The sequence below is a fragment of the Glutamicibacter protophormiae genome (genome assembly GCF_016894325.1).
In the GTDB taxonomy this organism is placed as follows: domain Bacteria; phylum Actinomycetota; class Actinomycetes; order Actinomycetales; family Micrococcaceae; genus Glutamicibacter; species Glutamicibacter protophormiae.
The window spans coordinates 909,695-965,660 of sequence record NZ_CP069806.1; the positions used below are offsets into that span (position 1 = coordinate 909,695).

Consider the following 55,966-nt stretch of genomic DNA (forward strand, 5'->3'; position numbering starts at 1 on the left):
GTTCTTCCCGAACGCAACGACGATCAACGCGATCCTCTCCTCGTTCGCCATCTTCGGCGTGGCTTTCATTGCCCGCCCGCTGGGTTCGGTAGTCTTCGGCCACTACGGCGACAAGCTCGGCCGCAAGGGCACGCTGGTTGCTTCGCTGCTGCTGATGGGCATTTCGACATTCCTGATCGGTTTCCTGCCTCCGGCGCAGGGCATGTGGACCGTGCTGGCGCCGACGGCGCTGGTGTTGTTGCGCTTCGCCCAGGGCCTGGCATTGGGCGGCGAATGGTCGGGTGCCGCATTGTTGGCCACCGAGAACGCCCCGAAGAACAAGCGCGCGATCTACGGAACCTTCCCGCAGCTGGGAGCCCCGGTCGGCTTCATCATCGCCAACTTGCTGTTCGTGCTCCTGCAGACCTCGCTGACTCCCGAGCAGTTCATGGCCTGGGGCTGGCGCATTCCGTTCTTCTTCTCGGCTGTCATGGTCGTCATCGGACTGTGGGTCCGCCTGAAGCTGGTTGAATCGCTGTCCTTCCAGAAGGTGATTTCGCAGGACAAGGTCCTCAAATCGCCATTCAAGGCAACCATGAAGCACCACTGGCGCCCGGTTGTTGCCGGTACCTTCATCATGGTGGCCACCTACGTGCTGTTCTACCTGATGACTTCCTTCACCCTGACCTACGGCACCGCTCCTGCCACCGAGGAAGCGGCCCGCGCCGCGGCCGAGGCCAAGGGCAAGGTCTTCGACGCCGCCGGGTTCGTCCCGGGCCTGGGCATCGACCGCCCGGTCTTCTTGACGATGCTGATCATCGGCGTGGTGTTCTTCGGTATCTTCACCGTGGCCTCCGGCCCGCTGGCTGAGAAGTTCGGCCGTCGCAAGTTCCTGATTTGGGTCACCGTGGCGATCCTGATCTTCGGCGCCGGCTGGACGCTGTTCTTCGGTCCGGGCCAGGCCGCCGCCATGGTGGGCCTGATCGTCGGCTTCACCCTGATGGGCCTCACCTTCGGCCCGATGGCCGCATACCTGCCTGAGCTGTTCCCGTCGAACGTGCGCTACACCGGCTCGGCCATCGCCTACAACATGTCCTCCGTGATCGGTGCTGCCCCGGCCTCGTTTGTGGCCATCGCACTGTGGAATGCCGGTGGCGGCAACACCGTGGGCGTGGGCATCTACCTGGCCATCGGTGCAGTCCTGACCCTGGTCGCACTGTTCATGACCCGCGATACCTCGGATGTGGACATGGAAGAGTTCGTCGAGTAACTTACTCCGGCGTGATGCGCAGATGACGCACGAATAGCCCGTATCAACCTTTCGAGGTTGGTACGGGCTTTTCTCGTTGAGCGGTGTGTCCGAGACGCGCATTTGCCGTGCATCATCATGAGGTGGGAAAGATTGTTGGCGGAGAGGTGACTGTCGCTAGAGGAATGCAGACGACCGGCTTTCGGCGCGTCCAGCTAGATGGCTGGGATTCGTCAGAGGTGTCGAATCTTCAGCGCTGCATCTCTTACAAAGGGCTTCCACGCATGGAAGCATGGCACTCACGAGCTTAATATCAAGGTGTGAGGAGCCAGCATGAAAATCGCAGTGGCCGGAGGGACCGGAGTTATCGGGAAGCAGGTTGTCGAGAAAGTCGGCGCCGCAGGACATGAACCCATCGTGCTGTCTCGTTCGGCAGGGTGCGACCTCACCAATGAGCATTCAGTGCGCCGTTGGCTGGTTGGTTGCGAAGTGGTGATTGACGTATCCGGGTCGTCGACGACCAGCGCTTCGGCGTCCATGCGCTATTTCACGCAGTCCACGGCCAACCTCTTGATCGCCGGACGTGAGTCCGGAGTGCAAAACCACGTGGCCTTGTCCATTGTCGGCGCGGCGCAGATCGATGCCGGATACTATGCGGGCAAGGCGGCTCAGGAACGGATGCTGCGTGTCCTGCCCGGCGGCTATACGCTGCTGCGCACCACGCAGTTCCATGAATTTGTCGGGCAAAACATCAATCGGCTCTCTGCAGGACCGGTGCAGGTGGCTCCCAAGATGCGTCTGCAGCCGATTGCCGGCAGCGAGGTGGCTCAGGCCTTGGTCGAGTTGGCGGTGCAACCGGCAGCGGGAATCGTGCAGGAGCTGGCTGGCCCCAGGGAAGAATGGATGCCCCAGCTCTTCGCCCAATACCTGGCCAAGCAGAACCAGTCTCCGAGGATTGTCGAGGTGCCGTTGCCCGGAGCAATGGGCAAGGCCATGCGCGAAGGAGGGATCCTGCCCGGGCCGGAGGCAAGGCTCGGGATCGAAACCTACAGTGATTGGCTGGCCAAGCAGTAGTGCAAGAGTCAGGCGGAAGCTTGAACAACCAGCGCATTCACGGCACAACGGATTGCAGGGCCGGGGCAAGCGAGAGTTGGGGGAAATGAACGAATTCGCTCTATACCCGGATGACACAGGAGGATTCGATGTCCGAGTCGATGGGCGTTTCCTCCGGGACATTTTGTCGGAGGCTCAGGGAGAGCGATTCCCCTTCATTCCCCTGCTGCGACGGAGTTTGAGTCGGCACGCTCTTGAGGCGCAATTACAGCGATTTAGCGGCGACGCTCCAGGAGAGTTCTACCCGCATCGGGTCTGGATATATTTTTGCCCGGTATGTTTTGATGAAGGCTGCGGGGGTGTCAGCGTCAACATACAAACTTCGGGGGAGCATGTCATATGGAGCAATTTCTGCTTTGACAGCGAACCTGAAGAAGGGGAAACAGAGCAGGGCTTGCCCGAAGAAGATGATGCGCTTCTGGCAGTGCGGCCGTTGATTTTCGACAGGACCAAATATCTGGCTGCCGTGACCGCCTTGGGCAATGACCTATTAGGCCGTCACCGGATATGAGAGTTCTGGCCAACAGGGAATACGTGACTGCCCGGGCAGTATTCGACCGGAACACCGCGTTGGAGGGAATCGAATGCCGGAGGGCTTGGTTCGCGTGCTGCGCGAACCAAGCCCCGACGTTGCGTCGAACGCCTACTTCTCGTCGTTGATCGAAGCGATCACGGCGCCCGAGGACAGCGTCTCGCCCGGGGTGACTTCCAAGCCTGCAATGATGCCGTCGCGGTGCGCGGTGATCGGCTGTTCCATCTTCATGGCTTCCAGCACCACAATCAGGTCGCCCTCGGAGACCTCGGCGCCGTTCTCCACGGCAACCTTCACGATGGTGCCCTGCATCGGGGAGCGCAGCTCGGCGCTGTTGGCCCCGGCGGCGCCGGCGGCCTTGCGGCCCGGCTTGCGCTTCTTCTTGGCTGCGGTGCTCTTCTCCGCGCCGTTGGAGGACACCGAGCCCAGCGACGCCGGAAGGGTCACCTCCAGGCGCTTGCCGCCCACCTCGACGGTGACGGAGGTGCGCTCGGCATCCTGCTCCTCGGCCTGTTCGGCAGGGAACGGGTGCGGAGCGATGAAGGTGTCGAATTCGGTCTCGATCCAGCGGGTGTGCACCCGGAACGGTCCCTCGGCCGGAACGAATGCCTGGTCGCTCATCACGGCGCGGTGGAACGGCAGCACGGTGGCCATGCCCTCGATCTGGAATTCCTCCAGCGCGCGGCGGGCACGGGCGGCGGCGATCTCACGGGTCGGCCCGGTGACGATCAGCTTGGAGATCATCGAGTCGAAGTTGCCCGAGACGCTCTCGCCCTGCTCGATGCCCGAGTCGACGCGGACGCCCGGACCGGATGGCAGGTTCATCTTGGTGATGGTGCCCGGGGTCGGCATGAAGCCGCGGCCGGCGTCTTCGCCGTTGATGCGGAACTCGAAGGAGTGGCCGCGCAGCTCGGGGTCGCCATAGCCCAGCTCTTCGCCGCGGGCGATGCGGAACTGCTCGCGCACCAGGTCCATGCCGGCGACCTCTTCGGAGACCGGGTGCTCAACCTGCAGGCGGGTGTTGACCTCGAGGAAGGAGATGACACCGTCCTGGCCCACGAGGAACTCGCAGGTTCCGGCGCCGGAGTAGTTGGCCTCGCGCAGGATGGCCTTGGAGGATTCGTACAACCGGGTGACCTGATCTTCGCTCAGGTACGGGGCCGGAGCCTCTTCCACGAGCTTCTGGTTGCGGCGCTGCAGCGAGCAGTCGCGGGTGGACACCACCACGACGTTGCCGTGCACGTCGGCCAGGCACTGGGTCTCCACATGGCGCGGGGCGTCCAGGAAGCGCTCGATGAAGCATTCGCCGCGGCCGAAGGCTGCAACGGCTTCGCGGACGGCGGAGTCGTACAGCTCGCCGATTTCCTCGCGGTTGCGCACTACCTTGATGCCGCGTCCGCCGCCGCCGTAGGCGGCCTTGATGGCCAGCGGCAAACCGTATTCGTCGGCGAACGCGTAGACTTCCTCGGCGGATTCGACAGGGTCCTTGGTGCCGGGCACCAGCGGGGCACCGACCTTCTCCGCGATATGGCGGGCCTTGACCTTGTCGCCCAACTTGTCGATGGCTTCTGGGGATGGGCCGATCCACGTTAGACCGGCGTCGATGACGGCCTGGGCGAACTCGGCATTCTCCGAGAGGAAGCCGTAGCCCGGGTGGATGGCGTCTGCACCGGAGCGTTCTGCGGCGTCCAGGATCTTCTCAATGCGAAGGTACGATTCGGCTGCGGTGGTGCCGCCCAGCGCGTAGGCCTCGTCGGCCAGGCGCACGTGCAGGGCATCGCGGTCGGAGTCTGCATAGACGGCAACCGATTCGATTCCTTCATCGCGGGCGGCACGGATAATGCGCACTGCAATTTCGCCGCGGTTGGCGATCAGTACCTTCGTCAATGGATTCATCATGAACCTTGTCTTCAAAAATTGGGGGTTTCTCACCTAGGAGCCTATCGTTTTTGTGGGAACTATATGTAGTTAACCGCTCAAACCGGGGTGTTTGGCCAGAAACTTTGGAGGATTCCTACAAAATGGGCCTCCCGATGATGAAAGCCTGTTGCGGCCGGCTCCGGCGCATCCGTGGCGCACGGGTCGAGGGTCCGGAAGTCGCAAACGGTTCGACGAGATGAATTCCGCTGGCACTAGCCCATAAGCGCCGGCAACAGGTCCCTGCTTGTTCCCTCCGAGGCGGGCTCAGGCACGTGCCCGGTGGCGCCGCACGGCCGCACGATTCGCGCAGCGGACACAGCAGTATCGCTGGCGCCCATTACGCGTCACGTCCACCACGACGTTGGCGCACGGGGAGGCTTCACAGCGGTGCAGCCGGTGCATACCGCGGGTGGTCAGGTGCAACGCGGTACCGGTGCAGATGACCGAGCGGAGAACTTGTGGCATGCTTTGGCCGTCGTCGCGGTAGTGCAGATGCCAGCCCTCGTTGTCATGGTCGACCAGGCGCGGATGGGTTGCTGCCGAGGCCAGCTGGAGATTGAGCAGTTGCGCCCGTTCCCGGTCCGAGGGGGCGTCGACCACCTCAAGCCAATCATCAATCACCAAGCGTACTTTGGCGTGGTCGTCGGGCAAGCTGGGGAAGGGTATGGTCATGCCTACCTCACGGGTACGCTCTTCAATGCCGTCACGGTCCAAGGGCCAAGCGTTGGCTAGGGAAGACGCGAGCAGGACGGCGTATTCGCCGTAAGGGTTGAGTTGCATAAGGTCATTACACCATGCTGATCTCATGACCTACATAGCCAGGGCCGAAGAGCCTGAAACCCTGAACCACAGCGACAAGCACAGCTGGGAAGTTGAATCCCGGCATTGGACCTCTGAGGGAGAGGTGCTCTACCAGCTCTGCAGCACCTGTTCCTGCCGTCGCCTGCAGCTGCGGCCAATCATGTTGCAATCATCGTTGCACGTCCATGAACTGCGGTCGAGACTTTTTACGTTGCGCGGATGAAGCCCGCACCCGCGCAACGAAACTCCTAGCGCGAGACGACGTGCGGAATGAAATTCGCGAAGTTGTCGGTGATGGGCCCGTGGCTTTCGCGGATCGCGAGTCCCGAGGGCTCGCCGTCGATCATCCACACGCCCAACACTGTGCTGACGTCCTTGCCCTCGTCTTCGCGGTGGAAGACTGGCGGCAGGGCGAGCTCCTGGAGAATGAAGCCTTCCTCGCCGTAGCCCTGGACTTCGCCCATGATGAGTTCCCCGTTGGGGCGGTGCAGGGTGATGTCCGCGCCTTCGCGGCTGAGCAGCGGTTTGCGCACATAGCCCAGGCGTTCCAGATAGGCCGGCTGCTGGCCCTCGAACCACGCAGGCAGCAGATACTGCGAGCGGTCCGGGTCGTTGCCGAAGAGCTTCCACAACACCGGCAGGATGGCCTTGGTGCTCCACAGCATCTTGTAGGGCGGTTCGATCCAGATGGTGCCGCCCTGATATGAGGCCCCGTTGAATCCGGAATCAAGCATGTCGTTGAACAGGTCGTCGGCGTGCTCGCTGTGGACCATGTGCTCCCATGGGTAGAGCTTGAAGATGACCTGGATCAGCGGCCCGTCTTCCCCTGCGCGGTAGCGTCCGTCGCCGTCGACCCACAGGTTTTCGATGTAGATGGTTTCGGTGCGGTAGCCGGCCGCGGCGCAGGTGTCGCGCAGCACCAGCGTATTCATTTCATCCTCGTGGGAGGCGTCTTCTGCGCTGCAGGCGAAGTAGACCGTGGGCATGGCGCCGATCTTGCGCGTAATCAGCGCCAGATTGCGCTGCCAGGCGACCACGAGGTCCTCGTACATGTTGGTCCACTGGGTGGCCCCCAGGCTGCGGTTGTCCTCAAACCATTCCCACTGCACGAGGGACTCGACCAGCGAGGTCGGGGTGTCGGCGTTGAATTCGTAGAGCTTCGGGATGCGCTGGTCCGCTTCCGGATGGTTCAGCCCGCCGAAGCGGAAGTCGAAACGTCCGTATACCGAACCGCAGGCAGGCTCTTCGTTCCAGCTTTCGGCGATCGCGCGCATGGCTCGGGCGGGAATTCCGAAGCGTGCCAGGTCGGCAGCTCCTGCGGGGGAGAGCAGATAGTCCCCGGCCTCCTCCAGCATCGCGAAAACCGAAGCGGAGGCGCGGTGCAGCACCTCGATTTCCTTGGGCGACAGCTCGTAGTAGGCGTCGTCGCGCCAATAGCGGTAGAGCTCGGGAGAGGTGCTCACCCGATCCTCATGGGTGTAGACCAATCCTGCGGCATTGACCTTGGCCAGGTAGTCCGGGCGGGCGGTAGTCATTTTGCGCTGCATCGTGCTTAGCCTCCCGAAGTCCCGCCGCCGAAGCCGCCCGAGTGGCCGGTGCCGCTGTTCTTTTTGGAAGTCGAGCCGAAACCGGCAGGCTTTCCGGTAGATGCCGAGTAGCCGTTGCGCACCGTGCCGGACAGTCCTGCCTTGCTGCGGGCGGCCGCGTCGTCGGAACGGAAGCGCTGGGTGGACTGCGCCGGATCGAGCTTGGTTCCCGGACGCAGGCCGCCGGCGTAACGGCCGATCATGAAGAACATCAGCGCCGTGCCGATTCCGGGACCGTGGTGCTGCGCGGAGGTCTGCTGGGCGTCGTCGCACTGGGTCTCGTCGACAATGACATTGTCTTCATCCACGCAGTACACCGTGTCTTCGGGCGCGGTGGACGTGGATTCAAAACCGGTGTCGGAGGTGGAAGCGGATTCGAAACCGGAGTCGCTGCCGCAGCTGGTCAGCACCAGAGCCGCAGCGGTGGCTACCGCCGGCAAGGTGAATCGTCGTTGGACGTTCAAGGTTTGGGTACTTTCTGAAGGGAATAGGATTCCTACAGCAATGCTATCTAGTCGAGGCGGCGGGTCGGCGCAATGACGGCACTGGCCGCCGCGCGCAGATAGCGGGACTACTCACACCGGCCGCAGCCAGCCAACGTCAGCCGGAAGCCTGAAGTCGGAGAATATTCGGCGAGTGGTCCATCTACTCGACGCCAGCGAAGCAATGACTCTGAATCGTTGTCGTTCAACCGAACTGTTCATTCATCTTCTCCGATAGGCTCTGGCCAAGATGGCTTGAGGAGTGTGCCTGGTGAGAATACGTTTTCTCGGCCCGGCGCTGCCGCTGGGCATGGGTGTCGCATTGCTCTTCCGGCTGCGCAAGCGGTTCCGGCATCCTGGCGATTGACAAGCCGGCGAAGGCCGGGGACCGATGGCCCGGCGACCCGGCGGTTCCTTCCGACAACGGAATGCCCCTTGAATCCTCCCGGCTGTTGGCCACCCACAATGGCCTGGACTACTACGCCGCCACCAGCGAGGACCAAAAAATGGCCTGCTTGTTCACGTTCAGCCATGAAAGTCCCGGTGAAGGCGCGATGGGTGGACGCGGCGGGCTGGGCGAGGCGGATTTTATTGTCGAGATTTCAACTCCCGAATGGAAGACGGCATTGCTGCGCAGCGACGCCGAGATCCGTCATTATGAGTCCGAGGAATGGCAGCAAATCCACCAAAACATCTATGTCAAAGGCTCATTAATGAGTTAAGCAGCGGTGCCTGCCACGAAGAATTCGTGGCAGGCACCGCTGCTTAACCAACTCGCTGGTTGCTACTTCCAGAGGTCAATGATTTGAACCCCGGCGTTGCCCAGCAGGGTGCGAAGCGTGGAAACATCCAGCCCCACGACATTCTGGAAATTTCCTTCGATGGACTCGATGAAGGACGCCGCCAGGCCGTCAATGGTGAAGGCCCCGGCGCAGGGCAGTGGCTCCCCGCTGGCTACGTAGGCCTCGATCTCCGCTTCGCTGACCTTGGAAAAATGCACCACGGTGGAAGAGATCTGGCCCTGGGCCATGCCCGGGGCGGCAGTGTCGACGAGCCAGTGGCCAGAGTGCAAAACGCCGGTCGAACCGCTCAGCTGCTGCCAGCGCTCGCGCGCCACCTCGGGGGTGTGCGGTTTGCCGTAGGCCACGCCGTCCAGTTCGAAGACCGAATCGCAGCCGAGCACCAAGGTGCCTGCCTCGTGGTCATCTGCGGCGACGTCCTCCGCCTTGGCCCTGGCCAGCAGCAATGCCGTCTGCGCCGGAGTGCGCGGACCCAGCTCAGCAACGGAGGCCTGGAGCACGGCATCCTCGTCGACTGCCGAAACCCGGGTAGTGAACGCCAGGCCCGCATCGGTGAGCACCTTCTTGCGGCCCCACGAGGCGGAGGCGAGTAGCAAGCGCGCCGGAGCTTCTACAACTTCACTCATACGGTGACATCCTCCTTGGCGCTGGAGGAGCCGCCATGCGGGTTCTCGTTGTCTTCCGCCTCAAGCATGGCGTTCAGCTTGGAGCCTTCCACATCGACATCCGGAAGGATCTTGTCAAGCCACTTCGGAAGGTACCACGCCTTGTCGCCCAGCAGGTGCATGAGCGCCGGGATCAGCGTCATGCGCACCACGAAGGCATCGAAGAGCACACCCACCGCCAGGGCGAAGCCCAGCGGACGGATCATGGTCAGATGCGAGAACACGAAGCCGGCGAATACCGAGATCATGATCAGCGCGGCGGCCGTGACCACCGGCGCTGCCATGGAGAAGCCGGAGCGGACCGCGTCGCGGGCTGGCTCGCCATGGGCAAAGCGCTCGCGCATCGCCGAGACCAGGAAGACCTGGTAGTCCATGGCCAGACCGAACAGGATGCCGGTCAGCAGGATCGGCAGGAAGCTGAGCAGCGGGCCGGGCACGTTCACGTCGAAGACGCTGCCCATCCAGCCGAACTGGTAGACCATGACGCTGGCGCCGAAGGCCGCCGCCAGGGACAGCAGGAACCCGCCGGTGGCCAGCACCGGCACGACCACTGAACGGAAGACCAGCAGCAGCAGGATCAGCGACAGCCCCACCACGATCGAGAGGTACGGAACCAGCGCCTCGGTGACCTTCTCCGACACGTCGATCTGGGCGGCCACTTGGCCGGTCAGCGAGATCGTGGCGCCGGTGGCGTCATGGAACTTCGGATAGTCAGCGCGCAGCTGGTGCACCAAGGCCTCGGTGGCTTCTGAGGAGGGGCCGTCGGTCGGGATGACCTGGATTGCCGACAGCGTACGGTCCTCGGTCATGGTGACCGGAATGGCCGCCACCACGCCGTCGTAGTCGCGCAGCATGTCCGCGACGTCCAGGGACATGGTGTCCGCGTCGCGCTGCGACAGTCCTTCCGGGAGATCCGCAAGGACCAGCAGCGGTCCGTTGTAGCCGGCGCCGAACTTGTCGCTGGTCTGCTCGAAGGCCTGGAATGCCTGCGAGTCGGCCGGCTCGGCGCTGCCGTCAGGCAATGCCGTGCGCATCTGGGCGGAGGGCAGGGCGATGGCGCCGAGTACCACGACCACCAGCAGGACGGCCGGGATGGCCACCTTGGTCACCACGCGCACCCAGCGTGAGGAGAACGGTTCCTTGATGGTTGGGTTCTCCGCCTCGGCGGCGGCCTTGGCGCGGGCCCGCTTGGAGACCAGGCGGTTTCCGGCCAGCGACAGCAGCGCGGGCAGCAGGGTGATGTTCAGCAGCACCGAGCAGAGCACGGTGAACGCCGCCGAGAGGCCCAGCACGCTCAGGAACGGCAGGCCCGGAACGGTCAGCGCGGCCAGCGCAATGATCACGGTCAGGCCGGCGAAGACCACGGCGTTGCCGCTGGTGCCCACAGCGCGGGCGATGGATTCGCCCACCTCCATGCCGCCCAGCAGCTGGGACCGGTGCCGGTGGATGATGAACAGTGCGTAGTCGATACCCACCGCAAGACCCAGCATCAGAGCCAGCGCGGGGGTAATCGAGGCCATGTCGATCAGCGAGGAGAACGCCAGAGTGGTGCCGACGCCGGCGCCGACGCCGAGGATGGCCAGCAGCAGCGGAAGCCCCGCGGCGACCAGGGTGCCGAGCATGACCAGCAGCACGATTGCCGCAATCACCACGCCGATGATTTCTGCTGCTCCGAAGATCGAGGAGATATCCTGGATGATCTCCTTGGAGAACAGCACCTCGACGCCATTGGCCTGCGGACCGGCGGCGATGGCGGTGATCATGTCGCGCTCGGAGGCGGTCAGCGCATCGGTCTGAACCTTGAAGGTCACCTGCGCGACGGCGGTGCTGCCGTCTTCGGAAACGAAGCGCATGCCGTTGCTGGAGTTGACCTGGCGGGAAGCGAACTCGAGTTCGGCCCGCCCCGATTCCAGGTCCTTCCCAGCGGTGGCAATGTCCTTTTCCGCCTGCTCCAGCTCGGCGGTTTTTTCCTTGATGGTCGCTTCGCCGTCTTCAAGCTTGGTTTTAGCTGCGGCCAATTCCGCCTTGCCTGCCTCGAACTCCGCCTTTTTCTGGTCGAATTCGGCCTGGCCGGCGTTCAGCTTCGATTGGCCGGCACGCAGCTCGGCCCATCCGCTATTCAGCTTGGCGCGGTTGGTGGCAAGCTCCGACTTGGCGGCGTCCAGCTGGGACTTCGCACCGGTCAGTTCGGTCTTGGCGGACACCAGCTTGCCGCGGTTCTTGTCCAATTCGGCCTGGCCGGTTTTCAGCTCGGCGGCGCCGGAGTCCAGCTGCTTGCGGGCGGCGTCCAGCTTGGCCAGCCCGCCCTGAGCGGCATTGACCTGGTCAAGGGACCCTTGGGCTTGGGCGATGCCTTCCTTGGCTTGGTCGCGTCCGGCAACGGCTTCTGCCTTCTTGACTTCCGCTTCCTCCCGTCCGGCGGTGAGCTGCTCCAACATGCCGGTGTACTTGGCGATATCGGCTTCATTGTTCTCTGCCTTCGCCTGGTCCAGCAGCTTCTGAGTCTGGGCGATCTGGGTGCTTAGCCCTGCTATGGCAGCGTCTGCCTGCTTGATCCCGGCTTCTGCAGCCGCCAGGCCTTGTTCGGCCTGCTTCAGCCCGGCGGTGGCCTGTGTCTTGCCGGCCGCAAGCTGCGCTTCGACCTTGTCGCGAGGCTGGCCCTGCAGGATGGCTTCCATCCCTGCGGCGTAGTCCTTCTCACCGGAGTCGATCTTGGCCTGCGCCGCGTCGAGTTTCTTTTCGCCTGCCTGGAACTGCTCCAGACCCTTGTCGTACTGCGCGCGGCCGGCGTTGTATTCCTTGAGACCGGCGTCGTACTTCTTCTGCCCGGCATCCAGCTGGGCCTGGCCGCTGGTCAGCTGCGCTTCGGCCTGCTGCAATTCGGCGCGTCCGTTGGCAAGCTGCGCCGCTGCGGCATCAATCTGAGGCTGCCCCGCAGCGATCTGCTCCTGGCCCTTGTTGTACTCGGCCCAGCCATCGGTGATGCCCTGCTTGGCATCTTCCAGCTGCTGCTTGCCATCGGCGATCTGCTGCTTGCCGTCATCCAGCTTCTTCTGGCCGTCGACCAGCTTCTGCTGCGCCTTGTCCAGTTCCGGCTGCGCGTCATCGAGCTGCTTCTGCAGCTTGAACGGGCTCGTGGCATCCACGACCTGCGGGTGCAGGCCCAGCTGTTCCAAGGAGTCGGCAATCGACTGCTTCTGCGCTTCGTTCAGCGGTTTGCCCGAGCTTTCACGGAACACGATGGAACCGGAGCCGCCGGCAAGATCCGGAAGCTCGTCCTTCATCCGGTCCAGCGTGCGCTGGGTTTCGGTGCCCGGGATGGTGAAGGTATTGGACAGCTGCCCCATGAAGAGGCTGGCGGAGACGCCGATGAAGATGAATGCGGCCAGCCACATCGCGATGACGCGGTAGTGGTGCCGATGAGCCCACCGTGCGAGGCGGTAAAGCATTGAAGCCATGGGATTAGTCTTCCTGGAGTGGTAGCGCGGCGGTGGTGGGCAGGGCGGCGAACCCCTCATCGAGGGTCTTCATCGCCTGGGTGATCAGGTGGTGGAACTCGGCAATCTGCTGATCCGACAGTTCCATGGGCGATCCGTTGGGATTGGGAAGCCGTTCGATCCATTCGTCGAAGGCTGCCTGACCCGCACCCAGGATCGCGTGGGTGAAGACTCGGATGGAGAAGCTGTCCGCCTGCGGATAGCGGCGGGCCACCCGCTCGATGACATCGGTGGTGGCGATCTGCCATTCGTCCATATTGGTCGGATAGCAGCCGGTAGGGGAATCCGCTTTGAGGTAGGCGCCGAACAGGGCGACCTGGCCCAGCAGCTTGGCGACCTCGTCGGATTTCAGCGCCAGCACGATGGCCTCGATCAACGGCAGGGTATCGGTCAGCTCGTTGATTGACTCGACCATGGTTTCCAGCACCGCATGCAGCGGGTACGACATGATGGCGTCAACCGTGGGGAAATAATTGAACAGCGTGCGCCGGGAAATTCCGGCGGCCTCCGCGATCTGGGTGGCGGTGATGCCGGCGCCATGCCCTTCGTGCAGAAGCCCCGATGCGGCGGCGACGATCGCCTGCAGGGTGGCTTGCTTGTTTTTTTCGCGGCGATTGCCGACGCTGAGGGAAGTCACATACTTACACTACGTGCAAAGTTGCACTCTGTGCAAAACAAAAATGAGTGCACCGCGCAGTGCGGCACTGATGGTTTCGGCTATTCCGTGGTGCGGTTGCCGGTCTGAACTGGATTGGAGGCTCCAGCCATTGCACGCGCTGACAAGCCGGCCAGCCGCTCCAGCGGACCGCGTCCCAGAAAAATGGCCCAGAGGGTGCTTCCGATCAACAGCGCCATCACGGTGAGGGGCAAGGCCGTATCCGACATGAGCATGCCTCCGGGCCCGGCAGCAATAAAATAGCTGACCAGATGGGCGCAGTAGGCGGTCAGCGGCATCGAGCCCATGGCGGCCACGGGCAGAGCTATCCAGCGCAGCGGCGCAGCAACCAGAAGACACAGGCCGAGAACGATGAGGGCGAACCCGCCCGAGCCGATAATTTCCGCAGTGGCGCCGGAGTGCGGTTCTGCGCTGAAAAATGCCAGCCATGCGGAGGCCCCGATTTCTTCGGGGCTGATTGTCTGCGCAAGCCCTGTCCAGCCCATGCCGGAGAAATACGAAGCATCGTAGGAGGAGCTATCGGGCCATTGGCCTGAAGAAAGCCCCGGCTCATCCACGCTTTGCCGCTCGGGGACCTCCTCCGGCGGCACGCAGCTCACGTAGGAACCGGGCTCGCCTTCACAGTACATCCCGCCCAGATCGAGTTTCTCTGCCGGCACATACTCGGGCATTGGCATGCTGGAATCACCGATCAGGTCCTCACCGTCAAAGCTTTCTTCCAAGAATGGCGTGACGGATCCCGGCGCGGGGATGAGGGCTGCACCATAGCCGATGAATGCCAGCACCATTCCCGCGGCCAGGAGCTTGCCGGCCGTGGCTGCTGAGGCAAGTCGGAATTGTCCAATGGCCATCCCCGCAAAGATCAGCGCCAGCCAGGCGGCGGCCGAGTAGATGCCGAAGAATGTCAGCATGACTCCGGGGGCGGAGGGTTCCAAGAGGACGGTCTTCAGCACTGCTAGTGTGGCGGGGCCCAGCACAGCGCAAATAACCGACAACACCAATAGTTTGCCTGCGCTCCAACGTAGAAAGGGTATTGCCGCTACGTAAAGCACTCCGTAGATCGTCAAGATCACCGCGATGGGAATGTTCAGCAATTCTAGGACCAGGCCAATGGCAAAGATGAAGGCGCCTCGGCCCAACATGGCAAGCCTGATCTGGGGGAGCTCAGCAGCCGAGGGGCGCGACCTGCCTCCTGTCATGAGGCTGATGGAGATGCCTGCCAGCAGGGCGAAAAGGAGAGAAGACCGGCCGTTGGCCAACGCGCCCCAGGTGCCCGGTGCGAATAAGTCGACTTCTTCGGGCATATCAAGGTGTGCGACGACCATTCCCAGAATTGCCAAGCCGCGAGCCAGGTCCAATCCCATGACACGTGGGGGCCGTCCAAAATTCTGCAGCCGGGTTCGGAAGCTTGCCTGGGAATGCGCGGGAGCTACCGGATCTTCGCTCTGTTCGATGGTCGTCACAAGCTGAATCTTATAGTCGATTTCGTGTGTGACCTGTAACAATTTGGATACTTTTATTGCCTTGACATCGCTTTGCCATTTCCCGGCAAGAGCTTTGGGGGGGGCTTAACCGAAGTGACCACCAAACCCCGAAGGGTTTGGTGGTCAAACGACGGCGAATATTCGGGAGCTAGGCCTTGGCTGGCTCCAGTTCCTCGGACAGGTTGTCCTCGGCGAACGGATTCCCGTTGCGCGGCGCGTTGTAGAGGTCCAGATCCAGGATGCCTTCGCGCTTGGCGACGATGGTCGGGACCAGCGCCTGGCCGGCGACGTTGACCGCGGTGCGGCCCATGTCCACGATCGGGTCCACTGCCAACAGCAGGCCTACGCCGGCCAATGGCAGTCCCAGGGTGGACAACGTCAGGGTCAGCATCACGATGGCCCCGGTGGTGCCGGCGGTTGCCGCCGAACCCAGGACCGAAACCAGAGCGATCAGCAGGTAGTCGGTCAGCGTCAGGTCGATCTGGAAGAACTGGGCCACGAAGATCGCGGAGATCGCCGGGTAGATCGCGGCGCAGCCGTCCATCTTGGTCGTGGCGCCCAGCGGCACCGCGAAGGAAGCGTAGCCCGAGGGAACGCCGAGGTTCCGCTCGGTGACGCGCTGGGTCAGCGGCAGGGTGCCGATCGAGGAACGGGAGACGAATCCCAGCTGGACTGCCGGCCAGACGCCGGAGAAGTACTGCTTGATGGACAGGCCGTGCAGGCGGACCAGGACCGGGTAGAGCGCGAAGAGCACCAGGGCCAGGCCTACGTAGATGGCCAGGGTGAATTTGCCCAGCGCGCCGATGGTGTCCCAGCCATAGGTGGCTACCGCGTTGCCGATCAGGCCCACGGTGCCGATCGGCGCGATGCGGATGATCCACCACAGCACCTTCTGGATGATGGCCAAGATCGATGCGGAGAAGTTCAGGAACGGTTCCGCGGCCTTGCCGACCTTCAGCGCGGCTACGCCCACCGCGATGGCGATGACCAGGATCTGCAGCACATTGAAGCTGACCGAGGTGCTGGCGACGCCGTCGTCCATGCGGGTGCTGGCGCCCAGGCCCAGGAAGTTCGACGGGACCAGGCCGGTCAGGAAGCCGAGCCAATCGCCGGTCTTGCCGGTGTACTCTTCCGGGGTTCCCTGTCCGGTATTGGCGCCCGGCTGGAAGACCAGGCCCAGGGCCATGCCGATGGTCACGGAGATCAACGCGGTGATGCCGAACCACAGCAGGGTCTGCCAGGCCAGGCGGGCTGCGTTGGTGACCTTGGAGAGGTTTGCGATCGAGGCGACCACTGCGAAGAAGATCAGCGGGATGACCGCCGTGCGCAGCAGGGCCACATAGCTTGAGCCAATGATCTGCAGGGCTTCACCCAGACCGTTGGGCTGTTCGGCGGTGCTGCCGGTGTACTTGGCGGCCAGGCCGAGCAGCAGGCCGACAATCAGGGCCGCGATGATCTGCGGCCCGAAGCTTGTCATCCAACGTGGTAGTCGGGAAGAAGGTGCGGTTTTTGACATGTCACAAACCGTAGGCCTTAAATTCCGCGTGTGCGCAGTTTCTGTTACGCAACATTACGAATGGGGATTTACTGTGATCTGCGACGAAACCGGTGGGCCTGAAAGAGCTGTGAATCACCGCAAATGTGGGAATTTTCCGGCCGGATGGCGAAATATGACGGCGGCGCTCGACGGTGCGCGCGCAGCTCGCTACGCGCCGAACGGCGCTGCTGGTTGACATTGTCTGCGGCGCGGCTTCGGAGGGCCGGCTCCGCGGAGGGAAGTCTCCCGGAAACTGTTGACAGGCAAGTGATTACTTGCCTATTCTCGGTGCATGGCAGATCTATTCAAGGCTCTGGCGGACGGTACCCGGCGCATCATCATGGATGAGCTGGCGCAGCGCGATAGCCAGACCCTGTTTGAAATCTGCGGGCGGTTGGCGATGAACCACGGGCTGGCCATGAGCCGGCAGGCGGTCTCCCAGCACCTCGCTGTGCTGGAAGAAGCCGGGCTGGTCGTCTCCCGCCGTGAGGGCCGCTATAAATTTCATCATTTGGACACCGGGCCGCTGCGGGCGATCGCCCAGCGGTGGCCCCAATCCACCACCGAGGACTAGAGGATGAACCAATGAAGATCTACATCACCAGCGTCTTCGTCGACGACCAGACCAAGGCGCGGGAATTCTACACCACGGTGCTGGGCTTCGTAGTCAAGCACGACATTCCGATGGGGGAGGACAGCTGGCTGACACTGACCGCGCCGGATGCGCTGGACGGTCCCGAACTGCTGCTCGAGCCTGCGGGGCACCCTGCGGTAGGCCCCTTCCGCGAGGCGCTGGTCAATGACGGCATCCCGTTCACCTCCTTTGCCGTGGAGAACATCGATGCCGAATACGAGCGGCTGCTGGCATTGGGTGTTGTTTTCACCCAGCCGCCTACCCAGATGGGCCCGGTGACCACCGCGGTCTTCGACGACACCTGCGGCAACCTGATCCAGCTGTCGAACTACGACGGCTAGCGCCGCCGGCGGCTTAAACGACAACAAGGATCCCCCGTCCATCGGGTCGGGGGATCCTTGCCGTCATGTCAGGCGCGGGCCGGGAGCATCTCAGCCATCGAGCAGGGCACGCTTGAGCGTGTCCAACCCGACCGAACCCAGCTTCAGCGCACGGGTGTGGAAAGCCTTCACATCGAAGTCCTCGCCGTCGCGGACGGCCAGCTCATCGCGGATCTGCTCCCAGAGGCGCTGGCCCACCTTGTAGCTCGGCGCCTGCCCGGGCCATCCCAGATAGCGCGTGAACTCGAAGTCCAGCTGTCCGGGGGAATCGTCGAAGTTGGCGCGCAGGAAATCGTAGCCCTTCTGAGGGGTCCAGGTTCCTTCGCCCCATGCCGCCGGGACTTCCAGTTCGAGGTGCACCCCGATGTCGAAGACCACGCGGGCTGCGCGCATCCGCTGCGCGCCGAGCATTCCCATGTAGTCTCCCGGATCGTCCAGGTAGCCCAGCTGCTGCATCAGCCGTTCGGAGTACAGGGCCCAGCCTTCGCCGTGCCCGGACACCCAGCACAGGTTGCGGCGCCACTTGTTCAGCGTGTCCGCCTGCAGCTGGGCGGTGCCGATCTGCAGGTGGTGGCCCGGCACACCCTCGTGGTAGACCGTGGTGAGCTCGGACCAGGTGGTGAACTCGTCCTCGCCCGGCGGGATGGACCACCACATGCGTCCGGGGCGGGCGAAGTCCTCGGACGGCCCGGTGTAGTAGATACCGCCGTCTTCGGTCGGGGCGATCATGCATTCGATGCGGTCCATCGGCGCCGGGATGTCGAAGTGAGTTCCGGCCAGATCCAGGATCGCGGCGTCCGCCTTGGACTGCATCCATTCGCGCAGCGCGTCCTTGCCGGCCAGCTTGCGGGCCGGATCCGCGTTCAAGATCTCCTTGGCCTCGGCGATGGAGGCGCCGGGCTGGATCTGTTGCGCCACGCGTTCCTGCTCGGCGATGATCCTTCCCAGTTCCTCGACGCCCCAGGCGTAGGTCTCTTCAAGATCCACCTCGGCGCCCAGGAAATTGCGCGAGGCGAGGGCGTACAGTTCGCGCCCGACTGCATCCTTGGCCGGGGCCACGGGGAGCAGTTCTGCTTCCAGGACCGCCGCCAGCTTGCGGTAGGCCGTCTTGGAAGCCGCGGCGCCGGAGACCAGGGAGTCCTGCAGGGAGGCATCCAGCATCGTGCCGTCGGCCGCCAGCTCGTCGAAGAAGCCGCCGTCCTTGGCGTAGTCGGTGGACTGCTCCATGACGATCTTCACCTGGCGCCGCGCGGCGACAAGGCCCTTGGCGGCGGACTCGCGCAGGGACTCGATGAAGCCGTCCATGGCGGCCGGCAGGTTGGCCAGGCGTCGGGCGATATGCCCGAAGTCCTCGGCCGATTCCTGCGGCATGAGGTCGAAGATCGCGCGGATCTCCTGGGCCGGGCAGGCGATGTTGTTCAGCTCGGTGCGCCCGGTGGCGATGATCTCCAGCTCCAGACCCAGCCGTTCCTGCATGGCATCGAGGGTGACCTTGTCGATGTCGTCTGCGGGCTGCAGCTCGCCGAGCTTGGCCAGCGTGCCGCGGGTGGCTTCGGCATAGCGCTGGGTTCCGGCGGGGGAGTAGTCGCCATACAGGCTTTCGTATCCGGGCAGCCCGAGTTCCGCTCCGAGCTCCGGATAGATCTGAAGGGTGTGCTCGAAGTGCTCATCAGCCACGGCGTCGATGGCCGTGGCAGCGCGAGGTGATGTCTCGTTGTTCATGCGGCAAGCCTAGTTGATCTGAAACAGATGTTGAAGAGATGAAGTGAAAATGAATTGGCGTGAGCCCTGCCCGCTGCTGGCGGCGCTCGCCGGCGGCCGAATGGCGCATTGGGACGCGCGGAGTTATGGTGGTTAACTATTACCTACCTATCGGTAGGTAGGAATGAAGAATCACCGTGCATTAATCTTTCGAGGAGCAGCAGATGCCCACAACCCAGACCGCCGCCAAGGTCGGCGCCTGGTTCGCCATCTCTTTGGCACTGGTCACCATCCTGGGGCCGGCAGGAACCGACATGTACCTGGCGTCGCTGCCCGACATCGTGGCCGACCTGAAGGGCACCGAATCCATGGGCCAGCTGACCTTGACGGTCTACCTGCTCGCCATGGGTGTCGGGCAGCTGGTCTTCGGCCCGCTCACCGATGCGTACGGCCGGCGCAAGCCGCTGCTGGTGGCATTGGTGGCCTTCCTCGCCGCCTCCTTGTGGGCCGCCGGCAGCCCGAGCCTCGAAGTGCTGCTCGGAGCCCGCGCACTGCAGGGGCTGGCCGCCGCGCTCACCCTGGTGGTGGCGCTGAGCATGGTGCGCGACGCAGCCCACGGCGTGCGGGCGGCCCAGCTGTTCGCCCTGCTGATGACCATCGAGGGCCTGGTGCCGGTGCTGGCGCCGACCGCCGGCGGGTTCATCGACCAGCACTTCGGCTGGCGCATGGTGTTCTTGGTGCTGGCCGGCCTGACCGCCATCGCCACGGTGAACACCACCTTCACCATGTCCGAAACCCTGCCTAGGTCCTCGCGGATACGGCTCAGCCCCGGTGAAATCCTGCGCACCTACGCGCGCATCGCCAAGGACCCGGCCTTCCTGCTGCCGGCGCTCGGGCTGTCCCTGGTCTTCTTTTTCCTGTTCGGCTACATCGGCGGCGCGCCGTTCGTCTACCAGGGCGAGTTCGGCCTGGACGCAGGACAGTTCGGGCTGCTCTTCGGCTGCACCGGGCTGGCGGTGATGCTCGGGGCCATTCTCACCGGACGGCTGGTGGGCCGCATGGGCGCCGCCAAGCTCGCGTTCATCGGCACCGCGCTGGTACTGGGCGGAGCGGTGCTGGCCTTCGGACTGCATGCGTCCGGGCTGGGGCTGGGCGGCATCGTGGCGGGCATGTTCGTCTCCCTGTTCGGCCTGGGCATCGCCGAGTCCACGCTGATGGCCCTGGCCATGGGCTCGCAGAACGTTTCGCTGGGTTCAACCGCCGCCCTGCTCGGGGCGCTGCAGCTGACCATTTCCTCGGCGGCCACACCGCTGTCCGGCATTGCTGTCGCAACCGGCGTCCCGGCCTGGCTGGGATTCCTGATGGCGGGCGCGGCGGCGGCCCTTGTTATTGTGGGTATCAGCGCCAAGCGGGCGCCGGTGCTGACCGATTTGGAAAGCCACTAGGAACCACCAGCACGGATCAAGCGGAGCAACCAGCGCACCATGTCACTTTCCCCCTCGGCCCAGAAGATCTGCGACGTCGCGGTCAAGCATTTCGCCCGATTCGGCTACGACGCCTCGTCCCTGGCGGCCATCGCCGAGGGCGCGGGCATGCGCAAGCCGTCGCTCTATGCGCATTTCGCCGGGAAGGATGCGTTGTTCCTGCAGGTGCTGGAAATCGCGCTGGACGAGGAGAAGATGGTGGCCCGCACCTCCCTGGCTGTACAGGGCGGGCCTGCGGATGTTCCGGGCGACGGCTACCTCTCCGGGCTCCAGGAACGCTATGACGGTTCGCCGCATTTCCAGTTCCTGCTGCGGACGGTCTACGCGCCGCCGGTGGCCCTGCGCGAGCAGATTATCGAAAAGTACCGCGGCTACGAGTCCGAGCTCCGGTCGGTCTTCATGGAAGGCCTGGAGCCGTCCCTTGCGGAGGATCGGGCGAACCTGCTGACCGAGGCGTTCCTCGGGGTGGTCGACAGCCTGCAGGTCGAGCTGATCTACAACGCGCCGCAGACCTTCGAGGTCCGGCGCGATGCCATGTGCCGGATGCTGGGGGCATTTGCAGCGGCTTCGGCGCAACCGGGGAGCTGAGGGGCCGGACCGGCGGCAGGCCGGTCGTTCGGCAACAGCGCAGACAAGAATGCCGGAGCACCCTCAGGGTGCTCCGGCATGCTCATTGCCGGCGTGCTTAGCGCCGGCCCAGGTTCCAGGACAGGCGCGGGGTGCTCAGCGCAGTGCGCTTGCGCAACCGCGCCACGCGCTTGGGCGCCTGCACGGTTCGCGCGGTGTCCTGCTCCCGGGAGTCCAGCGCCATCAGCAGTGCGGTGACCGCGGCCAGCTCTTCGGGCGTGGGATTGCCGCGGGTGACGGTCAGCTGCGCGGCGGCAGAGGCGTGGGCCTGCTGGTCCATGGTGGAACTCCTTGTGCGTCGTGGAAGAAGGGTGCGTGGCGCCGGGCGCCTACAGCGGGATGTTGCCGTGCTTCTTCGGAGGCAGCGTGGCGTGCTTCTCGCGCAGCGCGCGCAGCCCGCGCACCAGCTGCAGGCGGGTTTCGCTCGGGGCGATGACCGCGTCCACATAGCCCAGCTCGGCGGCCTGGTAGGGGTTGAGCAGCTCGGCTTCGTAGTCGTCGATGATCTGCTTGCGGCGTGCCTCGACGTCGCCGCCTTCGGCTTCCACCGCCGCCAGGTCGCGGCGGTACAGGATGTTGACCGCGCCCTGCGCGCCCATCACGCCGATCTGCGCGGTCGGCCAGGCCAGGTTCAAGTCCGCGCCCAGCTTCTTGGAGCCCATCACGATGTACGCTCCGCCGTAGGCCTTGCGGGTGATCACGGTCAGCTTCGGCACGGTGGCCTCCGCGTAGGCGTAGAGCAGCTTGGCGCCGCGGCGGATGATGCCCTGGAATTCCTGGTCCTTGCCGGGCAGGAAGCCCGGCACGTCAACCAGGGTCACGATCGGGATGTTGAAGGCGTCGCAGTGGCGCACGAAGCGGGCGGCCTTTTCCGAGGCGGCGATGTCCAGGGTGCCGGCGAACTGCATCGGCTGGTTGGCGACCAGGCCCACGGTGCGGCCCTCGATGCGGGCGTAGCCGATCAGCACGTTCGGCGCGTACAGCGCCTGCATCTCGAAGAACTGGCCGTCGTCCACCACTGACTCGATCACGGTGCGCATGTCGTAGGGCTGGTTGGCCGAGTCCGGGATCAGGGTGTCCAGTTCCAGGTCGTCCTCGGTGAGCTCCAGCTCCTCGTCGAACTCGGCGATCAGCGCGTCGGAGAGGTTGGAGGAGGGAAGGTAGTCCAGGAGGTCCTTGCAGAACTCGATGGCGTCTTCCTCGTCGGCCGCCAGATAAGTGGCGGTGCCGGTGTTGGCGTTGTGCTGGCGCGCGCCGCCCAGGGTCTCCATGTCGATTTCCTCGCCGGTGACAGTCTTGATGACGTCCGGGCCGGTAATGAACATGTGGCTGGTCTTGTCGACCATGATCACGTAGTCGGTCAGCGCGGGGGAGTAGGCGGCGCCGCCGGCGCTCGGGCCCATGATCAGCGAGATCTGCGGGACGACGCCGGAGGCGTGGACGTTGTTGCGGAAGATGTCCGCGAACATGGCCAGGGAGGCCACGCCTTCCTGGATGCGGGCGCCGCCGCCGTCCAGGATGCCGATGACCGGGCAGCCGTTGCGCAGCGCGAATTCCTGGACCTTGACGATTTTCTCGCCGTTGACCTGCGAGAGCGAACCGCCGTAGACAGTGAAGTCCTGCGAGTAGACGGCGACCTGTCGGCCGTCGACGGTGCCGTAGCCGGAGACCAGCCCGTCGCCCATCGGCTTCTTCTTCTCCATGCCGAAGGCGGTGGAGCGGTGCACGGCCAGGGCGTCGAATTCAATGAAGGAACCCTCGTCCAGCAGCATCTCGATGCGTTCGCGGGCGGTGTGCTTGCCGCGCGCATGCTGCTTTTCGATGGCGGCCTGTCCACTGGGAGCTTCGGAGAGCTTCTGGCGGCGGCGGAACTCAGCGAGCTTGCCGGCGGTGGTGGACAGGTCGATTGCTTCGTCTGCCTCGGTACGGCCCTGCGTCATGCCCTGGTCTCCCTCGGATCGGTCTGGATGTGTAGGAATGGCACAAGAAAATTGCCAACCAAGCCAGTCTAACTGGGAAAACAGACAGTTTGTTTGTAGGAAACTTACAAATTGGGGCAATCCTGAGCGTGACCCACGCCAGAATAAGTTACCCAGCAGTAGCTTACCGGTCGCATCTGACGTAACCTAGGTCACATGACTATTGAATCGCGAACCCTCATCGCCCCCGATCATTCCCGGCTGGCCGGGCGCACCCTGCTGATGAGCGGCGGCAGCCGCGGCATCGGCCTGGCCATCGCGACCGCCGCCGCCCGCGCCGGCGCCAATGTGGTGCTGCTGTCGAAAACCGATGCCCCGCACCCGAGCCTGGAAGGAACCATCCACACGGCGGTGCAGCAGATCAACGACGCCGGCGGCAAGGGCCTGGCAGTGGTGGGCGACGTGCGGGTGGACGAAGACGTGCAACGCACGGTGCAGCAGGCGGTCGAGGCCTTCGGCGGCATCGACATCGTGGTGAACAACGCCTCGGCCATCAACCTGGCCAAAACCGACCAGCTGGACATGAAGCGCTACGACCTCATGCAGGACATCAACGTGCGCGGCACCTTCCTGCTGTCCAAGACAGCCCTGCCGCACCTGCGCGAGTCCGCTCACGCCCACATCCTGACGCTCTCCCCGCCGCTGAACCTGGACCCCAAGTGGGCCGGGATGCACCTGGGCTACACCATGGCCAAATACGGCATGTCGCTGACCACCCTGGGCCTGGCCGAGGAACTCAAGGACAGCGGCATCGCGGTGAATTCGCTGTGGCCGGAAACGCTGATCGACACCGCCGCGATCCGCAACCTGCCCGGAGGCCAGCAGATGATCCGCGGCGCGCGCAGCGCGGACATCGTCGCGGATGCCGCAATGGCGATCCTTTCCAGCGATCCCGCCGGCGTCAGCGGCAATTTCTTCACCGACGGCCAGGTGCTGAACCTGGCCGGCGTCGCCGACCTGAGCGGCTATGCACTGAACCCCGATGTCCCGCTGGTGGAAGACATCTTCCTGTAAAGCCCGCGGGGGCCGGGCCGTGCGTGACTTAGGGTGGAATTCATGAGCATTGAAAACCAATCCGCCCGCGCCGCACTGGACCCGGCCGTCTTCGACGCCCTGGCTGGCGAGCTGGGGCTGGGGCTGGTCAGCATCCGTGAAACCTCCGGCTCGACCAACACCGAGCTGGCGGACCTGGCCGCCTCCGGGCAGGCCGGGAACCTGAGCGTGTACTTCACCGAGCACCAGCAGCAGGGCAAGGGGCGCCTGGGACGCGGCTGGATCACCCCGGCCGGCTCCTCCATCACCGTCAGCGTGCTCGCGGTGCCGGGCGATGCGATGCCCACGGACTCGCTGTCCTGGTACACCATGCTCGCGGCCCTGGCCTGGTGCCAGGCCGTGGAAGAGCAGGCAGGGGTGGCCGCCCGCATCAAATGGCCGAACGACGTGCTGGCCGGGGACAAGAAGATCTGCGGCATCCTGGCGCAGCTGGTCTCCACGCCGAAGGGCTTCGGGGTGGTGGTAGGCACCGGCATGAACGTCGACCAGGACGCCGACGAGCTGCCGGTTCCCACCGCCACCTCGTTGCGCCTGGCCAGCGGATCGCAGGTTTCGCGCAGCGCCCTGCTGGCCGGCTACCTGCGCCGCTTCGCCGCCCTGGATATCGCCTTCCGCGAAGTCCGCGGCAATGCCTCGGCCGGGATGCCTGGATTCTCCGGCGCCAGCCTGAGCGGCATGGTGGCCGCGAAGCTGGCCACGCTCGGACACGACGTCCGCGTCGAATTCCCAGATGGGAGCCTGCTTGAAGGGCAGGCGGTGGCCCTCGAACCCGACGGCGCGCTGTTGGTGCGCGACGGCGCGGCGCGCACCCACCGGGTGCTGGCCGGAGATGTCCACCACGTGCGGCGCGCCGATGGAAAGTACGCCTAACCTGCTAGTGGAACTGCGCCGGGACTAGTATTAGTAGAACTGAGGCTTCAAGGACCAACCAGGGCAGGAGGGACGAGGATACTGACGATGAAGGTGCCGCTGCATGAGAGGGAACGCGTGATCATCAAGACGCGTGAACATTCCCGAGTGCTGAGACAACCCATTGTCGCCTTCCTGCTGCTGACCGTTATCTGCACGTTCCTGCTCGGCTACCTCAGCCGCACGGACCTTTCGCCCTGGCTGGCCGACAACGCCGGCCTGTGGGTCGTGGTGACGCTGGCCCTGTGGGCGGCGCTGACGCTGATCTGGTGCGTCGCGCCCTGGGTGCGCTGGCTGCGCAGCCGGATCGTGCTGACCACCGAACGGATCCTGTTCCGCTCGTCCTTCACCTCCGGCAAGCTGCAGTCCGTGGGACTGTATACGGTGCGCGACCTGATCGCCCACACCAAAAAGCAGAACGCCATGACCCGCGCCGGAACCCTGGACATCGTGCTGGGGCACGGCTACGTGAGGATTGCCCATGTTCCCTCGGTCCCGTACTTCAGGTCCCTGGCCATCGAAGCGATGACCAACCTGCGCAACAACCAGTCCCCGGTGCAGACCGAGGCATCCAAGAGTGAGGGCATGGCTCCATGAGCACCGAGCACAGCACTACGCCACGGGCCGACACTCCGCAGTCCGCCTCCGTCGCAGCCCATCAGGCCCGCGAACACGCCCCGGTGGAGACCGCGCCCGAAGCGGACCCGATCCTGGAGCTCGCCCAGGCCATGGAGAAGCCGCTGCAGGTCCCGGCCCACACCCCGGACGACATCCGCGACACCGTTGCGGCCCTGGAGCGCCGCTTGATCGGCGGGCAGCGTGAACTGCGCCGCCGCGAGGTCGCCGCCGACGCGGGCATCTCGCTGCACTCGGCCCGCAAGCTGTGGCGCGCCATCGGCTTCCCGGAACTCAGCGACGACGAGGTCTTCTTCACCAAGCGCGACGAGGAGGCGCTGGCCACCATGGTCGGCCTGGTGCGCGAAGGGCAGCTGACCGAGGAAACCGCGATCTCCCTGATGCGCTCGGTGGGCCAGATGACCGACCGCATGGTGGTCTGGCAGATCGAGGCGCTCGTGGAGGACATGATCGCCAACCAGAACATGTCCGACCGCCAGGCCCGCCGCCAGCTGTTCAACATGCTGCCGGACCTGATCCCGCAGATCGAAGACCTGCTGCTCTACTCCTGGCGCCGCCAGCTGAACTCCGCGGTGCACCGCATGGCGCTGCGCGCCGAGGCCGGGGTGGCCGCCTACAAGCAGGGCGGCGGCGACGACGACGGCGACACTCCGCTGCCGCTGGCCCGCGCCGTGGGCTTCGCGGACCTGGTCTCCTACACCTCCCTGTCGCGGCGCATGAACGAGCGCACGCTGGCCAAGATGGTGCAGCGCTTCGAATCCAAGAGCGCGGAGATCATTTCCGTGGGCGGCGGCCGGCTGGTGAAGACCATCGGGGATGAAGTGCTGTATGTGGCCGAGACCCCGCAGGCCGGCGCCCGGATTGCGCTGGCGCTCTCGCAGGAGTTCGAAGCCGATGAAATGCTGCCGCAGACCCGCGGCGCGGTGGTCTGGGGACGCATCCTGTCCCGCCTGGGCGACATCTACGGCCCGACGGTCAACATGGCCGCCCGGTTGACCTCGCTGGCCCAGCCCGGCATGGTGCTCACCGATGCATTGACCGCCAATACGCTGAAAAACGATCCGCGGTTCGTGCTCACCGCGCAGGAAATCACCGCGGTGCGCGGCTTCGGGGAGATCCAGCCCTTTGAGCTGTCACATGGCGAAGGTACAGGACTGGTGGTCGACTGATGCACGGCGAAACTCAACCGGTACCCTTCATCCTGGCCGCGGCCGGGCGCACCGACGTGGGCCGGCGGCGCACCGAGAACCAGGACCGCATCCTGCTGGGCCAAGTGGCCTACGCGGTGGCCGACGGCATGGGCGGGCACGAGGCCGGCGAGGTCGCCAGCCAACTGGCCGTGGAGACCATGGAGGAACTGTGCACCCGCGCAGCGAAGACCACCGTTCCGACTCTGCCCACCGTGTCCCAGGTGCGCAGCCAGGTCCAGCTGGCCGATGACCGCATCCGCGACGCGCTGGAGTCCCGCGGGGGCACCACGCTGTGCGCGCTGGTGCTGATCAAGGCCGCCGGGCAGGGCCGCGACTCGGTCACCGCGCCGGTGGCCATCCCGCCGTGGACGCAGAGCTTCGCTGCCCAGGGCGGCACCGACGTGATTTCGAAGATCACCCCGGAAATGCTCGAGGCGCACCGCCGCGGGCAGGAACCGGCCACCGCCGCCATGCCGGTCGTCGAAGAGGTGCCGAGCCTGGCGCTGGTGAACGTCGGCGACTCGCGCGGCTACCGGCTGCGCGACGGCGCCCTGCAGCAGTTGACCCGAGACCATTCGGCCGTGCAGGAAATGGTGGACGCCGGGCAGATCACCGAGCTTGAGGCCCGGAACCACCCGCACCGCAACCTCATCACCCGCGCGTTGGGCGCCGGGGCCGAAAGCCACCCGGACATCACCGTGCTGCAGCCGCGCATCGGGGACCGCTACCTGCTGTGCTCCGACGGGCTGAGCGGCGAGCTGACCGAAGACCTGCTGCAGAGCATTCTGGTCAGCTACAAGGACCGGGACGTCGCCGCCGAGGTGCTGACCGGCGCCGCGCTGGAAGCCGGCGGACGGGACAACATCGCGGTGATAGTCATCGACGTGCTCGCCGTCCCCGCAGTGCCGGCGGCCGAGGCCCCGGTTCCCGCCAGCTAGGCCTGCTGGCGCCGCTGCGGGACAGCCGAAGGAGCAGAACCGGCCGGCCGGATCCGGGCAACCGGTGCAGCCGCCGGAACCGGGGATTGCAGATGCTCGAACGCGGCGGCGAAACCTGCCGCACCGGCCACGTCGGTGCTCTGCTGGATTCGGGCCAGCAGCGCAAGCGACGTCTTCAGCCGCTCGTATTCCAGCCCGTCCCGGACCTCCTGCATCAGGTGCGCACGCTGCTGGTGGCTCAGATCGCTGAATTCCTGCTGTCGTTCCATGCTTCGCCGCCTCCACCATGAATCCGGTGGCCGCAAGCCTACTCCGACAGGACGGGAAGGGCATCCGATAATCGGGTGTGGGCAGAACTCAATCCATGGGTTCTCTGGGGCACAATTGGATACGTGAGTGAAAATGACGTAACGCCAGTTGAGACCACAAACGCCCCGCCTGCCCCGGCGCGTGAACGACATGACGAGCTGGTCGAAAAGATCCGCGCGCACCGCGAGGCCTACTACCAGCAAGATGCCCCGCTGGTCTCGGACTCCGAATACGACGCCTTGTTCCAGGAACTGGAACTGCTCGAAGCCCGGTACCCCATCCTGGCCGGCCAGGATTCACCCACCCAGGAGGTCGGCGGCGAGGTTTCCGCGGCCTTCGCCCCGGTGACGCACGCCAGCCGCATGTACTCGCTGGAAGACGTGTTCTCGCTGGAGGAACTGGACGCCTGGCTGGAACGCGCCGGCGCGAACGCCAACCGCCTGCACCCGCAGATCCCGGTGCGCTGGCTGTGCGAGGTGAAAATCGACGGGCTGGCCCTGAATCTCACCTACCGCGACGGCAAATTGGTCCGCGCCGCCACCCGCGGCGACGGCACCACCGGAGAAGACGTCACCCACAATGCGCTGACCATCGCTGACATCCCGCAGCAGCTGGCCGGTTCCGGCTGGCCGGCCGAATTCGAGGTCCGCGGCGAGGTCTTCATCGCTACCGAGGACTTCAACGCCTACAACGAGGCGTTGATCGAGCAGGGCAAGGCCCCGCTGGCCAACCCGCGCAACGCCGCCGCCGGTTCGCTGCGCCAGAAGGACCCGGAGCAGACCGCCAAGCGCCCGCTGCGCATGTTCGTGCACGGGCTGGGGCGCAGCCGCGACTTCCCCATCACGGAGCAGTCCCAGGCCTACGAACTCATGCGCGGCTGGGGGCTTCCGGTCTCCCCGTACGGCCGCGTGGTCGAGTCGCTGGCTCGGGTGCGGGACTTCATCGCCGAGCACGGCGAGAAGCGCCATGAACTGATCCACGACATCGACGGCATCGTGGTGAAGGTCGACGACCTGTCCACCCAGGAGCAGCTGGGCTACACCTCCCGCGTGCCGCGCTGGGCCGTGGCCTACAAGTACCCGCCGGAAGAAGTGCACACCAAGCTGCTGGACATCCAGGTCCAGGTGGGCCGCACCGGCCGGGTGACCCCCTTCGGCGTCATGGAACCGGTACTGGTGGCAGGGTCCACGGTGGCGCGCGCGACCCTGCACAACCAGGAAGTCGTCAAGGCCAAGAACGTGCTGATCGGGGACACCGTCATCCTGCGCAAGGCCGGCGACGTGATCCCGGAGATCGTCGGCCCGGTGCTGGCACTGCGCGACGGCAGCGAAACTGCTTTCATCATGCCCACCGAATGCCCGTCCTGCGGCCAGCCGCTGGCTCCGGCCAAGGAGGGGGACGTGGACATCCGCTGCCTGAACGCGGAATCATGCCCGGTCCAGCTCACCGAACGCGTCGCCTACCTGGGCGGCCGCAGCGCCCTGGACATCGAGGCGCTGGGCTACGAGGCGGCCGCCGCGCTGACCAGCGGCCCGGGCGAGGACCCGGCCACGCAGGGCGGGGTGATCCTGCCGGCAGGCCCGGGCCCGCTGCACAACGAGGCGGAGCTCTTCGACCTGAAGGACAAGCTGGATCTGCTGGCCGAGGTCAAGGTCTGGCGCGAAAAGCGCGTGAAGGGCGAGGGGACCGGAAAGTTCGACCTGGTGCCCTACTTCTTTACGAAGGCTACCGCGAAGAAGCCGTCGGTGCCGACCAAGAGCACGCAAAAGCTCTTCGACGAGCTGGAAAAGGCGAAAGGCAATCCGCTGTGGCGTGTGCTGGTGGCGCTGTCCATCCGCCACGTCGGACCCAACGCCTCCCGCGCCATCGCCACCCGCTACGGTTCAATGGACGCGCTGCTTGAGGTCATCGACGCAGGCAACGCGGTGGAGGAACTGAGCCAGATCGACTCGGTGGGCTCCATCATCGCCGAGGCGCTGGTCGACTGGTTCAAGGTCGACTGGCATCGGGACATCGTCTCCGCCTGGCAGGCGGCCGGGGTGAAGATGGTCGACGAACGCGACGAGAACATCACCAAGAACCTCGAAGGCCTGGCCATCGTGGTCACCGGAACGATGGAGAACTATTCGCGCGACACCGCCAAGGAAGCGATCATCGTGCGCGGCGGCAAGGCGACCGGCAGCGTATCGAAGAAGACCGATTTCCTGGTGGCCGGCGAGGCCGCCGGGTCGAAGCTGGACAAGGCCCGGTCCCTGGGGGTCCCGGTACTGGACGAAGCCGGTTTCGGCATCCTGCTGGAGCAGGGGCCGGAGGCGGCCCGCGAGGCGGCGCTTCCCGCGCCGGAAGGAGAATAAGACCATGGATCGAACCATTGCCCACGACCCGCTGGTGCTGCTGGCCCGCAAGGCCGCAGCCGCCGGTGCCGAGATTCTTGCCCGCCGCGACGAGTCGAAGTTCAACACCGATGAGAAGTCCGCGGCGGGGGACTGGGTCACCGACTTCGACCGCGCCGCCGAGGAAGCCATTCGGGCGACCATCGTGACCACCCGGCCGAATGACGAATTGACCGGGGAAGAATACCCCAGCGCCAAGCCGGCGAATCCCAGCGGCCTGCGCTGGAGCATCGATCCGCTGGATGGCACCACGAACTTCGTGCGCAACATCGCGTACTACTGCTCGTCGGTGGCGGTCTGCGAGAAGGACGAAGACGGCAGCGAGCGCTGGGTGGCCGCGGCCATTGCGGCCCCGGCGCTGCACGTCGAGTACTTCGCGGGACGCGGGTTGGGCGCCTGGAAGCAGGACCTGCTCACCGGCAAGCTCACCCAGCTGAGCGGTCCTACCGACACCGAGGCGCGCATCCTGGCCACAGGTTTCGGCTACGACCCAGCACGCCGGGAATTCCAGGCATCCGTGCTGCAACAGGTGATCGGCGATTACGTCAACGTGCGCCGCCTGGGCTCGGCGGCGCTGGATTTGTGCCTGGTGGCCGAGGGCGCGCTGGATGCCTATGCCGAATTCGGCACCCAGGAATACGACTGGGCCGCCGGCGCGCTGATCGCCGAGGAAGCCGGAACCCTGGTCGGGCGCCCCGTCGGCTATCCGGGATGGCAGTACGCGGGACTGGTGGACGCGTCCAAGCTGCCAATGCCCGATTGAGCGCAAGCCTTCGTCAACGTCGTGGGCGTCTAGCCTAGAACCGTGCCGAGCAGATTGCCCGCATCATGGATCACCACGCCGACCAGCACACCGCCGCACACCTGTGAGGCGGTGTGCTGTCCGCTGCGGATGCGCGCCCAGGACAGCACCTCGACGCCTGCGAGGACCAGAGGCATGCACCCGCCCATGCCGTTGGCTGCCTGCAGCGCCGCATAGGTTCCCCCCGAGAGGTGCACGGAAACCTTCCACCTCAGATTGATCATGGACACCGCGAACAGGCCGAGCAGGATGGCCAGGACTTCGCGGAAAATCCCGCCCCCGGCGTCCATGGCCCAGAGCAGCAGCAGTCCGCTGACGATTGAACCGGCGGTCAACGCGTAGATCCGGTGGCGCTGGTGCCTCCGTGTCACGTGCATGTCGGTGACTTTGCCGCGCAGCTTCGCCGCTACCAGCATCAGCCACGGGACGATCGTGGTGAAACAGGCGGAGACCAAGGCCTCTGACCAGCTCACCTGCTCGCGGCGCAGTGGGGCTGAGAGCAACAGCAGGGTCGCCAGCGTGACTGGCGCCAGGAAATGGGAGATGCCGAGCGCCAAGCGTCTGACCTGCTGGGCTGGGGCAGCATCCGCGGTGAGCCGCATAGGGTAAAGCCTGGCCTATCGTTGTTTTTCCGTGCTCCCACGCCTACTGGGGACCGGGCCGCGGACGGGCAGCGTGGGCGCTGTGCGCAAGCTGCCCAGCTGCCGGCGCTCAGGTTATGCTTCCCAGAAGAACCCTGGAGGGACAGCATGCTCAAAATAGCCATCTGGGTGATTCGATCGGCCATGATCCTGGCAGCCATGGTTGGACTTGCCGCGGCCGGGCTGGTGGCCGCAATGTTCATACCCGATGTCGGCAAGGACGAGTCCTGCGAATTGAACACGCCATATCTGGTAGACAGGACGAGCGCGGCAGGGGTCCGCCTCGAAGTGGCGGTGGACCCGGCTGGCTGCGACGTGGACCTGCCTGAGGGGCAGGTGATCCACCTGGAATTCAAGGTGGGGGATGCTCCGGTACCGCAAGCCGGGCAGAGCGACGCCCGGATGGATCAGGACGGATCAATGCACGCGGTGCTCCCGGTAGATCCACGGAACACGAAGGGCCTGTTGACCGTGAAGGTCATCGGCAGCGTCCCTGGCTGTGACGAAGACACCGCGGCATGCGCCGCATGGTTCCATGAACTTATATCCCGAATTGAAGTCCTGAATGAGTCAGCCGGAGGTGGATAGAAGGAAACTGTTCCGGCTGCGGATTAGCCGGGGCATGTACCAGCCCAGCACGAGTCTTTCCGCCAGCCAGCCCAGGGGCCCTAACGGAGCGGCGAAGCTGACTTTGTCGATCATGACAGTTTCCTGGCCGCAGTCGATGAACTCGTGGACGTGCCGGAAGTACTTGAACGGGCCGTGCAGCTGCTCGTCCGTGAAAGTGGTGTGTTCCCGCAACGCGGTGATCTTCGAGGTCATGCGCAGCGGAACGCCGAAGTGCGTCGCCCGCCAAGTCACCTGCTCACCGAGGCCGATCGTGCCGGTGGTGACACCGGCAACGGCGCGCTCTCCCGAATCCTTCATGGAGTCGGTGTGAGCGTCGATGTCCAGGGACTTGTCCCAGAGCGACGCAACGCTCTGGGAGGTGCGGGAGACGCACTCGAAGTAGACGGCCATAGGGCCAGACTAGACGACGACCAGGTTCTCTTCGGAAATTCCTGCCGCGGCATCGTCATAGTATTCGCGCTGGGTCAGCTTGGAAGCCGCTGCCTCGTCCAGCACCACGACGGCGTCGCGGTGCAGCTGAAGCACCGAGCCCGGGCAGGCAGCGGACAGCGGCCCCTCGACCGCCGCGGCGATGGCGTCGGCCTTGCCGGCTCCGGTAGCCACGAGGACCAGCCGGCCGGCATCCAGGATGGTGCCCAGCCCCTGGGTGACGCAGTGGGTCGGCACATGCTCGATGCCGGCAAAGAACCGTGCGTTGTCCTCGCGGGTCTTGGCGGCCAGGCGCTTGATGCGGGTGCGGCTGGTCAGGGCGCTGCCCGGCTCGTTGAAGCCCAGGTGGCCGTTGGCTCCGATTCCCAGGATCTGGACCTGGATGCCTCCGGAGGCCTTGATCGCGGCATCGTAGGCATCCGCGGCTGCCTGCACCGCCGGCACCGAAGCCCCGGTGCCCTGGGGCACGGACAGGTTTTCGGCGCGCAGGCCGATGACGTTGCAGACCTCGTTGACCAAGGTCTGGCGGTAGGACTGCTCATGGGTGTCCGGGATGCCGATGTACTCATCCAGGGCGAAGCCGAGCGCCTCGGAGAAATCTGCGCGTGATTCGGAGACCGCCTTGCCCAGTTCCCGGTACAGTCCCAGCGGGGAAGATCCGGTGGCCAGGCCCAGCACCTGCCGTTGCCCCGCCCCGTGCTCGGCCAAGCCTGCCAGGACGTTGTCAGCGGCGATACGAGCTACTTGGTCAGCGTTCGAACCAATCAGTACGCGCATAGAATGAGGATCCAATCTTCGAAAAACGGGGTGCGCCGGGCGGCGCGGCGGTCTGCTGCAGTCAGCGCAAGCGCAGAACCGCGAAAACACTATTCTCTCAGGTTTTACCCTGGGCTAGCATTTTTGTTCCGCGGGGATCTGCAACATCTCCATCACGGTGCGGGCCAGCACGGGGGATGCGCCGTAGGTGGTGATGTCGGCCCCGGGAGCGGGCCAGCCGAAGTTCACCACCAGCACGCGGTGGCCAGCCTGGCGCAGCTGGGCGGCCAGCGCATGCACCGCATGGGTTTCCGACAGGGCCCGGGCCGCCAGCAGCACCTTCGCGCCGGGACGCAGATCTTCCGGTGCGGCCGTCGAAGCAACGCTGGACAACCCCCACGGTACGTGGCCCACGGCCATGTTGCTGTCGGTGTCCACCTGCACCAGCTGTACCTCGGCTGGATCCGAAATCCATCCGGCAACCTCGGTGGAGGTTTCAAAGGCCTGCGACCAGTCGCCGGTCACCAGCTCGCACGGTTCGCAAGCCCGGTCCTGCACCCGGTAGTGCGTGGCCAACGCGGTGTTGCGGTCCGCCGCATCGCGCAGGCGCTGCGGATCAAGGGTGCCTTCGCGCACTGCGTGGAGGATGGCGTTGACAACTTGTTCGTAGTCTTCGCGTTCCATGTCGGTGCCCAGGCACAGCAGGTCGGCGCCGGCGCGCAGCGCACGCACCGCTGCCACCGGGATTCCGGTTTCGGCGCTGGCACCGGCCATGTCCAGGGCATCGGTGACGATGACCCCGGTGAAACCCAGCTCATCGCGCAGCAGGTCGCCAAGGATGGCGCTGGAGAAAGTGGCGGGATTTTCCGCATCCAGCGCCGGAACCATGATGTGGCTGGTCATGATGGCGGCGATGCCGGTCTGGATCGCCGCGGTGAATGGGGCCAGTTCGCGTTCGGCCAGGGTGAAGGGATCCACCGCGACGACCGGCAGCGACAGGTGCGAGTCCGTGGAGGTGTCGCCGTGCCCGGGGAAGTGCTTGGCGCAGGCGGCAACCATTTCCCCCTGCAGGCCCACGGTGAACGCTGCGGTGTGCATGGCCACCTTGCGCGGGCTGATCCCGAAGGAGCGCACCCCGATGACCGGATTCTGCGCATTGGTATTCACGTCCGCGTCCGGGGCCAAATTTAGGTTGAAGCCGTAGGAACGCATTTCGCGGGCGATGGCCCGGGCGCTGGTGCGGGTGAGCTGCGGGTCGTCCATTCGCCCCAGCACCGCGTTGCCCGGCTGGTTGGAGCCGTCGCGGTAGTGCAGCCGGGTGACGTCTCCGCCTTCCTCATCCAGTGCCAGAATGGCCCCGGGGGACGCCTGGCGGATCTGGCTCATGAGCGCGGCCAGCTGCCCGGTGTCCTGGATATTGCCGCCGTAGATGCACAGCGATCCGAGCCCGGCTTCGAGTTCTTCGGCAACCCATCCGGGGAGCGTGGTGCCGATGAACCCCGGCATGAGCACGGCGCGAGCCAGGGAACGCAGCGCCTGGTCGTCGTGGTGGTTTTCCATGGTGTTATCCCTTCACAGCGCTGCCGACCAGGCCGGAGGACATCCGGGACTGGACCAGCAGGAAGAAAATGATGACGGGTACGGCAACCAGGGTGGAGGCCGCCATGACCATGCCCCAGTCGGTTCCACGGGTGGCCGAAGCCTGGATGAATGAACGCAGCCACAGCGGCAGCGTCTTGGCCTGGTCTTCGGTCATGACCACCAGCGCCACGGTGAATTCGTTCCAGGCCTGCAGGAAGGCGTAGACGCCGGAGGCGACCAGGCCGGGGGCCAGCAACGGAAAAGTGATTCTCAGGAATGCCTTGGTGCGGGACAGGCCGTCCACCATGGCGGCTTCTTCCAGCTCCACCGGCACGCCTGCCACGAAGCCGCGCAGCATCCAGATGGTGAACGGGACCACGGCCGCCGCATAGAGCACGGTCAGGCCCAGCACGGAGTTGAGCATGTTGACGCTGGACATCATCTTGTACTGCGCGTTGAACATGCCTTCGGCCGGCAGCATCTGGATCAGCAACAGGGCCAGGATGAAGGACTTTCGGCCGCGGAAGCGGAAACGGCTGATGGCCAGCGCGCCGAGGAACGCCACGATCAGGCAGATGCCCACGGTGGCCAGGGTGACGGCCAGCGAGACGCCGAGCGCCTGGACGAACGCGCCGTCGGAGAGCACCGCTGCGAAGTTGTCGAAGGAGCCGCCGACGGGAAGGAACAGCGGGGTGGTGGACTGCCGCGTGCATCGCTGTACGTCCGGGGAAGTGAACGGTGGCACTATTAAAGAACCATGTCTTTGATTGATGAATTTCGCGTCACCCGCGATGGCCTGGTGATCGAACCGGCCTTGCCTTCCGACTATGACCGTGTCGGCGACATTACCGTGGATGCCTACCTTGCGGCCGGGCACTTTGACGACCCCCGGCACGAGTACATGCAGTTCGTCCGCAAGGTCGCGGACCGCGCGGCCAAGGCAGAGGTGTATGTCGCCCGCCGCGACGGAAGCACGATTGCGTCGATGACGCTCGTTCCCTTTGGCAACGAGTACGCGGATATTGCCCGCGAAGGCGAACTGGAGATCCGCATGCTCAGCGTGGATCCCGCCGTGCAGCGTTCGGGCGCCGGAAGGGCCATGGTGCACACCGCGATCGACCGTGCGCGGCAGCTGGATGGCGTGGAGGTAGTCTCCCTGACGACAGGCGGATCCTGGGTCGCTGCCCGTGCGCTGTATGAATCGATGGGCTTCGTGCGCTGCGAGCAACGAGACTGGTATGTGCCGAATACCGAGATCCTGCTGGTCGTCTACACTCTCGAACTCGATTAAAAGTCACGTCATTGCCGGTTCCCAGTTTTTGAACTTAGAATGGCGAAATGAGTGCCCTTCGCCGAAAAGTCATTGCCCTGTCAGTCGCCAGCCTTGTAGCTGGAACGCTGAGCGCCTGCAGTTCAGCCCCCGCTGATCCGGCTCCGTCGGCAGACGCGCTGGCCGCAGCACTGAATTCCGGCGACTTCTCGGGTATCGCATTCAGCAATTCTGATGCGGCCGCGGCCAAGGCAACGCTGGACACCGCGTTCGGCAAAATCGACGATATCAAGCACACCAGCACCGTCAGCTCGGTCGCCACGGATGATCAGAAGCAGGACGGGGTCACCACCGCGACCGCCACGATCCAGACCGTATGGGACGTGGACAAGACCGAGACGGATCTGAGCTACCAGACCCAGGCGGTCTGGCAGTACGATGCCGAGGGCAAGACCTGGCAGCTGCGCTTCGATCCGTCGATCCTCGCTCCGGACATGGCCGAAGGCGACTTCCTGGCGGCCAGCTTCGAACCGGGCAAGCGCGGCAACATCACCGACGGCGAAGACAAGAACATCGTCACCGAGCGCCCGGTGATCAACGTCGGCATCGACAAGACCCGAGCAACCAGTGACGAATGGGCTTCCTCGGCAAAGGCGCTGGCCAAGCTCGTGGACATCGACGAGGACGCTTTCGTGGCGAAGGTCAAGGCCGCCGGCGAGAAGGCCTGGGTGCAGGCGATCGTGTTGCGTGATGATCTATCCCGCGATGTGCTCGACGAAGAGATCGCCGAAATTCCCGGAGCGGTTGGCCAACCGGACCAGATTCCGCTCGCGCCGACCCGCACCTTCGCTCGGTCGTTGCTCGGCTCGGTCGGCGAAGCCACCGCGGAAATTGTCGAGAAATCCGAGGGAAAGATCCACGCCGGGGACCAAGTTGGCCTGTCAGGGTTGCAGGCGACCTACAACGACACGCTCTCTGGAACCTCGGGCGTGAGCATTTCGCGCTACAACGCGGCCAGGGAAGCCCAATCCGAACTCTTCTCCAGCGAACCGGTGGACGGCAAGGACGTGCAGCTGACCCTGGACCAGGATCTGCAGAAGGAAGCCGATGATCTGTTGCAGGATGCGGAATCCAACTCGGCCATCGTAGTCATCCGTCCCTCCGACGGTGCAGTGCTGGCAGCCTCCTCGGGGCCGGTGTCTTCCGGCCTGAACACCTCGCTGCAGGGCAAATATGCCCCGGGCTCCTCTTTCAAGGTGATCAGCGCGCTGGCAATGCTCCGCGACGGAGCGACGCCCAGCACCAAAGTCGACTGCAAGGCCACTACCGTGATTGACGGCAAGACCTTCAAGAACTTCGATGGCTACCCGTCATCGGCATTGGGAAATATTCCGCTGTCCGAAGCCATCGCACAGTCCTGCAACACGGTTTTCGTCGATGAGGGTGACAAGATCGGCGGCACCAAGCTGGCCGAGGCCGCAGCGGCCCTGGGGCTGACCGGCGAAGACGGCACCGGAGTCGGCGCGATCCTCGGATCGGTCCCCACGGACTCCACCGGAACCGAGCAGGCCGCGAACATGATCGGCCAGGGAGTGGTGGAAGCCTCGCCGCTGGGCATGGCAACGGTTGCCGCGTCCGTGCAGGCCAAGGAGACTGTGTCGCCCAAACTGGTGATCTCACCAGAGCCCAAGGCTCCCGCGGCCGCGAAGTCCAAGCTCACCGAGGAGGAAGCCAGCGAGCTGGCCACGATGATGGCCGACGTCGTTGACCACGGAACGCTCAAGGACCTGAAGGGCACGGGCACCGGGAAGATCATCGGCAAGAGCGGCACCGCCGAGTACGACAGTGAACGCAACGCCCACGCCTGGGCCATTGCCGCCCAGGGCGATATCGCCATTGCCGCATTCGTCGAGGACGGCAACGGCGGAGCGCAGACCGCAGGTCCGCTGGTGAAGTCGATGCTGGAGGCTGCGAACAAGGGATAGTCCCGGAGGGTTCCATTCGTCCAGTGCGGATGCGCTGGGGATCAACCGCAGACCAACAAGAAGTCAAAAACCCTCGGCTCAGCCGAGGGTTTTTGTGCAGCCCATCAATGCGAATGAACGCAGCTGATGATGCGACGTGCATATACAGCCAGAATGCGCGGCTACTCGCAGCGGGCTTGGAAAATCAGCGCGTCGTCGGCGGAGTCCTGCATCAGTGGCGCGCGGTGACGGCTCATCGCGCGAGCGATGTTTCGCCTCCATGAAGTGGGAACTCATTCTGGCTCAGGTGAAAGCTAGTTCTTGTCGTTCAGGGCATAGCTGAGGATTTCGCCGGTTTCAACATCCTGGAGAATGACGGAGTGGAATTCGTCTGAGCCATCTTCGTTGATCCATTCAAGGAGCGCATCATCTTCCGGAACTCAAAGCAGGGAAACGTCGGATACCGAGGTTGGTTCCAGCCCCAGCCATTGGGCAACGCTGTGCTTGTTATTCTCCTGCGGCAACACGGCGTTTGCCGGCGCGACTGCCACCGTCGTCAGAGCTACCAGCGCGGTAGCGAGAATGCCTGCAGAAGCTTTGAATTTCAGTGCCATGTGCGTATGTCCTTGGGATGTGAAAACCGGAGTTGACCAGATGCTGCAAGCCTAAGCCGGGTTAGTGGCGGAACTGCGCAGCGGGCGTTTGCCGTGTGTAGGACCGCAGCGCCACTGTTTCAATTTCTCAGGCGCCAGCGGAAAAATATTCATCGGCCAGCAGGCCGTACAGCAGCTGGTCGTGGAACTTCCCATCGTGGAAATATGCTCCACGCTCCCGGCCTTCCAAGATGAAGCCCGACTTCTCGTAGGCGCGCGCCACGCGCATGTTGAATGGCGCGACCTTCAGGGAAATGCGAAGCAGTCCTAATTTTTGAAACCGTAGCCGCACAGTCTTTTCGCTGCACGCGTGCCGGACTCCCGATCCACGTAGCCCGGGCCGATCATGACCGGCAGGTCGGCGACGTGATGGGGGAGCGCACAGCCGTACAGCGTCACAGGCCCCATCAGGAAACCGGTCGCTTTCTCGAAAATGCAGTAGCCCGCTTCGCTGCTATCCGGTCGATTGCGGCATCAGGACGCGAACTTGTCCGCCAGATGCTGGGGAGATCGGGGCTGGCAACCCTTTGCTGCAACACGGCCCACTGCGGAGCATTCCTCCACGGTGCCAGCGCCGTGGAGTCGTAGTGCTCGAACTCGCGCAGAATAACGGCATCGTCTTCGAGTAGCGATGCACTGTAGGTCCGAGCCTGTTCTCTGACAGTGCGCTCGCAGTTGGTTTCGATGCCGATTAGGCTGGACATGAACGTCCTGCCTACTGAGCAATTGGTGCAGTGCCTGTGCCACAACAACCCACCTGAAAGTCGATGCACATGGGAATCATCTACAACACGACGATGAAGCCGAGCAAAAACGAACTGGTTGAAGACTGGCTGGTCCGCCAAGATTTCTTCACCGGCAAGAAGAAGCCGCAGCTCAAGCACGTCGGCGGCTTCCGGCTGGAGGACCCTGCCGGGGAGGTGGGCATCGAGTTCCGTCTTTATGCGGACAACGCTGATCTGAGCGATGTCATCTACCACGTCCCGTTGACTTACCGGGATGCACCGCTGCCCGGGGCCCAGAAGTACCTGCTGGGGACCAGCGAGCATGGAATTCTGGGCAAGCGCTACATCTATGACGCCGAAGGCGACCCGGTCTTCACCGCGCAGTTGCAGGCGTTCGCCGAAGGCAAGGCCGTCGCGCAGCACCACACCGAATCCTTCGCAGATGAACCGCGTGTCATCCTGACCAAGGACGCCGTTGGAAAGAAGCTGCAGATCATCCGACGCCCGGTGCGCTCGGCCGGCACCCGGTCCGGGGTCGTGGGATATTGGGAGAACGCCCTGGGGCAGGACCTGACCGGTTTGGTATTGCGCACAGCGTAGCTGATGCGCCACATTCCGGCCTGATGGCAGTCCGGCACGGGATAGACTTGTCTATGAAACCCATCCGCCCATTCTAGGGAGATATATGTCTGCCATCAGCCGTGAGGACCTTGTGCACCTGGCGCAATTGGCCCACATCGAGATGAGCGACGCAGAGCTGGACAAGATGACCGGTGAGCTCGACGCAATCGTCGGTGCCATCGCGTCTGTCAGCGAAGTCGCCTCCTCCGACATTCCAGCAACCAGCCACCCGATCCCGCTGACCAACGTCCTGCGCGAGGACGTGGTGGGCCAGACGCTGAGCATTGACGACGTGCTGCTCAACGCGCCGGATTCGGACTCGGACCGCTTCAAGGTCCCGGCAATTTTGGATGGTGAATAATCCACGTGAACGAACTGATTAAGCTCTCTGCCGCAGAACTGGCCGCCAAGCTGCGCGCCGGCGAAGTGACCTCCGTGGCAGCCGTCCAGGCGCACCTGGACCGCATCGCCGAGGTCGACGGCACCCTGAACGCCTTCCTGCACGTGAACGCCGAGGAAGCGCTCGCCGTGGCCGCAGAGGTCGACGCCATCCGCGCCGCCGGCGGCGCCGAGGCCGAAGCGCTGCACCCGCTGGCCGGCGTGCCGATCGCCATCAAGGACCTGATCGTCACCAAGGGCCAGCCCACCACCGCGGCATCGAAGATGCTCGACGGCTGGATGAGCCCGTACGACGCGACCGTGATCGAGAAGATCCGCGCCGCCAAGCTCCCGATGCTGGGCAAGACCAACCTGGACGAGTTCGCGATGGGATCCTCCACCGAGCACTCGGCCTACGGCGTGACCCGCAACCCGTGGGACCTGGGCCGCATCCCGGGCGGTTCCGGCGGCGGCTCGGCCGCGGCAGTGGCCGCCTTCGAGGCTCCGCTGGCCCTGGGCACCGACACCGGCGGTTCCATCCGCCAGCCGGGCGCCGTCACCGGCACCGTGGGCGTGAAGCCGACCTATGGCGCGGTCTCGCGCTACGGCGCCATCGCCATGGCCTCCTCGCTGGACCAGATCGGCCCGGTGTCCCGCACCGTGCTCGACTCGGCACTGCTGCAGGAACTGATCGGCGGGCACGACCCGAAGGACTCCACCTCGCTGCCGCAGGACCTCGAAGGCCTGGTGGCCGCCGCGCAGACCGGCGCCGCCGGCGACCTGACCGGCGTGCGCGTGGGCGTCATCAAGGAACTGCAGGGAGAGGGCTACCAGGAGGGCGTGCAGGCGCGCTTCAACGAGTCCCTTGAACTGCTCAAGAACGCCGGCGCGGAAATCGTGGAGGTGTCCTGCCCGAACTTCAAGTACGCGCTGGGCGCCTACTACCTGATCATGCCTTCCGAGGTCTCCTCGAACCTGGCCAAGTTCGACGGCGTGCGCTTCGGCCAGCGTGTGCTGCCGACCGAGGGCCCGCTCACCATTGAGCGCGTCATGGCCGCCACCCGTGCCGCCGGCTTCGGCGACGAGGTCAAGCGCCGCATCATCCTGGGCACCTACGCCCTGTCGGCAGGCTACTACGACGCCTACTACGGTTCGGCCCAGAAGGTCCGCACCCTGATCCAGCGCGACTTCGACGCCGCGTTCGAGCAGGCCGACGTGCTGATTTCCCCGACCGCTCCGACCGTGGCCTTCGAGCTCGGCGCGAACGACAACGACCCGGTCGCCATGTACCTCAACGACGTGGCCACCATCCCGGCAAACCTCGCCGGCGTCCCGGGCATCACCGTGCCCGGCGGCCTCTCCGAGGGCCTGCCGGTGGGCATCCAGTTCCTGGCTCCGGCCTACGAGGATGCCCGTCTGTACCGCGCCGGCGCCGCACTGGAGACGCTGCTTGAAAAGCAGTGGGGGCACACCCTGATCTCGCAGGCACCGGCCATTGACACCGCTTCGATCGCGCAGGAGGCCTAGGGAATCATGAGCAACTACACCGATGAACTAGTCGATTTCGACGAGGCCCTGGATCGCTACGATCCGGTGCTCGGCTTCGAGGTCCACGTTGAGCTGAACACCAAAACCAAGATGTTCTCCGACGCCCCGAACGCCTTCGGCGACGACCCGAACACCAACGTCACCCCGGTGGACTTGGGCCTGCCCGGCGTACTGCCGGTGGTCAACAAGACCGCAGTGGAGTACTCCATCCTGATCGGCCTGGCGCTAAACTGCCAGATCGCCGAAAAGTGCGGCTTCGCCCGCAAGAACTACTTCTACCCGGACACCCCGAAGAACTTTCAGACCTCCCAGTACGATGATCCGATCGCCTTTGACGGCTGGCTGGACATCGAGCTGGAGGACGGCGAGGTCTTCCGCGTGGAGATCGAGCGCGCCCACATGGAGGAGGACGCCGGCAAGCTGACCCACATGGGCGGCGCCGCCGGACGCATCCAGGGCGCCGACTACTCGCTGGTCGACTACAACCGCGCCGGCGTGCCGCTAGTGGAGATCGTGACCAAACCAATCGTGGGCGCCGGCAAGCGCGCCCCGGAGCTGGCCCGCGCCTATGTGGCGGCGGTTCGCGAGATCGTGAAGAACCTGGGTGTCTCGGACGCGAAGATGGAGCGCGGCAACGTGCGCTGCGACGCCAACGTTTCGCTGATGCCGAAGGACGCACAGAAGTTCGGCACCCGTACCGAGACCAAGAACGTGAACTCGCTGCGCGCGGTGGAGCACGCGGTGCGTTTCGAGATCGAGCGCCACGCAGCGGTGCTGGATTCCGGGGCGAAGATCGTCCAGGAAACCCGCCACTGGCATGAGGACACCCGCTCCACCACCTCGGGCCGCCCGAAGTCGGACGCGGATGACTACCGCTACTTCCCGGAGCCTGACCTGGTGCCGATCATCACCACCGCCGAATGGGTGGAGGAACTGCGTTCCCGCCTGCCCGAGCCGCCGGCAGACCGCCGCAAGCGCTTGAAGGCCGACTGGGGCTACGCGGACAAGGAATTCCGCGACGTGGTGAACGCCGGGGTACTGGACGAGATCGAAGCGACCATTGCCGCGGGCACCTCCGCCGCCGTGGCCCGCAAGTGGTGGATGGGCGAGATCGCCCGTCTGGCCAAGGCCGCCGACAAGGAGATCGCAGATCTGGGTGTTACGCCGCAGACCATCGTTGAGCTGAACTCGCTGATCGAAGCGAAGAAGATCAATGACAAGATCGCCCGCCAGGTGCTCGAATTCGTGCTGGAAGGGGAGGGCTCCCCGACGGACATCGTCGAGAAGCGCTCGCTGGCCGTCGTGAATGACGACGACGCGCTGGGCAAGGCCGTGGATGACGCCATGGCCGCCATGCCTGACGTGGTCGAGAAGATCAAGGGCGGCAAGATGCAGGCCATCGGTGCGCTGATGGGCCCGGTCATGAAGGCCACCCGCGGCCAGGCCGACGCCGGTCGCGTCCGCGAGATCGTGATGGAGAAGCTGGGCCTCTAGCCCGAGCTTCACCAACGTCCGATGGCCCGCACTCTTGAAGTGCGGGCCATCGGTGCTTAAAGGTGGTTCTCGACGGCAAGTTGGTACCGAGGGACGGACAGCGGCCGCGTTGGTATTGGGTGTTGTCCAGAGTGGCGGTGCGATTGTCCTGCCTGGTCCTGCGACAACTATGCACAACGGGTAGCTGGAGCTGATGCCGTGGAAATTGAAGATCCAGGCGTCGCTAGCCCTCAAAGTTCATGAGGGTTGAGCAATCTGACGCTAATCTGGTTAAAATCTTTTGTATTTCGCGTTACGAGAGTCATCCCGTGCACAAGCGCAGTCGCAGCAATCAGGGCATCCATTTCGGGCATTGGATCTGGCACGTGCAGGCCGGCCGCCACTGTTGCAATTTCCTCGGTAACCGGATGAATTTTGCGAGAGAACGTCGTTCGAACACTGTGTTCAAGCCATTCTCGAAGCAAGCGACCTTGAACGTTGTCTCGGCGTTCGAGCCTTTGAACTCCTTTTTCAAGTTCGAAAATAGTGATAACGCTAATCGCCAGCTCGGATATCCTTTGCTGGGAAAGCCAGTTGTTCAGTGCCGGCGAACTACGCCGCCGTGCGTCGCTCAGAATGTTCGTGTCGAGAAGATAGTTCATAGCTCAACCGGCGGTCGTGACACCGAACGTTCTGAAATTTCGAGCTCAATTTCAGTGTTCTGACCGCTCCAGAGGATATCGCCAAGTTTCCTGTCTGAGCCCAGCAGTTTGTCGTAGTCCTCGACGCTGAGCAAAACGTGCGAAGGGCGCCCATGATCAGTAATGGTCACGGGACCATGCAAAGCCGCTTTCTTTGCAGCAGAGACGTCTTGATTGAATTCTCGGCTGGTAAATGTTGTGTTCATTCTGACCCCCGATCGAAGTACCTACAGTAGTTACATTACGCTCAGTCGCAGTAGCGCGGAAGGCCATCGTGGGACTGTGGGTAGATCGCCACTTCTGTGATTTCGCGACGCTGCGGTAGCTAAAGGATCTATGCTGGCTGGTCCGCTTGGGATCAGGCGGCTAGGTGGCAACTAAACCTGCCCACCATGAGGAACACGCTCGACTGGCAACAGCTGCGCACGGTGTCGCTGAATCAAACTGTCTTTTCCGATTGCCGGGCGGGAGGCAGCGTAGAAGAAGCACCGCGGGAAAGAGCGAAACCGCTGGGCCGATAGTTAGGCAGAGAAAACTCAGGACTGGGGTGCCAGCGAGGCGAGCACGAACTTGCCGGTGGCTGTAGCGGGGGAACCGGGCACAAGTTTCACGGCATCCAAGTAGGCAAGCTGTTCTCCATTGACCGTGCAGTGATCATGCAGGGCAATGAGCATCTGGAGAACTTCAGCGCTCGGTTCAATGACCGCTGAATCTAGGATCAATGCCTGCGGGTCCCAGTTCTCCCTAAGTGCCATGACGTTCAGGTCGAGGAATCCTTCGCTGCGCGGAGTTGCCTCAACCTCGTCCTCGCCTTCGAAAACGATGATGCCTTCTACCGGCAGGTCTATCTGGCGGTTGTTGACGACCAAATCGACGGCGCCAGGACCCAGCGCCACCTGGCTGCGTCGAATTCCCGGGTACCGACTGTAGGGCTGGGTACCGGTAATTTCGGCAATGCTGATCTTCCACGTCCAGTCGCCGCCGTTCGCGAGGTCGTCGCTGAAGAGCGTGCGTGTAACACCCTTGCCGTTCTTCCATAATTGCGGCGATAAATCTGCATAGCGAACGATGGACATTGTCATGATGAAGTTCGATTTCTTGCTGTAGTTTTGAGCCAGTTCCATCATTTCATTGACCACGGAAGCAGAAACCGGCAACCCGGTATCTACTGTCTGATCGGACAGAAAATATCGGGAAACTGTGATTCGGCTTTGCCGCGAAAACAGAATTGCGCCGTGTTGATGAGTTTTGATCATCTGACCGAGAACGATGCCTCTGAAATCATTGAATCGAGCAGCTACCCAGCCCGCGTGAGTAGCCATCGGTCCGCGGAGGAAGCTGCCAGACTCGTGCACCATGGCTGGGTCTGGAACTCGTCGTCGCAGGGATACTGGATCTGCGACGGGGATCCGCTGTTTCGTCGTAGCGAGTATTGAAGAGTTGAGTGATCATGGACCGCTGGTCGATCTGGGGCCCGCTGCAGGATGCTGCGGGCTGGGCATGGAACTGTAGTTCTGCAGGTGCTTGCCGACAACGTCTCTACCGAAGTGCCAGAAGTGATCCGCGTCGAGGGACAGCCTCGGGACAACGACGTTGCCAGGCGCAAGACCTCCCTACCTGCCGTCGTCGTCACGCAAGCTCGCTGTCACTAGGGCTGGCCAACTGATGTCGGACAGTTTCCTGCATCGATAGCCTTTGCCATGATTCGAGTCGACTGGGAATCCGTCGAGACTGCAACCTTTGAACTACAGGACGTCGTCGCTGATTTTCAACAGGGGCATCAACCACCTTGAAGATCAGACGCCCGGCGACCATCAGCAGCTGGATCGTCCGGACGACCCGCAGCTGAGCATGGCACACCAGGCTTCGTTGTCGCCCTCCCTGGCGAGCGCTTCTGCTGATATTCTTCGGGCATGAACGGGCAACAAGGGGTGAGTCCACTGTATGCACGGGCCGGGCGGACACTGCTGGGTGCCGCGATGCTGGTGGGGATCACCGGATGCGGCACAGCATGGGGTCCCGGGGGACAAGCTGACACCTCGTGTATGCCCCCGCACTTCACTATCAGCCCGGCATCAGCCCCGGCGGGCAGCGAGGTGGTGATCGCAGCGCCGCCAGCCCTGTGCAACCCGGCCTATGGAGCGCAGGCAGAAATTGAATTGGAGATCACCGATGCCACCGGCGAACGGATCCTGCACACCACAGCACCGATGAAGGACGATGGCGAATTCAGCTATCGCTACACTATCGATGCGAAGGCCGCCCCTGGGGTAGCTCAGGTCGTCGCCTACCCACATGAGTTGGATTGGTGCGATGACACAGGGGAGAACAACCGGCTCAAAGGACAATCTGAGATCCAGCGGACTTCGTGTGTGATCCCAACCAGGGAGCTGCTCGTTGAAGACGCGAGGACCGATACTAGTCAGTGAAAGGGTTTGGATAAACCGGTAGTGGACTACGTATTTTTGAACGTCGCGCCCAGTCTACCCGGACGGTTCGCCTAGGATGGATCAATGACCGAAGCCTCTGCAGCCGTGCCCGGGCTGCCAGCCGCAGAAGTAGCAATCACTCGTAGCCTTGTCCGCGAATTGCTTCAGGAACAGGTACCGCAATGGGCCGGATGGGATCTATCCTACGTAGCGACCGGCTGGGATAACGAGGTTTACAGACTAGGCGATGAACTGCTGATTCGACTCCCGAGACGAAAAATGGGCGAGGCCACCGGGCGAAACGAACGTCAATGGCTGCCAAAACTCGTCCGGGAAACCGGGCAGGACGTAGCGAGCATAGTCTTCGAGGGACAGCCAAACGCGGCCTACCCTTTTACGTTTTCAGTGGTGAAATATGTTCCGGGGCAGAGTGCCGCGAGAATCGGACGCCCATTGCGTGATGGATACGCGCCGGAATTGGCAACCTATTTCCGCCTACTGCACCAGCCGGCAACGGACCCCCGGCCCGTCAGCGACTATCGTGGATGCCCATTGCAGACACTGGACATTAAAACGCGTGGAGAAATCTCCTTATTGGCGTCCGGACAGCGGGCAGCCGCCGTCGAAGTGTGGAGGGCAGCTGTGGAAGCGCCGGTGCATGAAGGACCGCCGCTGTGGTTGCACGGTGATCCGCATCCCCACAACACGATCATCAAACAGCACGGCCGGGAAATACGACTGGCAGCCCTGGTTGATTTCGGGGATCTATGCACCGGGGATCCGGCGTCGGATCTTGGTGCGGCGTGGATGCATTTCACCGTCTCGGGTACAGAATCATTCATGGCCCATTATGGTGTGCTTGAAGGCAGTCCGTTGTGGCTGCGGGCGCGGGGATGGGCCCTGCGATATGCGATCCTGACATCGGGCCTGGCCGAACAGGATCCGTTGGGCATTGTCGGCAGGGAAACCCTAGAGCTTCTTTTACGCTGAACATCGATGACTTGCCGGGAGACTTTTCACTAGTTGGCGGGGAGGCAAGCTGGCCTGCCTGATGCGCAAGGCACACTTCATTGGTGACAGAATAAGCAATGCTAACCAAAATGGGGCAATTGGCCCTTCGAAAGGCTCATCGCTACATGTCTCGCAAGACCGATCCGGCTCGTGCCAGGAATTTCGCGTCGGTGCTCCAGGAGATCTTCGCGGCGCCCGGGCGCTCGCGCAAGGACATCGCGGATGCCATCGGCATCAGCGTCGCCTCGGTGACCAGCATTGCCGCCAGCCTCCTGGAACATCGGCTGATCAGCGAATCTGCGCCGGTCGCCGCGGGGCAGGGCCGTCCGAGGGTTCCTCTGAGCGTTGACACCGACTCGAACTTGGTTATGGGGATCCACCTCGGCCCGCGAGTCACGGGTATCGTGCTGACCTGGCTGGACGGAGTTGCCAAGGCCTCCGTGCTCGTCCCGCACTCGGGGATGGCCGCGGCAACGGCCTTTGAGCTGGTGATCGCCCAGGCACAGAAGCTGGTTGCGGACCATGCCGACGGACGCCCGGTCTTGGGCACCGGGGTGGCTACCGGCGGCATCGTGGATCGGGAACAGGGGTTGATCGTCGAGAACGCGGGAGCCGGATGGTCGCAGGTCCCTGCGCAGCGCATGCTCGAAGCCCTGCCCCAACCGCTGGTCTTGGACAACAACGCCCGCGCGGCAGTGGCCGTGGGGGGATCTGGGCGCCCGTTCGATGCGCGATCAGGGGCAGACGCTGCAAATCCCTTCCCTGGACCAGAACGTGGTGCGCTACTTCGAGGCCGACCAGCAGGCCGAAGCAGTTAAGTAGTCCGAAAATGAACTCAGGGCTCGGCGAACCAGATGGTTCACCGAGCCCTGCGGGGTCGTTTGGCCCGTCGTGCTACTTCGCCTCGATGGCCAGATCCGCCAGCTGGTCCATGTGGGTGAAGATCGTGCTGGCGCCGGCCTGAAGCAGTGCCCCGGGATCGGTGCTGGTCGGGCCTCCGGAGGAGTAGCCATAGACCGTCGCCCCGGCCCCAACTCCGGCGGTGACACCCGTAACGGTGTCCTCGATGACCAGTGCCCCGCGGGGATCGATGCCCAACGCTTCGGCAGCGGCCAAGTAGACGTCCGGGGCCGGCTTGCTGCGCGGGAACTCCAAACCGCTGAACACCCGGTCTCCGAAATACTTGTCGAGCCCGGTCAGCGCAAGCTGCATTTCCACCTTAGCGCGGTCGGCACCGGTGACGCAGGCGATTTTCGAACCGTAGGCGCTGGCTACTTCCGCCACGGCCTGCGTGGATCCTTCCACCGCGCGCAGCTGCGTACGCAACGCTTCGTCGCGACGGGCACGGAAGCCGGCAATCCAGGTGTCGTCGATGCGCACGCCGGTGTGCTGGTAGATCGGTTCCCACTGGTCCTTCAGCGCCTTGCCGATGAAGATCTTGATACTGTCTTCCATGCTGATGTCCCATCCGTTTTCCTGCAGGATGCCTCGCAGAACGGAGTTGGTGATGAGCTCGGAATCCACCAGGACCCCGTCGCAGTCGAAAAGGACGGCAGAGAATTTTTGAAGCAAGGCGTGGGGTTCCCATCCGGTTGAAAGCGTGGAATGTGCTGTGCCGCTGGTGACAGAGTCGGCACTCAGCCCGCGGCCATTCGGTGTCGCGTCTTCAACAATAGTTTGTTCTCGGAAGCCTTGTCGTTTCGCCGGCATGAGACGCACAGGTTTTCCCGTGAGCCCAGAGGTATCCGGCCCGGCAACGGGCGGATCTGGTCTGGAGCGAGTGGTGTAAGTCCTCGAGAATGGGCGGCGATACGTCGATCCAGTTCGTTGCGCACCTGAGGCCACTCGGCTTTTAGGATCGAGAAGACCACGGTGTCGCGCAGCGACCCGTCAGGCATCCGCGAATGGGCCCGCAACACCCCGTCCTGCTTGGCGCCCAGGCGCGTGATCGCCATGCGCGACTGGAAATTCATCCAGTGCGTGCAGAACACCACGACCTCGCAGCCCAGCGTTTCGAAGGCGTAACCCAACAGCAGCCGCTTGCTTTCAGCATTGGCACCGGAACCGTGGGTGCTGGCCGCGTTCCAGGTGTAGCCGATCTCCACGCGGGGCAGCCCGAGGTCGATGCCGCAGTAGGTGGTCATGCCGATGATCCTGCCAGGCAGGCCGGTATCGGGATCGTTGAGCCGAGTGGTGAACGCCAGCATGGAACCTTCCGATTGCAGCGTCAGACGCCTGCGGATTTCTTTGCACATGTCATCGGGGCGCGGCACCGAGGTGTACCAGAGGTTCCACAGCTCGCCGTCGCTGGCCGCCTGCACCAGTTCGTCGTGGTGGTCCAGAGACAGCGGTTCAAGGGTGACATGCGCACCGCGCAGGGTGACGGGGTCAAGAATTTTCATGCGAATACTGTACGCGCTGAAAATCGTCCCGGCACCCTCCGCGCCGCCGATAATCTAGGCAGGCGGGAATCCCGGAAGCAGGTGAGGGCTATTCGGTGTCCTGCGTCAGAGCCACAGCCAACGCGGTGGAACACATCATTGTTGCGCCGCCAGACACCGCCACGGTGCAGGCAACAGCCAGCGCACCAGACCCAACGGCAGCCAGCATGCCCAGCGTCGCAGCGATGCCATGGGTGCCGAACACGGTGGCGATTCCGTCCAGGTACAGCGGAACCAATCCTCGCTTCTGTGCACCCACGCACCGGAGTAATCGTGGCGGATTGGATGGGACGAGAAGTGCAGGGTGCATATTTCTCGACGTCATGCGTTGGAAATTTTCGCGCAACGTCCCATTGCTACTGTGATGCATCATGACGATGATTATCCGGCGAGCAGATTTCACCGACCCCCGGCTGCCCGCGTTCCTTGCCGCGCATCACTCCGACTTGGCGCCCCAGTCTCCGCCGGAGTCACAGCATGCGTGGGGCATCGAAGCGCTGAAGCGTCCGGGCGTCAGGTTGTGGGTAGGGCAATCCGCAGACCAGCTTGCGGCCACCTGCGCGCTGGCACCCTTGGAACCGGGACATGAGGAGCTCAAGAGCATGCGCACCCACCCCGGGGTGCGCGGGCGAGGTTACGCATCGCGGATGCTGGCGCACGCTATAGAGGATGCATCGAAGCGGGGTATCACGCGAATCTCGCTTGAAACCGGGTCTGCGGAGTTTTTCGCTGCGGCGCGAAGGCTGTATGCCGTGAACGGATTCGAGCCCTGCTCCCCGTTTGGGTCCTATGGCGAGGACCCATACAGCAACTACATGACCCGTTCGTTGACCTAATTCGGTCCAGCGGACGGGCATTGACTAACACGGAAGCGAATCGGGGAGCATCCTCGGGGTAGTGACGACCGCACCGATCTCGTTGGTGCCGCGATAGGCACGGCAGACTCCGAGCCCGCGCGCTGCGAGGTTCGACTTGATCTGGCGCAGCGAATCCGGGGCGAACCCCTGCCATTGCATGTGCATCAGGACAGTGTCACCCGCCCGTGCCGCGGAGGCACGCGAAATGATGATCGCCTTGTTCTGAACCTGCCAGTCACGGGTGTCGACGGTCCAGGTCCAGATCTTCATGCCGATGCTGCTATAAGCGCACCGGGCCGCGGTATCCAGTGCACCGTAGGGCGGGCGGCCCCAATTGGTGCGCACGCCGGTGCCCAGCAATTCGCGCTCCGCTCCGGCACAGGGAAGCGTGGTCAAATCACGGTGCGTCACCGAATGATTGATGACCCATTGGCCCTTGGCACGGGCGCGGGCCGCCAAATCGACGCCGTAGCGGCTTCGGAACGAGGAGAGGCAGTCCCCGGTCGGAGCGAGAACCAAGCCCATGTCATTGCTTGCTGCGTACCCGATGGCCGAGTCGAGGGCCGCCAGGGTGCGCGGGCAATCGTCGAAGGTCAGCACCACGCGAGGTCCGCGGTTGGGTCCCTTGCCCTGCGACGTGGAAGGCGGTGTCTTCTTCAGATACGACCCGCTGGCCCATCCGGTGCGTCCCCGATAGGTGACCTTGTACCAGCCGCTGCTGGCACGGGCAGATACATCGACCCGAGCTCCTCGCGGCATCTCGGTGACGATCGGAAAGGTTGCGTTGCTGCCGGTACGCAGGTTGAGTTCATCCTGGGTGTAGAGCTGCGTCGGCAGGGTCTGGGTGGTGGCCTTGAGGTACGTACCGCTGGCCCAGCCTGTATAGCTCTTGTAGATGACTTGGTACCAGCCGTTGCTTGCCCGGCTCAGGACGGAGACAACGGAACCCTTGGGCATCGTTGCGAGGATTCCGAAGGAGACTCCGCTTCCCATGCGCAGATTCAGCTCGTCGAGCGTCACCATGACGGACGGCAGGCTGACGGCTGCTGGCGAAATAGTTTCGGTGATCTGGGTGTCTTGGAGCGCCGGTGGTGAGGTATTCGCAGAAGTTCCCGTGGCGCTCGCGCCGATTCCCCACAGAACGCAACTAAGCGCCGTGGCCAGACCGATGGCACGCATTCGGAGACTCATGCGAATCGCCCCCAAAAAATAAGTGGCTGCCCCTGCCATTAATATGATGCTTCATTATGGGCCTGCACCACGGACCCCACAAGCACTAGAGAGTGTTAAATGACTGGGAAAAAACACGTGGCATGGTGCGCGTATTTCCCCATGTCACACGGCCCAACTTTGGCTGACTCCAAGACTGCGGGGGAAGCCTGCCATGGCGTGTTCGGCTAAGCTCCGACAAGCCCCCTGATGGTTTGCCGGATCGCCTCCACGACATCCATGACCGGCTCCCGATGGAGGTGTTCCGCCCGGACCAAAACGTCGATTTGTCGACCTGCTGATAGGCCCTGAATTGGTCGTAAAGTCACCGCGCCACCCAAGGATTTCCGCGCGGTATAACGCGGCAGGATCCCGAGGCAGCCGCTGGTCTCGATCAGCGACCCGGCGGTGGCGTAGTCGTTGACCCGGTGCTCTACCACCGGTGCGCGTCCGGCCAGGGCCGCGATGGTTTCCAGAACGTCGGCAGGGGAGTACCCGGAACGCGAAACGACCCAGCGCTCGCCGATGACCTGTTCGGGGGAGAGCTCCGCGTGCGCTGCGAGCGGATGATCCCGGTGCAGCGCGATATCCAGCGGCTCGAAAGCCAGCGGGATGACTGCAACGTGGTTCTGCGGCCACGGCGCGGTATGGGGCATACGGTGCGCCAGCACGAGATCATAGGCGGAGGTCAGTGCCGGGAAATCCTGCTGCGAGACATCTTCGTCGGAGAATCTCAGGGGCGGCAGGGCGCGTTCGGTCCAGTTGAGCAGCGGAGCGAAGATCGTCTGGCCGATGGAATGGAAACCTGCGACCTTGACCGGCATCTGTCGGTCTTGGTCCTGGGTCTGGATCTTCGCCGAGGCTTCGGCGAGCGTCGAGGCGACGTGTGCCGCGGCGGATGCCAGCAGCCTGCCTTCAGCTGTCAGCACCAAGCGCCGTCCGTCCTTCATGGTCAGCGGGGCGGTGAAATTGCGCTGGAGTTGGGCCAGATGCTGCGAAACCGCCGAGGGGGAGACATACAGCGCTTTGGCCACCGCATTGACGCTCCCCAGATCGGCAAGTTCGCGCAGGATCCTCAGCTGATGTAATTCCATGAAGTAAATACTAAATCGTCAGATCAGTATTTCGATGATCAACTAAGGTGTTATCCGTGCCCGGACGGTGCGACACTTGAACTGATCCCATAATTCGTGTCCACGACGCAGCTTCTTGATCAAAGGAATCCCTGATGAAAGCCTTGTACAAGTCCGGACCACACGCCGGTTTGGAACTCGTTGAACGTCCGGAGCCGGAAGTAGGCGTCCACGACGTCAAGATCCGCGTCATGACCACCGGCATCTGCGGCACCGACCTGCACATCGAAGCCTACGACGAGGCCGCCAAGGCCATGATCAACACCCCTCTGGTTCCAGGCCACGAATTCTACGGCGAGGTCGTCGAGGTCGGGGACTTCGTTCACAACGTCAAGGTCGGCGACCGCGTCTCCGGCGAAGGCCACGTGGTGTGCGGGCTGTGCCGCAACTGCCGAGCCGGACGCAAGCAGATGTGCATCAATGTCAGCTCCGTTGGCGTGCAGCGCGACGGAGCCTTCGCCGAGTTCGTCTCCATCCCGGAGAGCAACGTCTACGTGCATCGCGACGAGCGCATCACCCCTCTGCTGGGTGCCATCTTCGACCCCTTCGGGAACGCCGTGCATACCGCCCTGCAGTTCCCAATGGTCGGCGAGGATGTGCTGATCACCGGCGCCGGGCCTATTGGCCTGATGGCCGCCGCTGTGGCCCGCCACATCGGCGCCCGCAAGATCGCCATCACCGACATCTCCGAGCAGCGCCTGGCCTTGGCCAAGACCATGGGCGTGGATCTGGCCGTGAACGTCGCCAAGCAGCGCATCAAGGACGCCCAGGGCGAGCTGGGCATGATCGAGGGCTTCGACTACGGCATGGAGATGTCCGGACACAAGACCGCGCTGCCGGAAATGATCGAGAACATGAACCACGGCGGCAAGATCTGCATGCTCGGCCTGCCCAGCGAGTCCATCGACATCAACTGGGGCAAGGTCGTGACCCACATGCTGACCCTGCGCGGCATCTACGGCCGCGAAATGTTCGAAACCTGGTATGCCATGAGCGCCATGCTCACCAGCTCCGAGCTGATGCGCGAGCGCATCTCCTCGGTCGTCACCGATTTCCTGCCGGCCAGCGAATGGCAGCAGGGCTTCGAGGCAGCCCGTGGCGGCCACGGAGGCAAGGTCGTGCTGGACTGGACAGTCTTCAGCAGCTAAGAATCGCTCGGATCAACAAGGAGTAATTGGGAATGTATACCGACCTCAAGGAACAGCTTGCCGGGGAACTGGATGAGCTGCGCACCGCGGGCCTGTTCAAGGCCGAACGCCACATCGACTCGGCGCAGTCCGCGTCCATCCTGGCCGGTTCGCTGGGCCAGGACGCCCGCAAGGTGCTGAACTTCTGCGCCAACAACTACCTGGGGCTGGCCGACGACCCGCGCATCATCGAGGCCGCCAAGCAGGCCATGGACGAGCGCGGCTTCGGCATGGCTTCGGTCCGTTTCATCTGCGGCACCCAGGACCTGCACCTGGAACTGGAGTCCGCCGTCTCCAAGTTCCTGGGCACCGAGGACACCATCTTGTTCTCCAGCTGCTTCGACGCCAACGGGGGCGTCTTCGAGTCGCTGTTCGGCCCGCAGGACGCGATCATCTCCGATGCGCTGAACCACGCCTCGATCATCGACGGAATCCGCCTGTCCAAGGCCGCGCGCTTCCGCTACGCCAACCAGGACATGGCAGACCTGGAAGTCCAGCTGAAGGCCGCGGCCGCCATGAACGACGGGGCCGGCGCCCGCCGCACCATCATCGTCACCGACGGAATCTTCTCCATGGACGGCTACATTGCTCCGCTGGAAGCCATCTGCGACTTGGCCGAGCAGTACAACGCGCTGGTCATGGTGGACGACTCGCACGCCGTGGGCTTCATGGGCGCCACCGGCGCCGGCACCCCGGAACACGCGGGTGTCTCTGACCGCGTGGACATCTACACCGGCACCTTCGGCAAGGCCCTGGGCGGCGCCTCGGGCGGCTACGTCTCCGGCCGCGGCGAGATCGTTGCGATGCTGCGCCAGAAAGCCCGCCCGTACTTGTTCTCCAACTCGCTGGCTCCTGCCATCGTGGCGGCGACCTTGAAGGCGCTGGAACTGGTGGAGGGCTCGGGCGAGCTGCGCGAGAAGCTCTTCGAGAACGCTGCGCTCTTCCGGACCCGCATGAGCGAGGAAGGCTTCGA

General features: G+C 64.0%; 55 protein-coding genes and 1 pseudogene (2 of these 56 cut by a window edge). 28 read left to right on the top strand and 28 right to left on the bottom strand.

Going from position 1 to position 55,966, the window contains the following annotated elements; all coding sequences use genetic code 11:
- The 3 genes from JQN66_RS04340 to JQN66_RS04350 form a co-directional block, all read left to right on the top strand.
- A protein-coding gene (locus tag JQN66_RS04340; RefSeq protein WP_204676778.1) for an MFS transporter crosses the window boundary here: on the top strand, positions 1–1,249 show its 3' portion. 140 nt of this gene lie to the left of the window's left edge; only the last 1,249 of its 1,389 coding nucleotides appear in the window; its start codon lies off the left edge, out of view; the stop codon is at positions 1,247–1,249.
- A gap of 312 nt (positions 1,250–1,561) precedes the next feature.
- Positions 1,562–2,302: an SDR family oxidoreductase gene (locus tag JQN66_RS04345; RefSeq protein WP_204676779.1), complete on the top strand. Its 741-nt coding sequence runs from the start codon at positions 1,562–1,564 to the stop codon at positions 2,300–2,302.
- A gap of 85 nt (positions 2,303–2,387) precedes the next feature.
- Positions 2,388–2,852, top strand: coding sequence for a hypothetical protein (locus tag JQN66_RS04350; protein WP_204676780.1), 465 nt, complete (start codon positions 2,388–2,390; stop codon positions 2,850–2,852).
- A gap of 132 nt (positions 2,853–2,984) precedes the next feature.
- Here the strand turns inward: JQN66_RS04350 and JQN66_RS04355 are convergent, their stop codons facing one another.
- The 4 genes from JQN66_RS04355 to JQN66_RS04370 form a co-directional block, all read right to left on the bottom strand.
- Positions 2,985–4,769, bottom strand: a complete 1,785-nt coding sequence (locus JQN66_RS04355; RefSeq protein ID WP_204677476.1) for an acetyl/propionyl/methylcrotonyl-CoA carboxylase subunit alpha — start codon at positions 4,767–4,769, stop codon at positions 2,985–2,987.
- Positions 4,770–5,057: 288 nt separating this feature from the next.
- Entirely contained in the window at positions 5,058–5,465 is a 408-nt protein-coding gene (locus JQN66_RS04360) for a CGNR zinc finger domain-containing protein (RefSeq protein ID WP_338029215.1), read from the bottom strand.
- A 377-nt stretch (positions 5,466–5,842) separates the two neighbouring features.
- Entirely contained in the window at positions 5,843–7,129 is a 1,287-nt protein-coding gene (locus JQN66_RS04365; protein WP_204676782.1) for a glutathionylspermidine synthase family protein, read from the bottom strand.
- A gap of 17 nt (positions 7,130–7,146) precedes the next feature.
- Complete coding sequence (locus tag JQN66_RS04370; protein ID WP_204676783.1) at positions 7,147–7,644, bottom strand: hypothetical protein; 498 nt, start codon at positions 7,642–7,644, stop codon at positions 7,147–7,149.
- 470 nt (positions 7,645–8,114) lie between these two features.
- Between JQN66_RS04370 and JQN66_RS04375 the strand changes: the two genes are divergently transcribed.
- On the top strand, positions 8,115–8,384 hold the full coding sequence (locus JQN66_RS04375; protein WP_204676784.1) for a hypothetical protein: 270 nt from the start codon (positions 8,115–8,117) through the stop codon (positions 8,382–8,384).
- Between the two features lie 62 nt (positions 8,385–8,446).
- Here JQN66_RS04375 and JQN66_RS04380 read toward each other — a convergent pair whose 3' ends face one another.
- The 5 genes from JQN66_RS04380 to JQN66_RS04400 all read right to left on the bottom strand — a co-directional run bounded on the left by JQN66_RS04380 (position 8,447) and on the right by JQN66_RS04400 (position 16,300).
- Positions 8,447–9,088 carry a Maf family protein gene (locus tag JQN66_RS04380; RefSeq protein ID WP_204676785.1) on the bottom strand — a complete coding sequence of 214 codons (642 nt, stop codon included), beginning with the start codon at positions 9,086–9,088 and terminating at the stop codon, positions 8,447–8,449.
- The gene (locus JQN66_RS04385) at positions 9,085–12,585 is read right to left on the bottom strand and encodes an MMPL family transporter (RefSeq protein ID WP_204676786.1); all 3,501 of its coding nucleotides are present in this window, start codon (positions 12,583–12,585) and stop codon (positions 9,085–9,087) included. The genes JQN66_RS04380 and JQN66_RS04385 overlap by 4 nt, the downstream gene beginning before the upstream one ends.
- A 4-nt stretch (positions 12,586–12,589) precedes the next feature.
- Positions 12,590–13,261, bottom strand: a complete 672-nt coding sequence (locus tag JQN66_RS04390; RefSeq protein WP_204676787.1) for a TetR/AcrR family transcriptional regulator — start codon at positions 13,259–13,261, stop codon at positions 12,590–12,592.
- A gap of 80 nt (positions 13,262–13,341) precedes the next feature.
- Positions 13,342–14,805, bottom strand: a complete 1,464-nt coding sequence (locus JQN66_RS04395; protein ID WP_204676788.1) for a heparan-alpha-glucosaminide N-acetyltransferase domain-containing protein — start codon at positions 14,803–14,805, stop codon at positions 13,342–13,344.
- A gap of 127 nt (positions 14,806–14,932) precedes the next feature.
- Positions 14,933–16,300: a dicarboxylate/amino acid:cation symporter gene (locus JQN66_RS04400; RefSeq protein WP_204676789.1), complete on the bottom strand. Its 1,368-nt coding sequence runs from the start codon at positions 16,298–16,300 to the stop codon at positions 14,933–14,935.
- Between the two features lie 313 nt (positions 16,301–16,613).
- Between JQN66_RS04400 and JQN66_RS04405 the strand changes: the two genes are divergently transcribed.
- Both JQN66_RS04405 and JQN66_RS04410 read left to right on the top strand, forming a co-directional pair.
- Positions 16,614–16,895, top strand: a complete 282-nt coding sequence (locus tag JQN66_RS04405; RefSeq protein WP_188947541.1) for an ArsR/SmtB family transcription factor — start codon at positions 16,614–16,616, stop codon at positions 16,893–16,895.
- Positions 16,896–16,906: 11 nt separating this feature from the next.
- Positions 16,907–17,296 (top strand): VOC family protein, encoded by a 390-nt coding sequence (locus JQN66_RS04410; RefSeq protein WP_204676790.1) that lies wholly within the window; start codon positions 16,907–16,909, stop codon positions 17,294–17,296.
- A gap of 90 nt (positions 17,297–17,386) precedes the next feature.
- Here the strand turns inward: JQN66_RS04410 and JQN66_RS04415 are convergent, their stop codons facing one another.
- On the bottom strand, positions 17,387–19,057 hold the full coding sequence (locus JQN66_RS04415) for a DUF885 domain-containing protein (RefSeq protein ID WP_204676791.1): 1,671 nt from the start codon (positions 19,055–19,057) through the stop codon (positions 17,387–17,389).
- Between the two features lie 203 nt (positions 19,058–19,260).
- On the opposite strand from JQN66_RS04415, the gene JQN66_RS04420 reads away from it, so the two are divergent.
- Entirely contained in the window at positions 19,261–20,481 is a 1,221-nt protein-coding gene (locus tag JQN66_RS04420) for a multidrug effflux MFS transporter (RefSeq protein ID WP_204676792.1), read from the top strand.
- A 39-nt stretch (positions 20,482–20,520) separates the two neighbouring features.
- Positions 20,521–21,108 carry a TetR/AcrR family transcriptional regulator gene (locus JQN66_RS04425; protein ID WP_204676793.1) on the top strand — a complete coding sequence of 196 codons (588 nt, stop codon included), beginning with the start codon at positions 20,521–20,523 and terminating at the stop codon, positions 21,106–21,108.
- A gap of 97 nt (positions 21,109–21,205) precedes the next feature.
- Here JQN66_RS04425 and JQN66_RS04430 read toward each other — a convergent pair whose 3' ends face one another.
- A complete protein-coding gene (locus JQN66_RS04430; RefSeq protein WP_204676794.1) occupies positions 21,206–21,427 on the bottom strand; it encodes an acyl-CoA carboxylase subunit epsilon in 222 nt (73 codons plus the stop codon).
- 49 nt (positions 21,428–21,476) lie between these two features.
- Positions 21,477–23,087 (bottom strand): acyl-CoA carboxylase subunit beta, encoded by a 1,611-nt coding sequence (locus JQN66_RS04435; RefSeq protein WP_204676795.1) that lies wholly within the window; start codon positions 23,085–23,087, stop codon positions 21,477–21,479.
- Between the two features lie 195 nt (positions 23,088–23,282).
- Between JQN66_RS04435 and JQN66_RS04440 the strand changes: the two genes are divergently transcribed.
- The 5 genes from JQN66_RS04440 (at position 23,283) to JQN66_RS04460 (ending at position 27,852) form a co-directional block, all read left to right on the top strand.
- Positions 23,283–24,140 (top strand): SDR family oxidoreductase, encoded by an 858-nt coding sequence (locus JQN66_RS04440; protein WP_204676796.1) that lies wholly within the window; start codon positions 23,283–23,285, stop codon positions 24,138–24,140.
- A 42-nt stretch (positions 24,141–24,182) separates the two neighbouring features.
- Positions 24,183–25,049, top strand: a complete 867-nt coding sequence (locus JQN66_RS04445; protein WP_204676797.1) for a biotin--[acetyl-CoA-carboxylase] ligase — start codon at positions 24,183–24,185, stop codon at positions 25,047–25,049.
- Positions 25,050–25,136: 87 nt separating this feature from the next.
- A complete protein-coding gene (locus tag JQN66_RS04450; RefSeq protein WP_204676798.1) occupies positions 25,137–25,685 on the top strand; it encodes a hypothetical protein in 549 nt (182 codons plus the stop codon).
- On the top strand, positions 25,682–26,893 hold the full coding sequence (locus tag JQN66_RS04455; RefSeq protein WP_204676799.1) for an adenylate/guanylate cyclase domain-containing protein: 1,212 nt from the start codon (positions 25,682–25,684) through the stop codon (positions 26,891–26,893). The genes JQN66_RS04450 and JQN66_RS04455 overlap by 4 nt, the downstream gene beginning before the upstream one ends.
- The gene (locus JQN66_RS04460) at positions 26,893–27,852 is read left to right on the top strand and encodes a PP2C family protein-serine/threonine phosphatase (RefSeq protein WP_204676800.1); all 960 of its coding nucleotides are present in this window, start codon (positions 26,893–26,895) and stop codon (positions 27,850–27,852) included. The genes JQN66_RS04455 and JQN66_RS04460 overlap by 1 nt, the downstream gene beginning before the upstream one ends.
- Here JQN66_RS04460 and JQN66_RS04465 read toward each other — a convergent pair.
- A complete protein-coding gene (locus JQN66_RS04465; RefSeq protein WP_204676801.1) occupies positions 27,849–28,121 on the bottom strand; it encodes a hypothetical protein in 273 nt (90 codons plus the stop codon). The two genes, JQN66_RS04460 and JQN66_RS04465, sit on opposite strands and share 4 nt — an antisense overlap.
- Positions 28,122–28,244: 123 nt before the next feature.
- On the opposite strand from JQN66_RS04465, the gene ligA reads away from it, so the two are divergent.
- Together ligA and JQN66_RS04475 are read left to right on the top strand one after the other, a co-directional pair.
- Positions 28,245–30,515, top strand: coding sequence for an NAD-dependent DNA ligase LigA (gene ligA / locus JQN66_RS04470; protein WP_239464140.1), 2,271 nt, complete (start codon positions 28,245–28,247; stop codon positions 30,513–30,515).
- A gap of 4 nt (positions 30,516–30,519) precedes the next feature.
- Positions 30,520–31,317, top strand: coding sequence for an inositol monophosphatase family protein (locus JQN66_RS04475; protein WP_204676802.1), 798 nt, complete (start codon positions 30,520–30,522; stop codon positions 31,315–31,317).
- Positions 31,318–31,346: 29 nt separating this feature from the next.
- On the opposite strand, the gene JQN66_RS04480 is transcribed toward JQN66_RS04475, so the two are convergent.
- A complete protein-coding gene (locus tag JQN66_RS04480; protein ID WP_204676803.1) occupies positions 31,347–31,958 on the bottom strand; it encodes a hypothetical protein in 612 nt (203 codons plus the stop codon).
- A 147-nt stretch (positions 31,959–32,105) separates the two neighbouring features.
- On the opposite strand from JQN66_RS04480, the gene JQN66_RS04485 reads away from it, so the two are divergent.
- The gene (locus tag JQN66_RS04485; RefSeq protein WP_204676804.1) at positions 32,106–32,585 is read left to right on the top strand and encodes a hypothetical protein; all 480 of its coding nucleotides are present in this window, start codon (positions 32,106–32,108) and stop codon (positions 32,583–32,585) included.
- Here the strand turns inward: JQN66_RS04485 and JQN66_RS04490 are convergent.
- The 4 genes from JQN66_RS04490 to JQN66_RS04505 form a co-directional block, all read right to left on the bottom strand.
- Positions 32,568–33,017 (bottom strand): SRPBCC family protein, encoded by a 450-nt coding sequence (locus tag JQN66_RS04490; protein WP_204676805.1) that lies wholly within the window; start codon positions 33,015–33,017, stop codon positions 32,568–32,570. The two genes, JQN66_RS04485 and JQN66_RS04490, sit on opposite strands and share 18 nt — an antisense overlap.
- 9 nt (positions 33,018–33,026) lie before the next feature.
- Positions 33,027–33,833: a glucosamine-6-phosphate deaminase gene (locus JQN66_RS04495; RefSeq protein ID WP_204676806.1), complete on the bottom strand. Its 807-nt coding sequence runs from the start codon at positions 33,831–33,833 to the stop codon at positions 33,027–33,029.
- A gap of 114 nt (positions 33,834–33,947) precedes the next feature.
- Positions 33,948–35,372 carry a glycoside hydrolase family 3 protein gene (locus tag JQN66_RS04500; protein ID WP_204676807.1) on the bottom strand — a complete coding sequence of 475 codons (1,425 nt, stop codon included), beginning with the start codon at positions 35,370–35,372 and terminating at the stop codon, positions 33,948–33,950.
- Between the two features lie 4 nt (positions 35,373–35,376).
- Positions 35,377–36,138 (bottom strand): carbohydrate ABC transporter permease, encoded by a 762-nt coding sequence (locus JQN66_RS04505; protein ID WP_338029216.1) that lies wholly within the window; start codon positions 36,136–36,138, stop codon positions 35,377–35,379.
- A gap of 12 nt (positions 36,139–36,150) precedes the next feature.
- On the opposite strand from JQN66_RS04505, the gene JQN66_RS04510 reads away from it, so the two are divergent.
- Together JQN66_RS04510 and JQN66_RS04515 are read left to right on the top strand one after the other, a co-directional pair.
- Positions 36,151–36,684, top strand: coding sequence for a GNAT family N-acetyltransferase (locus JQN66_RS04510; protein WP_204676808.1), 534 nt, complete (start codon positions 36,151–36,153; stop codon positions 36,682–36,684).
- 47 nt (positions 36,685–36,731) lie between these two features.
- A complete protein-coding gene (locus JQN66_RS04515; protein ID WP_204676809.1) occupies positions 36,732–38,648 on the top strand; it encodes a penicillin-binding transpeptidase domain-containing protein in 1,917 nt (638 codons plus the stop codon).
- 419 nt (positions 38,649–39,067) lie between these two features.
- Here JQN66_RS04515 and JQN66_RS04520 read toward each other — a convergent pair whose 3' ends face one another.
- Positions 39,068–39,241: a hypothetical protein gene (locus tag JQN66_RS04520; protein WP_204676810.1), complete on the bottom strand. Its 174-nt coding sequence runs from the start codon at positions 39,239–39,241 to the stop codon at positions 39,068–39,070.
- 127 nt (positions 39,242–39,368) lie between these two features.
- Positions 39,369–39,509, bottom strand: a complete 141-nt coding sequence (locus tag JQN66_RS04525) for a GNAT family N-acetyltransferase (protein ID WP_204676811.1) — start codon at positions 39,507–39,509, stop codon at positions 39,369–39,371.
- 544 nt (positions 39,510–40,053) lie between these two features.
- On the opposite strand from JQN66_RS04525, the gene JQN66_RS04530 reads away from it, so the two are divergent.
- From JQN66_RS04530 to gatB, 4 genes are all read left to right on the top strand, one after another.
- The gene (locus tag JQN66_RS04530) at positions 40,054–40,605 is read left to right on the top strand and encodes a maltokinase N-terminal cap-like domain-containing protein (protein WP_204676812.1); all 552 of its coding nucleotides are present in this window, start codon (positions 40,054–40,056) and stop codon (positions 40,603–40,605) included.
- Between the two features lie 85 nt (positions 40,606–40,690).
- The gene (gene gatC / locus JQN66_RS04535) at positions 40,691–40,987 is read left to right on the top strand and encodes an Asp-tRNA(Asn)/Glu-tRNA(Gln) amidotransferase subunit GatC (RefSeq protein WP_047118529.1); all 297 of its coding nucleotides are present in this window, start codon (positions 40,691–40,693) and stop codon (positions 40,985–40,987) included.
- A 5-nt stretch (positions 40,988–40,992) separates the two neighbouring features.
- Positions 40,993–42,531: an Asp-tRNA(Asn)/Glu-tRNA(Gln) amidotransferase subunit GatA gene (gatA, locus tag JQN66_RS04540; RefSeq protein ID WP_407717451.1), complete on the top strand. Its 1,539-nt coding sequence runs from the start codon at positions 40,993–40,995 to the stop codon at positions 42,529–42,531.
- Between the two features lie 6 nt (positions 42,532–42,537).
- Positions 42,538–44,046 (top strand): Asp-tRNA(Asn)/Glu-tRNA(Gln) amidotransferase subunit GatB, encoded by a 1,509-nt coding sequence (gene gatB / locus JQN66_RS04545; RefSeq protein ID WP_204676813.1) that lies wholly within the window; start codon positions 42,538–42,540, stop codon positions 44,044–44,046.
- Positions 44,047–44,276: 230 nt separating this feature from the next.
- On the opposite strand, the gene JQN66_RS04550 is transcribed toward gatB, so the two are convergent.
- The 3 genes from JQN66_RS04550 to JQN66_RS04560 all read right to left on the bottom strand — a co-directional run bounded on the left by JQN66_RS04550 (position 44,277) and on the right by JQN66_RS04560 (position 46,084).
- Positions 44,277–44,687, bottom strand: a complete 411-nt coding sequence (locus JQN66_RS04550; protein ID WP_161447715.1) for a type II toxin-antitoxin system VapC family toxin — start codon at positions 44,685–44,687, stop codon at positions 44,277–44,279.
- Positions 44,684–44,932 (bottom strand): type II toxin-antitoxin system Phd/YefM family antitoxin, encoded by a 249-nt coding sequence (locus tag JQN66_RS04555; RefSeq protein WP_188947570.1) that lies wholly within the window; start codon positions 44,930–44,932, stop codon positions 44,684–44,686. Before JQN66_RS04555 ends, JQN66_RS04550 begins: the two co-directional genes overlap by 4 nt.
- Positions 44,933–45,262: 330 nt before the next feature.
- Entirely contained in the window at positions 45,263–46,084 is an 822-nt protein-coding gene (locus tag JQN66_RS04560; RefSeq protein ID WP_204676814.1) for a HutD/Ves family protein, read from the bottom strand.
- 687 nt (positions 46,085–46,771) lie between these two features.
- On the opposite strand from JQN66_RS04560, the gene JQN66_RS04565 reads away from it, so the two are divergent.
- From JQN66_RS04565 to JQN66_RS04575, 3 genes are all read left to right on the top strand, one after another.
- Complete coding sequence (locus JQN66_RS04565; protein ID WP_204676815.1) at positions 46,772–47,155, top strand: hypothetical protein; 384 nt, start codon at positions 46,772–46,774, stop codon at positions 47,153–47,155.
- A gap of 84 nt (positions 47,156–47,239) precedes the next feature.
- The gene (locus tag JQN66_RS04570; protein WP_204676816.1) at positions 47,240–48,145 is read left to right on the top strand and encodes an aminoglycoside phosphotransferase family protein; all 906 of its coding nucleotides are present in this window, start codon (positions 47,240–47,242) and stop codon (positions 48,143–48,145) included.
- Between the two features lie 146 nt (positions 48,146–48,291).
- Positions 48,292–48,984, top strand: a complete 693-nt coding sequence (locus JQN66_RS04575; RefSeq protein WP_204676817.1) for an ROK family transcriptional regulator — start codon at positions 48,292–48,294, stop codon at positions 48,982–48,984.
- A 76-nt stretch (positions 48,985–49,060) separates the two neighbouring features.
- On the opposite strand, the gene JQN66_RS04580 is transcribed toward JQN66_RS04575, so the two are convergent.
- From JQN66_RS04580 to JQN66_RS04590, 3 genes and pseudogenes are all read right to left on the bottom strand, one after another.
- The gene (locus JQN66_RS04580) at positions 49,061–49,738 is read right to left on the bottom strand and encodes an HAD family hydrolase (protein WP_239464141.1); all 678 of its coding nucleotides are present in this window, start codon (positions 49,736–49,738) and stop codon (positions 49,061–49,063) included.
- A gap of 233 nt (positions 49,739–49,971) precedes the next feature.
- Positions 49,972–50,568, bottom strand: a pseudogene (locus JQN66_RS04585) (GNAT family N-acetyltransferase); the annotation flags it as partial.
- An 88-nt stretch (positions 50,569–50,656) separates the two neighbouring features.
- Entirely contained in the window at positions 50,657–50,866 is a 210-nt protein-coding gene (locus tag JQN66_RS04590; RefSeq protein WP_188947577.1) for a hypothetical protein, read from the bottom strand.
- Between the two features lie 118 nt (positions 50,867–50,984).
- On the opposite strand from JQN66_RS04590, the gene JQN66_RS04595 reads away from it, so the two are divergent.
- Positions 50,985–51,443, top strand: a complete 459-nt coding sequence (locus JQN66_RS04595; RefSeq protein ID WP_239464189.1) for a GNAT family N-acetyltransferase — start codon at positions 50,985–50,987, stop codon at positions 51,441–51,443.
- Between the two features lie 24 nt (positions 51,444–51,467).
- Here JQN66_RS04595 and JQN66_RS04600 read toward each other — a convergent pair whose 3' ends face one another.
- On the bottom strand, positions 51,468–52,655 hold the full coding sequence (locus JQN66_RS04600; protein WP_204676820.1) for an SH3 domain-containing protein: 1,188 nt from the start codon (positions 52,653–52,655) through the stop codon (positions 51,468–51,470).
- Positions 52,656–52,861: 206 nt separating this feature from the next.
- Positions 52,862–53,767, bottom strand: a complete 906-nt coding sequence (locus JQN66_RS04605) for a LysR family transcriptional regulator (RefSeq protein WP_204676821.1) — start codon at positions 53,765–53,767, stop codon at positions 52,862–52,864.
- Positions 53,768–53,901: 134 nt separating this feature from the next.
- Between JQN66_RS04605 and tdh the strand changes: the two genes are divergently transcribed.
- Complete coding sequence (tdh, locus tag JQN66_RS04610) at positions 53,902–54,954, top strand: L-threonine 3-dehydrogenase (protein WP_204676822.1); 1,053 nt, start codon at positions 53,902–53,904, stop codon at positions 54,952–54,954.
- 32 nt (positions 54,955–54,986) lie between these two features.
- Positions 54,987–55,966, top strand: the 5' portion of a protein-coding gene (locus JQN66_RS04615) for a glycine C-acetyltransferase (protein WP_188947581.1). 220 nt of this gene lie beyond the right edge of the window; the window shows 980 of its 1,200 coding nt (coding positions 1–980); it begins with the start codon at positions 54,987–54,989; its stop codon lies beyond the right edge, outside the window.

Bases quoted from the DNA above. Each gene is read 5' to 3' on its own strand.
- gatC (WP_047118529.1), top strand. From the start codon at position 40,691: ATGTCTGCCATCAGCCGTGAGGACCTTGTGCACCTGGCGCAATTGGCC.
- JQN66_RS04425 (WP_204676793.1), top strand. From the start codon at position 20,521: ATGTCACTTTCCCCCTCGGCCCAGAAGATCTGCGACGTCGCGGTCAAG.
- JQN66_RS04365 (WP_204676782.1), bottom strand. From the start codon at position 7,129: ATGACTACCGCCCGCCCGGACTACCTGGCCAAGGTCAATGCCGCAGGA.
- JQN66_RS04345 (WP_204676779.1), top strand. From the start codon at position 1,562: ATGAAAATCGCAGTGGCCGGAGGGACCGGAGTTATCGGGAAGCAGGTT.
- JQN66_RS04560 (WP_204676814.1), bottom strand. From the start codon at position 46,084: ATGGTGCACGAGTCTGGCAGCTTCCTCCGCGGACCGATGGCTACTCAC.
- JQN66_RS04435 (WP_204676795.1), bottom strand. From the start codon at position 23,087: ATGACGCAGGGCCGTACCGAGGCAGACGAAGCAATCGACCTGTCCACC.
- JQN66_RS04575 (WP_204676817.1), top strand. From the start codon at position 48,292: ATGTCTCGCAAGACCGATCCGGCTCGTGCCAGGAATTTCGCGTCGGTG.
- JQN66_RS04405 (WP_188947541.1), top strand. From the start codon at position 16,614: ATGGCAGATCTATTCAAGGCTCTGGCGGACGGTACCCGGCGCATCATC.
- JQN66_RS04400 (WP_204676789.1), bottom strand. From the start codon at position 16,300: ATGTCAAAAACCGCACCTTCTTCCCGACTACCACGTTGGATGACAAGC.
- JQN66_RS04480 (WP_204676803.1), bottom strand. From the start codon at position 31,958: ATGCGGCTCACCGCGGATGCTGCCCCAGCCCAGCAGGTCAGACGCTTG.
- JQN66_RS04415 (WP_204676791.1), bottom strand. From the start codon at position 19,057: ATGAACAACGAGACATCACCTCGCGCTGCCACGGCCATCGACGCCGTG.
- JQN66_RS04430 (WP_204676794.1), bottom strand. From the start codon at position 21,427: ATGGACCAGCAGGCCCACGCCTCTGCCGCCGCGCAGCTGACCGTCACC.
- JQN66_RS04360 (WP_338029215.1), bottom strand. From the start codon at position 5,465: ATGACCATACCCTTCCCCAGCTTGCCCGACGACCACGCCAAAGTACGC.
- JQN66_RS04355 (WP_204677476.1), bottom strand. From the start codon at position 4,769: ATGAATCCATTGACGAAGGTACTGATCGCCAACCGCGGCGAAATTGCA.
- JQN66_RS04485 (WP_204676804.1), top strand. From the start codon at position 32,106: ATGCTCAAAATAGCCATCTGGGTGATTCGATCGGCCATGATCCTGGCA.
- JQN66_RS04445 (WP_204676797.1), top strand. From the start codon at position 24,183: ATGAGCATTGAAAACCAATCCGCCCGCGCCGCACTGGACCCGGCCGTC.
- JQN66_RS04550 (WP_161447715.1), bottom strand. From the start codon at position 44,687: ATGAACTATCTTCTCGACACGAACATTCTGAGCGACGCACGGCGGCGT.
- JQN66_RS04475 (WP_204676802.1), top strand. From the start codon at position 30,520: ATGGATCGAACCATTGCCCACGACCCGCTGGTGCTGCTGGCCCGCAAG.
- JQN66_RS04510 (WP_204676808.1), top strand. From the start codon at position 36,151: ATGTCTTTGATTGATGAATTTCGCGTCACCCGCGATGGCCTGGTGATC.
- JQN66_RS04495 (WP_204676806.1), bottom strand. From the start codon at position 33,833: ATGCGCGTACTGATTGGTTCGAACGCTGACCAAGTAGCTCGTATCGCC.
- JQN66_RS04525 (WP_204676811.1), bottom strand. From the start codon at position 39,509: ATGCGCGTGGCGCGCGCCTACGAGAAGTCGGGCTTCATCTTGGAAGGC.
- JQN66_RS04555 (WP_188947570.1), bottom strand. From the start codon at position 44,932: ATGAACACAACATTTACCAGCCGAGAATTCAATCAAGACGTCTCTGCT.
- tdh (WP_204676822.1), top strand. From the start codon at position 53,902: ATGAAAGCCTTGTACAAGTCCGGACCACACGCCGGTTTGGAACTCGTT.
- JQN66_RS04500 (WP_204676807.1), bottom strand. From the start codon at position 35,372: ATGGAAAACCACCACGACGACCAGGCGCTGCGTTCCCTGGCTCGCGCC.
- JQN66_RS04455 (WP_204676799.1), top strand. From the start codon at position 25,682: ATGAGCACCGAGCACAGCACTACGCCACGGGCCGACACTCCGCAGTCC.
- JQN66_RS04565 (WP_204676815.1), top strand. From the start codon at position 46,772: ATGCCCCCGCACTTCACTATCAGCCCGGCATCAGCCCCGGCGGGCAGC.
- JQN66_RS04530 (WP_204676812.1), top strand. From the start codon at position 40,054: ATGGGAATCATCTACAACACGACGATGAAGCCGAGCAAAAACGAACTG.
- JQN66_RS04440 (WP_204676796.1), top strand. From the start codon at position 23,283: ATGACTATTGAATCGCGAACCCTCATCGCCCCCGATCATTCCCGGCTG.
- gatB (WP_204676813.1), top strand. From the start codon at position 42,538: ATGAGCAACTACACCGATGAACTAGTCGATTTCGACGAGGCCCTGGAT.
- JQN66_RS04410 (WP_204676790.1), top strand. From the start codon at position 16,907: ATGAAGATCTACATCACCAGCGTCTTCGTCGACGACCAGACCAAGGCG.
- JQN66_RS04350 (WP_204676780.1), top strand. From the start codon at position 2,388: ATGAACGAATTCGCTCTATACCCGGATGACACAGGAGGATTCGATGTC.
- JQN66_RS04465 (WP_204676801.1), bottom strand. From the start codon at position 28,121: ATGGAACGACAGCAGGAATTCAGCGATCTGAGCCACCAGCAGCGTGCG.
- JQN66_RS04380 (WP_204676785.1), bottom strand. From the start codon at position 9,088: ATGAGTGAAGTTGTAGAAGCTCCGGCGCGCTTGCTACTCGCCTCCGCC.
- JQN66_RS04420 (WP_204676792.1), top strand. From the start codon at position 19,261: ATGCCCACAACCCAGACCGCCGCCAAGGTCGGCGCCTGGTTCGCCATC.
- JQN66_RS04450 (WP_204676798.1), top strand. From the start codon at position 25,137: ATGAAGGTGCCGCTGCATGAGAGGGAACGCGTGATCATCAAGACGCGT.
- JQN66_RS04460 (WP_204676800.1), top strand. From the start codon at position 26,893: ATGCACGGCGAAACTCAACCGGTACCCTTCATCCTGGCCGCGGCCGGG.
- JQN66_RS04600 (WP_204676820.1), bottom strand. From the start codon at position 52,655: ATGAGTCTCCGAATGCGTGCCATCGGTCTGGCCACGGCGCTTAGTTGC.
- JQN66_RS04605 (WP_204676821.1), bottom strand. From the start codon at position 53,767: ATGGAATTACATCAGCTGAGGATCCTGCGCGAACTTGCCGATCTGGGG.
- JQN66_RS04570 (WP_204676816.1), top strand. From the start codon at position 47,240: ATGACCGAAGCCTCTGCAGCCGTGCCCGGGCTGCCAGCCGCAGAAGTA.
- JQN66_RS04385 (WP_204676786.1), bottom strand. From the start codon at position 12,585: ATGGCTTCAATGCTTTACCGCCTCGCACGGTGGGCTCATCGGCACCAC.
- JQN66_RS04490 (WP_204676805.1), bottom strand. From the start codon at position 33,017: ATGGCCGTCTACTTCGAGTGCGTCTCCCGCACCTCCCAGAGCGTTGCG.
- JQN66_RS04595 (WP_239464189.1), top strand. From the start codon at position 50,985: ATGATTATCCGGCGAGCAGATTTCACCGACCCCCGGCTGCCCGCGTTC.
- JQN66_RS04520 (WP_204676810.1), bottom strand. From the start codon at position 39,241: ATGGCACTGAAATTCAAAGCTTCTGCAGGCATTCTCGCTACCGCGCTG.
- JQN66_RS04515 (WP_204676809.1), top strand. From the start codon at position 36,732: ATGAGTGCCCTTCGCCGAAAAGTCATTGCCCTGTCAGTCGCCAGCCTT.